At 71.2% G+C, this 57,253-nt stretch carries 49 protein-coding genes (2 of these 49 running past the window's edge); 27 read left to right on the plus strand and 22 right to left on the minus strand.

All coding sequences use genetic code 11. The features are described 5' to 3' along the window. The 4 genes in view from AQJ27_RS23020 to AQJ27_RS23035 are tightly spaced (at most 59 nt apart) and all read right to left on the minus strand, a layout consistent with a single transcriptional unit that may run on beyond the window. On the minus strand, positions 1-485 hold the 5' portion of the coding sequence (locus tag AQJ27_RS23020) for a 1,4-dihydroxy-6-naphtoate synthase (RefSeq protein ID WP_067371850.1). The gene continues 379 nt to the left of window position 1, outside the view; only the first 485 of its 864 coding nucleotides appear in the window; its start codon is at positions 483-485; its stop codon lies beyond the left edge, outside the window. Continuing rightward, positions 463-1,200 (minus strand): futalosine hydrolase, encoded by a 738-nt coding sequence (locus AQJ27_RS23025; RefSeq protein ID WP_235613643.1) that lies wholly within the window; start codon positions 1,198-1,200, stop codon positions 463-465. Before AQJ27_RS23025 ends, AQJ27_RS23020 begins: the two co-directional genes overlap by 23 nt. A gap of 26 nt (positions 1,201-1,226) precedes the next feature. Beyond that, entirely contained in the window at positions 1,227-1,712 is a 486-nt protein-coding gene (locus tag AQJ27_RS23030; RefSeq protein WP_067371854.1) for a DUF2771 domain-containing protein, read from the minus strand. Positions 1,713-1,771: 59 nt separating this feature from the next. Then, positions 1,772-3,202, minus strand: coding sequence for an MFS transporter (locus AQJ27_RS23035; protein WP_201264360.1), 1,431 nt, complete (start codon positions 3,200-3,202; stop codon positions 1,772-1,774). A 476-nt stretch (positions 3,203-3,678) separates the two neighbouring features. Between AQJ27_RS23035 and AQJ27_RS23040 the strand changes: the two genes are divergently transcribed. The 4 genes from AQJ27_RS23040 (at position 3,679) to AQJ27_RS23055 (ending at position 10,334) form a co-directional block, all read left to right on the plus strand. Next, positions 3,679-4,605 carry a DUF3027 domain-containing protein gene (locus AQJ27_RS23040; RefSeq protein ID WP_067371860.1) on the plus strand — a complete coding sequence of 309 codons (927 nt, stop codon included), beginning with the start codon at positions 3,679-3,681 and terminating at the stop codon, positions 4,603-4,605. A 569-nt stretch (positions 4,606-5,174) separates the two neighbouring features. Then, positions 5,175-8,372, plus strand: coding sequence for a sacsin N-terminal ATP-binding-like domain-containing protein (locus AQJ27_RS23045; RefSeq protein ID WP_067371863.1), 3,198 nt, complete (start codon positions 5,175-5,177; stop codon positions 8,370-8,372). Positions 8,373-8,610: 238 nt separating this feature from the next. Beyond that, on the plus strand, positions 8,611-9,459 hold the full coding sequence (locus AQJ27_RS23050; RefSeq protein ID WP_067371866.1) for a DUF5707 domain-containing protein: 849 nt from the start codon (positions 8,611-8,613) through the stop codon (positions 9,457-9,459). A 110-nt stretch (positions 9,460-9,569) separates the two neighbouring features. Continuing rightward, a complete protein-coding gene (locus tag AQJ27_RS23055) occupies positions 9,570-10,334 on the plus strand; it encodes a calcium-binding protein (RefSeq protein ID WP_067371869.1) in 765 nt (254 codons plus the stop codon). A gap of 86 nt (positions 10,335-10,420) precedes the next feature. Here AQJ27_RS23055 and AQJ27_RS23060 read toward each other — a convergent pair whose 3' ends face one another. The 3 genes from AQJ27_RS23060 to AQJ27_RS23070 all read right to left on the minus strand — a co-directional run bounded on the left by AQJ27_RS23060 (position 10,421) and on the right by AQJ27_RS23070 (position 13,494). After that, on the minus strand, positions 10,421-10,651 hold the full coding sequence (locus AQJ27_RS23060; protein ID WP_067371872.1) for a DUF7683 domain-containing protein: 231 nt from the start codon (positions 10,649-10,651) through the stop codon (positions 10,421-10,423). Positions 10,652-10,682: 31 nt separating this feature from the next. Continuing rightward, positions 10,683-13,082: a cation-translocating P-type ATPase gene (locus tag AQJ27_RS23065; RefSeq protein WP_067371874.1), complete on the minus strand. Its 2,400-nt coding sequence runs from the start codon at positions 13,080-13,082 to the stop codon at positions 10,683-10,685. Between the two features lie 133 nt (positions 13,083-13,215). Further along, complete coding sequence (locus AQJ27_RS23070) at positions 13,216-13,494, minus strand: DUF2530 domain-containing protein (protein ID WP_067371877.1); 279 nt, start codon at positions 13,492-13,494, stop codon at positions 13,216-13,218. A 283-nt stretch (positions 13,495-13,777) separates the two neighbouring features. Between AQJ27_RS23070 and AQJ27_RS23075 the strand changes: the two genes are divergently transcribed. Then, positions 13,778-15,229, plus strand: coding sequence for an NCS2 family permease (locus tag AQJ27_RS23075; protein ID WP_067371880.1), 1,452 nt, complete (start codon positions 13,778-13,780; stop codon positions 15,227-15,229). 39 nt (positions 15,230-15,268) lie between these two features. On the opposite strand, the gene AQJ27_RS23080 is transcribed toward AQJ27_RS23075, so the two are convergent. Next, on the minus strand, positions 15,269-15,451 hold the full coding sequence (locus tag AQJ27_RS23080; protein WP_054235178.1) for a hypothetical protein: 183 nt from the start codon (positions 15,449-15,451) through the stop codon (positions 15,269-15,271). A 143-nt stretch (positions 15,452-15,594) separates the two neighbouring features. On the opposite strand from AQJ27_RS23080, the gene AQJ27_RS23085 reads away from it, so the two are divergent. From AQJ27_RS23085 to thpR, 3 genes are all read left to right on the plus strand, one after another. Beyond that, positions 15,595-16,032 (plus strand): MarR family winged helix-turn-helix transcriptional regulator, encoded by a 438-nt coding sequence (locus tag AQJ27_RS23085; RefSeq protein WP_054235179.1) that lies wholly within the window; start codon positions 15,595-15,597, stop codon positions 16,030-16,032. A gap of 344 nt (positions 16,033-16,376) precedes the next feature. Then, positions 16,377-17,660 (plus strand): MFS transporter, encoded by a 1,284-nt coding sequence (locus AQJ27_RS23090; RefSeq protein WP_067371889.1) that lies wholly within the window; start codon positions 16,377-16,379, stop codon positions 17,658-17,660. 61 nt (positions 17,661-17,721) lie between these two features. Continuing rightward, complete coding sequence (gene thpR / locus AQJ27_RS23095) at positions 17,722-18,294, plus strand: RNA 2',3'-cyclic phosphodiesterase (protein ID WP_067372449.1); 573 nt, start codon at positions 17,722-17,724, stop codon at positions 18,292-18,294. Between the two features lie 252 nt (positions 18,295-18,546). Here the strand turns inward: thpR and AQJ27_RS23100 are convergent, their stop codons facing one another. Continuing rightward, positions 18,547-19,539: an aldo/keto reductase gene (locus tag AQJ27_RS23100; protein ID WP_067371893.1), complete on the minus strand. Its 993-nt coding sequence runs from the start codon at positions 19,537-19,539 to the stop codon at positions 18,547-18,549. Between the two features lie 59 nt (positions 19,540-19,598). After that, positions 19,599-20,186: a Uma2 family endonuclease gene (locus tag AQJ27_RS23105; RefSeq protein ID WP_067371896.1), complete on the minus strand. Its 588-nt coding sequence runs from the start codon at positions 20,184-20,186 to the stop codon at positions 19,599-19,601. Positions 20,187-20,324: 138 nt separating this feature from the next. Here AQJ27_RS23105 and AQJ27_RS23110 point away from each other — a divergent pair, with 138 nt between their 5' ends. Beyond that, on the plus strand, positions 20,325-21,236 hold the full coding sequence (locus tag AQJ27_RS23110) for a MerR family transcriptional regulator (protein ID WP_067371899.1): 912 nt from the start codon (positions 20,325-20,327) through the stop codon (positions 21,234-21,236). A gap of 53 nt (positions 21,237-21,289) precedes the next feature. On the opposite strand, the gene AQJ27_RS23115 is transcribed toward AQJ27_RS23110, so the two are convergent. Beyond that, positions 21,290-21,964 carry an SGNH/GDSL hydrolase family protein gene (locus AQJ27_RS23115; protein WP_067371902.1) on the minus strand — a complete coding sequence of 225 codons (675 nt, stop codon included), beginning with the start codon at positions 21,962-21,964 and terminating at the stop codon, positions 21,290-21,292. Positions 21,965-22,101: 137 nt separating this feature from the next. Between AQJ27_RS23115 and AQJ27_RS23120 the strand changes: the two genes are divergently transcribed. Beyond that, positions 22,102-23,088: a hypothetical protein gene (locus AQJ27_RS23120; protein ID WP_067371906.1), complete on the plus strand. Its 987-nt coding sequence runs from the start codon at positions 22,102-22,104 to the stop codon at positions 23,086-23,088. 108 nt (positions 23,089-23,196) lie between these two features. Here AQJ27_RS23120 and serC read toward each other — a convergent pair whose 3' ends face one another. From serC to AQJ27_RS23155, 7 genes are all read right to left on the minus strand, one after another. Further along, positions 23,197-24,315, minus strand: coding sequence for a phosphoserine transaminase (gene serC, locus AQJ27_RS23125; RefSeq protein WP_067371909.1), 1,119 nt, complete (start codon positions 24,313-24,315; stop codon positions 23,197-23,199). A gap of 214 nt (positions 24,316-24,529) precedes the next feature. Next, entirely contained in the window at positions 24,530-25,747 is a 1,218-nt protein-coding gene (locus AQJ27_RS23130; RefSeq protein WP_067371911.1) for a cytochrome P450 family protein, read from the minus strand. Beyond that, positions 25,744-26,967: a cytochrome P450 gene (locus tag AQJ27_RS23135; protein WP_067371914.1), complete on the minus strand. Its 1,224-nt coding sequence runs from the start codon at positions 26,965-26,967 to the stop codon at positions 25,744-25,746. Before AQJ27_RS23135 ends, AQJ27_RS23130 begins: the two co-directional genes overlap by 4 nt. After that, the gene (locus AQJ27_RS23140; RefSeq protein ID WP_067371918.1) at positions 26,964-27,608 is read right to left on the minus strand and encodes a GTP-binding protein; all 645 of its coding nucleotides are present in this window, start codon (positions 27,606-27,608) and stop codon (positions 26,964-26,966) included. Before AQJ27_RS23140 ends, AQJ27_RS23135 begins: the two co-directional genes overlap by 4 nt. Continuing rightward, a complete protein-coding gene (locus tag AQJ27_RS23145; RefSeq protein ID WP_067371922.1) occupies positions 27,589-27,936 on the minus strand; it encodes a DUF742 domain-containing protein in 348 nt (115 codons plus the stop codon). The genes AQJ27_RS23140 and AQJ27_RS23145 overlap by 20 nt, the downstream gene beginning before the upstream one ends. After that, positions 27,933-28,340, minus strand: a complete 408-nt coding sequence (locus tag AQJ27_RS23150) for a roadblock/LC7 domain-containing protein (RefSeq protein ID WP_067371926.1) — start codon at positions 28,338-28,340, stop codon at positions 27,933-27,935. The genes AQJ27_RS23145 and AQJ27_RS23150 overlap by 4 nt, the downstream gene beginning before the upstream one ends. Then, on the minus strand, positions 28,337-30,202 hold the full coding sequence (locus tag AQJ27_RS23155; RefSeq protein ID WP_067371929.1) for a sensor histidine kinase: 1,866 nt from the start codon (positions 30,200-30,202) through the stop codon (positions 28,337-28,339). Before AQJ27_RS23155 ends, AQJ27_RS23150 begins: the two co-directional genes overlap by 4 nt. Positions 30,203-30,520: 318 nt before the next feature. On the opposite strand from AQJ27_RS23155, the gene AQJ27_RS23160 reads away from it, so the two are divergent. The 4 genes from AQJ27_RS23160 (at position 30,521) to AQJ27_RS23170 (ending at position 37,486) form a co-directional block, all read left to right on the plus strand. Beyond that, a complete protein-coding gene (locus tag AQJ27_RS23160) occupies positions 30,521-33,571 on the plus strand; it encodes an FAD-binding and (Fe-S)-binding domain-containing protein (RefSeq protein ID WP_079065172.1) in 3,051 nt (1,016 codons plus the stop codon). Positions 33,572-33,813: 242 nt separating this feature from the next. Beyond that, entirely contained in the window at positions 33,814-33,945 is a 132-nt protein-coding gene (locus AQJ27_RS60185; protein WP_256258009.1) for a hypothetical protein, read from the plus strand. A 101-nt stretch (positions 33,946-34,046) separates the two neighbouring features. Further along, positions 34,047-36,353 (plus strand): ABC transporter ATP-binding protein, encoded by a 2,307-nt coding sequence (locus AQJ27_RS23165; protein ID WP_079065173.1) that lies wholly within the window; start codon positions 34,047-34,049, stop codon positions 36,351-36,353. Positions 36,354-36,442: 89 nt separating this feature from the next. After that, on the plus strand, positions 36,443-37,486 hold the full coding sequence (locus AQJ27_RS23170; protein ID WP_425275222.1) for an EamA family transporter: 1,044 nt from the start codon (positions 36,443-36,445) through the stop codon (positions 37,484-37,486). Here the strand turns inward: AQJ27_RS23170 and AQJ27_RS23175 are convergent. After that, positions 37,472-38,053, minus strand: a complete 582-nt coding sequence (locus tag AQJ27_RS23175) for a TetR/AcrR family transcriptional regulator (RefSeq protein ID WP_067372464.1) — start codon at positions 38,051-38,053, stop codon at positions 37,472-37,474. The genes AQJ27_RS23170 and AQJ27_RS23175 overlap by 15 nt on opposite strands. Before the next feature lie 143 nt (positions 38,054-38,196). Here AQJ27_RS23175 and AQJ27_RS23180 point away from each other — a divergent pair, with 143 nt between their 5' ends. From AQJ27_RS23180 to AQJ27_RS23230, 11 genes are all read left to right on the plus strand, one after another. Then, positions 38,197-38,778 (plus strand): nuclear transport factor 2 family protein, encoded by a 582-nt coding sequence (locus AQJ27_RS23180; RefSeq protein WP_079065174.1) that lies wholly within the window; start codon positions 38,197-38,199, stop codon positions 38,776-38,778. A gap of 36 nt (positions 38,779-38,814) precedes the next feature. Then, the gene (locus tag AQJ27_RS23185) at positions 38,815-39,618 is read left to right on the plus strand and encodes an SDR family NAD(P)-dependent oxidoreductase (RefSeq protein ID WP_079065175.1); all 804 of its coding nucleotides are present in this window, start codon (positions 38,815-38,817) and stop codon (positions 39,616-39,618) included. Positions 39,619-39,728: 110 nt separating this feature from the next. Then, positions 39,729-40,202 (plus strand): DUF6924 domain-containing protein, encoded by a 474-nt coding sequence (locus tag AQJ27_RS23190; protein WP_067371932.1) that lies wholly within the window; start codon positions 39,729-39,731, stop codon positions 40,200-40,202. A gap of 264 nt (positions 40,203-40,466) precedes the next feature. Further along, complete coding sequence (locus AQJ27_RS23195) at positions 40,467-41,261, plus strand: TIGR03084 family metal-binding protein (protein ID WP_067371936.1); 795 nt, start codon at positions 40,467-40,469, stop codon at positions 41,259-41,261. Further along, a complete protein-coding gene (locus tag AQJ27_RS23200; RefSeq protein WP_067371939.1) occupies positions 41,258-42,955 on the plus strand; it encodes an acyclic terpene utilization AtuA family protein in 1,698 nt (565 codons plus the stop codon). The genes AQJ27_RS23195 and AQJ27_RS23200 overlap by 4 nt, the downstream gene beginning before the upstream one ends. Next, a complete protein-coding gene (locus AQJ27_RS23205) occupies positions 42,952-44,550 on the plus strand; it encodes an acyl-CoA carboxylase subunit beta (protein ID WP_067371942.1) in 1,599 nt (532 codons plus the stop codon). The genes AQJ27_RS23200 and AQJ27_RS23205 overlap by 4 nt, the downstream gene beginning before the upstream one ends. Before the next feature lie 7 nt (positions 44,551-44,557). Beyond that, positions 44,558-46,423, plus strand: coding sequence for an acetyl/propionyl/methylcrotonyl-CoA carboxylase subunit alpha (locus tag AQJ27_RS23210; RefSeq protein ID WP_067371945.1), 1,866 nt, complete (start codon positions 44,558-44,560; stop codon positions 46,421-46,423). Between the two features lie 65 nt (positions 46,424-46,488). Continuing rightward, the gene (locus AQJ27_RS23215; protein WP_067371948.1) at positions 46,489-47,622 is read left to right on the plus strand and encodes an acyl-CoA dehydrogenase family protein; all 1,134 of its coding nucleotides are present in this window, start codon (positions 46,489-46,491) and stop codon (positions 47,620-47,622) included. A gap of 33 nt (positions 47,623-47,655) precedes the next feature. Then, positions 47,656-49,287, plus strand: a complete 1,632-nt coding sequence (locus tag AQJ27_RS23220; RefSeq protein ID WP_067371951.1) for a 4-coumarate--CoA ligase family protein — start codon at positions 47,656-47,658, stop codon at positions 49,285-49,287. Continuing rightward, positions 49,284-50,027 carry an enoyl-CoA hydratase family protein gene (locus AQJ27_RS23225; protein ID WP_067371954.1) on the plus strand — a complete coding sequence of 248 codons (744 nt, stop codon included), beginning with the start codon at positions 49,284-49,286 and terminating at the stop codon, positions 50,025-50,027. The genes AQJ27_RS23220 and AQJ27_RS23225 overlap by 4 nt, the downstream gene beginning before the upstream one ends. A 128-nt stretch (positions 50,028-50,155) precedes the next feature. Continuing rightward, positions 50,156-50,758 carry a TetR/AcrR family transcriptional regulator gene (locus AQJ27_RS23230; protein ID WP_067372471.1) on the plus strand — a complete coding sequence of 201 codons (603 nt, stop codon included), beginning with the start codon at positions 50,156-50,158 and terminating at the stop codon, positions 50,756-50,758. Between the two features lie 35 nt (positions 50,759-50,793). On the opposite strand, the gene pdxH is transcribed toward AQJ27_RS23230, so the two are convergent. Beyond that, positions 50,794-51,432 (minus strand): pyridoxamine 5'-phosphate oxidase, encoded by a 639-nt coding sequence (gene pdxH, locus AQJ27_RS23235; protein ID WP_067372474.1) that lies wholly within the window; start codon positions 51,430-51,432, stop codon positions 50,794-50,796. 435 nt (positions 51,433-51,867) lie between these two features. Between pdxH and AQJ27_RS23240 the strand changes: the two genes are divergently transcribed. Continuing rightward, complete coding sequence (locus tag AQJ27_RS23240; RefSeq protein WP_067371957.1) at positions 51,868-52,968, plus strand: citrate synthase 2; 1,101 nt, start codon at positions 51,868-51,870, stop codon at positions 52,966-52,968. A 30-nt stretch (positions 52,969-52,998) separates the two neighbouring features. Here the strand turns inward: AQJ27_RS23240 and AQJ27_RS23245 are convergent, their stop codons facing one another. Both AQJ27_RS23245 and iscB read right to left on the minus strand, forming a co-directional pair. Beyond that, positions 52,999-54,054, minus strand: coding sequence for an isopenicillin N synthase family dioxygenase (locus AQJ27_RS23245; protein ID WP_067371961.1), 1,056 nt, complete (start codon positions 54,052-54,054; stop codon positions 52,999-53,001). Positions 54,055-54,520: 466 nt separating this feature from the next. After that, the gene (gene iscB / locus AQJ27_RS23250; protein WP_067371964.1) at positions 54,521-55,885 is read right to left on the minus strand and encodes an RNA-guided endonuclease IscB; all 1,365 of its coding nucleotides are present in this window, start codon (positions 55,883-55,885) and stop codon (positions 54,521-54,523) included. 647 nt (positions 55,886-56,532) lie between these two features. On the opposite strand from iscB, the gene AQJ27_RS23255 reads away from it, so the two are divergent. Then, a protein-coding gene (locus AQJ27_RS23255) for a PAS domain-containing protein (RefSeq protein WP_067372478.1) crosses the window boundary here: on the plus strand, positions 56,533-57,253 show its 5' portion. The gene runs 665 nt beyond the window's last position; the window shows 721 of its 1,386 coding nt (coding positions 1-721); the start codon lies at positions 56,533-56,535; the stop codon falls past the right edge of the window.

Consider the following 57,253-nt stretch of genomic DNA (forward strand, 5'->3'; position numbering starts at 1 on the left):
AAACGGGCCTCGTGGATGACGAGTCCGGCGTCGACCTTCCCGTCCCGTACCGCCGGCATGATCTCGTGGAAGGGCATGACGACGATCTCGCCGACCCCGCCGGGAACGGTGTCCGCGGCCCAGAGACGGAAGAGCAGGTAGGCGGTCGACCGCTCGCTCGGCACGGCGACCGTGCGCCCGGTCAGGTCCGCGTCCGGCTCACGGGTGAGGACCAGGGGCCCGCAGCCCCGGCCCAGCGCACCCCCGCACGGCAGCAGCGCGTACTCGTCGAGGACGTACGGCAGGACGGCGTACGACACCTTCAGCACGTCGAACTCGCCGCGCTCGGCCATGCCGTTGGTGATGTCGATGTCCGCGAAAGTCACGTCGAGCGCGGGCGCGCCCGGGACGCGGCCGTGGGCCCAGGCGTCGAAGACGAAGGTGTCGTTCGGGCAGGGCGAGTACGCGATCTGCAGCGTCTTCTCAGGGCTGGTGGTCTGGGTCATGTGGGTTCCAACTCTCCAGGACGGGCGCGAGCTTCCCGAACGCCTCGGTGAGGGCCGCGAGAGCCTCTCCGATGCGCCAGGCGGCGCGGTCGCGCGGGCCGACGGGGTTGGAGACCGCGCGCATCTCCAGCACGGGCACACCGTGCGCGGCGGCCGCCTCGGCCACCCCGAAGCCCTCCATGGCCTCGGCGAGGGCGCGCGGGTGGCGGGCCCGCAGCTCGGCGGCGCGCTCGGCGCTGCCGGTCACGGTGGACACGGTCAGTACGGTTCCGGCGCGTCCACCGGTGGCCGACACGACTTCTCGTACGAGTGATTGTGGTGGACGGTGGCTGACGGTCCCGAACCCGAGCTCGGTGACCGGCAGGAACCCGTCCGCGGTCTCGGCGCCCAGGTCCGCCACGGTGATCTCGTCGGCGACGACGAGGGATCCCACCGGGGCCTGAGGCTGAAAACCGCCCCCGATGCCGGTGGAGACGACGAGGTCGTAGGGGGCGCCGTCCAGGGCGGCCGCGGTGAGCGCGCCCGCGGTGGACGCGGCGGCCGGAGCGGGTCCCACCCCGGCGGCCAGCAGATCGAGGGTCACGCGGGCGGCCGTGCTGTCACGGGAGGCCGGGGACAGCCGCTCCAGGGTCGTCCCTGGCAGCCGCAGCGAACGGCCGGCGGCAGGGAACGCCCCGGCCACCGCGTCCCTCTCCACGGGAACGGCGGTGGCCACCAGCACCTTCAGCCCAGCGGCAGCGATCAGGCGTCCTTCTTGAGCTTGAAGGACCACAGTCCGGTCACCGTCTTGTCGCCCTCCTTGATGGAGACCAGCGTGGAGTTGCCGCTCGCGCCGTACTGCGCGTTGAAGAACACGCTGCCCGGGATCGTGCGGTACGTCTTCTTGCTGGAGTCGGTCAGCGGCTGACCGTTCATCAGGATCGTCCAGCCGTTGTCGGCGATCTTCGGGTCCACACCGAACCGGACGGTCTCGTCGGGGTCGACCTTGATGGACTTGATGTCCGTGCCCTTGAGGCACTTGGCCAGGTCCGCGGTCTTCACCTCCTTGCCGTCGTTGTAGCAGTCGGTCTCGGAGCTCACGGAGTTCTTGCCGACCGTGATGGTGGCCAGCGGCGTCGGCTTGTCACAGGCGGACAGGACGAGAAGTCCGGCGGAAACGGCGCCGAGAGCGGCAACGGCGCGACGGCGATGTCCATTGGCGGCTCTGCCGCGGGGCAGGGAGGTCATGGCCGAAGGCTATCGGGCACGTCCACCGCTCTCCCCACGTGGGGTACGGCGTGCCGCCGTCAGGCCACGCGTGAGCGCACCGGACCCCCGCGTCGCGCCGCGCCGAGCAGCCCCCGCGTGGTGGTCAGCCATCCGACGGCGACGATCGCGGCGGCCACGGACAGGCCCAGCGTGCCGTTGAGGGGCAGCACGATGCCGATCGCGCCGCCGAACACCCAGGCCACCTGCAACAGCGTCTCCGAGCGCGCGAACGCCGACGTACGGACGAGTTCCGGCACGTCCCGCTGGATCAGCGCGTCCAGGGAGAGCTTGGCGAGCGCCTGCGAGAACCCAGCGACCGCCGTCAGACAGGCCACCAGGAAGGCCCCGAAGAATATGGCGGCGGTGATCGCGGCCCCCAGCACACACGCGACGACCGTCACGATGATGATCTCCGGGGCGCGCGATTTCAGCCAGGCCCCGACCGCCGTGCCGAGCGCGTTGCCCGCGCCCGCCGAGACGCCCACTATCCCGAGCGAGACGGCCGCGCTCTCGCCGGTGAGCGGGTGCTCGCGGAGCAGGAAGGCGAGGAAGAAGATCAGGAAGCCGGAGAGACAGCGCAGGGCGGCGTTGGCGCCGAGGGCGTGGGTGACGGCCGTACCGACGGTGCGCAGTCCCGGCCGCCGCAGCTTGTCCTTGATGAGCTGCGGTCCGTGCAGATGCTCCTCGTCCGCGACCAGCAGCGCCCGGTCCTCGCCCTTGGCCGAGTCGACCTTGGGCGGCAGCGTGAACGACAGGAACGTACCCGCGATGAAGATGACGAAGGCGCCGTAGAGCGGATAGCGCGGACCGAGGGCCTGCAACCCCGCCCCGATCGGCGCGGCGACGCCGGTGGCAAGGAGTCCGCCCAGGGTGACCCGGGAGTTCGCCTTCACCAGGGAGAACCGGGGCGGCAACAGCCGCGGCACCACGGCGCTTCGTACGACCCCGTACGACCTGGACGCGACCAGCACGCCCAGCGCGGCGGGATACAGCTCCAGGCTGCCGGTCACGACCGCGCCCGACAGCAGCAGCGCGAGCAGGGCCCGGGCGAACATCGCGCCCGCCATCGCGGCCCGGCGGCCGTGCGGCAGACGGTCCAGGAGCGGACCGATCACCGGGGCGAGGACGGTGAAGGGCGCCATGGTGATGGCGAGGTAGAGAGCGACGCGCCCGCGTGCCTCGTCGGTGGGCACCGAGAAGAAGACGGTGGAGGCGAGCGCGACGGTGATCATGACGTCGCCCGCGCCGTTCACCGCGTGCAGCTCGATCAGCTTCCCGAGCCCGGATTCGCCCGCCCCGTGCGCGTGCGTCGCCTTGCGGATCCCGCGCGCCGTTCCGGTCACCGGGAAGTGCAGGGCACGGCCCACCGCGCGGACGGAACCGGTCATCCGGCCCGATCCGCCATTTCTGGTGCCGCCCTTGGCAGCGCCGACACCGGCGGCTCCTTGGGGCGACCTCGCGGCTGCCACTCCGCAATAGTGCCCCGAGAAGTGCGTACGTAGTGCGGTTACCGCGCGTATGGCGGCCGAGTGGGCTGGTGACGGGCCGTATGCGGGGCGCGTGTCGGGGTGCCGAACCGGACCGGGGCGGGGGCGAGGAGCGTTTTCCGGCCGACCGCGACGGTTGTGCGAGGTTCTTTTCGATCCGTACGACAGGGGGTGTGGGGTGGGAAAACACGGCCTCGGAGCGGTCCGGAAACCTGGCGCGGAGTGCGGAAGCGCCCCGCCGGTGTGGGCCCAGGGCTCAGGAGAAGGTAGCGTGCGTAGCGCGCCTGCGGCGGTTGTTCTCGGCCGCGCGCCTCTCGGTCATCCCGCAGAATGGATGACGTAGGTGCGCCCGAGTGCGATCGGGCGTGGACGTCGACGCGGCCCACCGGTCCGCTCCGTCCGCACTCCCGCCGAGGAATGGCGCACCCGTGAGACGGCGTAGGAGAGAAGCGATACCTGTGAGCGCAGCGACAACGCGAAGCCGCACCCCCGACCGCCTGTGCGCCGAGGCCGTCGACCTCGCGCGCACCGCCGCCGAGGAGGCCGCCGCCCCCGGCGTCGTCGGCGAGCACGTGGGACTGGTCTCCGAAGGGGACCGCGTTGTCACGCACTACTTCGAGTGCAAGGAGTTCGGGTACCGCGGCTGGCGCTGGGCCGTCACCGTCGCCCGTGCCTCCCGCGCGAAGGTCGTCACCCTCGACGAGACGGTGCTGCTGCCCGGCCCCGACTCCCTGCTCGCCCCCGAGTGGGTGCCGTGGAGCGAGCGGCTGCGCCCCGGGGACATGGGCCCGGGCGACCTGCTGCCCACGGACGCCGAGGATCTGCGCCTGGAGCCCGGTTACTCCGGGGAGGACGAGCCCGCGCCGAACTCCGCGGTCTCCCAGGACATGGCGGAACTGGTCGAGGCGGAGGACGCCGAGGTCACCGCCGGCACCCCCGCGCACCTGCCGTTCGCCCCGCGCCGCGGCTCGATCGCGGCCGTCGCGGAGGAACTCGGCCTGCGCCGGGCGCGCGTCCTGTCCCGCTACGGCCTGCACATCGCGGCCGACCGCTGGGAGGAGTCGTACGGCCCCAAGACGGCGATGGCCCAGGCTGCCCCCGCGTCCTGTGTCAGCTGTGGCTTCCTGAACCCCATCGGGGGCTCGCTCGGGCAGGCGTTCGGTGTCTGCGCGAACGAGTTCTCTCCGGCGGACGGGCGTGTCGTCTCGCTCTCCTACGGCTGTGGCGGCCACTCCGAGGCCGCGGTCATGCCCAAACCTCTCCGCCCGGCCCCTCCGGTCATCGACGAGACCCAGGTCGACCCCTTCCCGCTGCGCCCGTCCCCGGACTCCGGTTCGGTCTCCCTCGCCCCCGACGAAACCGCAGCGGAACTGGGCCACTCGTAGCTTCCCTCGCCCCCGCCGCCCCTACCCGTCCCATCCCAGGGGCTCCGCCCCTTCGACCCCGCCGGGGGCTGCCGCCCCCTGGACCCCCGCATCGCCTGAAGGGCTCGTCCTCAAACGCCGGACGGGCTGCAGATGCGCGCAGCGCCCCTTCAGGGGCGCGGGGAACTGCGCGCCCAGCCCCCACCGGGCCTGCAGCAAGACGAATCGGGCGGGCGGAGGCACGGGCCCTGGAACGCTGGGTGCCCCGGGGTTTTCAGGGGCGCGGGGAACTGCGCGCCCAGCCCCCACCGGGCCTGCAGCAAGACGAATCGGGCGGGCGGAGGCACGGGCTCTGGAACGCTGGGTGCCCCGGGGTTTTCAGGGGCGCGGGGAACTGCGCGCCCAGCCCCCACCGGGCCCGCGGACAGGAGATCTGCGGGCGGGGATCCGGGGCGTAGCCCCGGTTCAGGGGCCCGCGGTGGCTCGCACGCACCGTGGCCCGGGCCAGAACCCCTCCCGCCGCGCGGTACCTTCGTGCCGCGGCCGAGCCCAGCGCTCGCGATCGCGCGAAGCGAGAGGGAGAGTGAACCGTGAGCAAGTTCGTGCGGCCGGCAGCCGAGGGCGCGGACCCGTTCGGTACGGCCCGCCTGCGCCGCGGCGTGCAGGACGCCTGGGCCACCAGCCCGGCCCGGTTCCGCGAGGACGCCAACGCCGAGGAGGACCTCGTCCTCGGCGGCTACCGGGACCGGCTCGTCGTCGAGCTCGCCCAGAACGCCGCCGACGCGGCAGCCCGCGCCGGCGTCCCCGGCCGTCTCCGCCTCACCCTCCGCGACGGAGTACTCCTCGCGGCCAACACCGGCGCCCCCCTCGACGCGGCCGGCGTCGAATCCCTCGCCACCCTCCGCGCCTCCGCGAAGCGGGACGCGCACGACACCGCCGTCGGCCGCTTCGGCGTCGGCTTCGCGGCCGTCCTCGCGGTGACCGACGAGCCCGCCGTGGTCGGCCGGCACGGCGGCGTGCGCTGGTCCCTCGCCGAGGCCCGCGAACTGGCGGCGGACACCGCCCGCCACAGCCCGGGCCTCGGCGACGAGATCCGTCGGCGCGACGGTCATGTGCCGCTGCTCAGGCTGCCGTTCGCGGCCGAGGGCACCGCCCCGGACCCGTACGACACCGTCGTGATCCTCCCGCTGCGCGACCCCGCCGCCGAGGGCCTCGCCGAGCGCCTCCTGCAGAACATCGACGACGCCCTCCTGCTCGCCCTCCCGGGCCTGGAGGAAGTGATCGTCGAGGTCGGGGAGGGCGGCGAGGACGTACGCACGCTGCGGCGCCGCGGCGACGAGCACGGCGTCACCATCGAGGACTCCCGCCACGGCACCACGCCCTACCGCACCGTCTCCCACCACGGCCCCCTCGACCCCGCCCTCCTCGCCGACCGCCCGGTCGAGGAGCGCCTGCGCCCGCACTGGTCGGTGACCTGGGCCGTCCCGGTGGACGAGGACGGCACGCCCGCCCGGCCCCGTACCAGCCCCGTCGTCCACGCGCCCACGCCCAGCGACGAACCCCTCGGCGTGCCGGCTCTCCTCATCGCCTCCCTCCCGCTCGACACCACCCGGCGCCACGCCGCGCCCGGCCCGCTCACCGCGTTCCTGGTGGAGCGCGCCGCGGACGCCTACGCCGAACTCCTCGCCGCCTGGCGCCCGGTGGACACCGGGATCATCGACCTCGTGCCCGGCCCGCTCGGCAAGGGCGAGCTGGACGGCACCCTGCGCCAGGCGATCCTGGACCGGCTGCCGCGTACCGCCTTCCTGCCGCCCGCCGTCCCGCAGGCCAAGGACCAGGACGCTCCGGCGGACTGGCCCGAGGGCGAGCGCGACGGCGCAACCGGGATCGGCCTCGCGGAGATCGCGGAGAACCCGGACGCCCTCCGGCCGCGCGACGCCGAGGTCGTCGAGGGTGCCGGTGCCGAGACCGTCCGCGTCCTCGCCGAGGTGATCCCCAGCCTGCTGCCCGCGGGGCTGGAACGCCGGGTGGAGCTGCGGACGCTGGGTGTCGCCCGTGTCCCGCTCACCGAGGCCGTGGACCGGCTGGCCGGCCTCGAGAAGGACCCGGGCTGGTGGTGGCGGCTGTACGACAGCCTCGCCGGCGTCGACCCGGACCGGCTCTCCGGCCTGCCCGTACCGCTCGCCGACGGCCGTACGACCATCGGCCCCCGCCAGATCCTGCTGCCCGACCCCGACGGCGCCCAGCACGCCGCCCCCGACACGCTGGCCCGGCTCGGCCTCAAGGTCGCCCACCCGGACGCCGCCCACCCCCTCCTGGAGAAGCTGGGCGCCCTCCCGGCCACCCCCCGCGCCGTCCTCACCACCCCGCAGGTGCGTGCCGCCGTCGCCGCCTCCCTCGACGACGAGGGGGCGGCCTGGGACCAGGAGACCCCGGACACCGAGGAGTTGGCGGACCTCGTCCTCGCCCTGGTCCGCGACGCCGCCCTCGAACCCGGCGACGAACCCTGGCTCGGCGCCCTCGCCCTGCCCGACGAGGAGGGCGAACTCCTCCCCGCGGGCGAACTCGTACTGCCCGGCAGCCCCTTCGCGCAGGTCATGCGCGAGGACGAACTCGCCTTCGTCGACGGCGAGCTGGCCGACCGCTGGGGCGAACAGCCGCTCGCGGCCTGTGGTGTGCTCGCCAACTTCACCCTCGTCCGTGCCACCGACGTCGTCCTCGACCCGGACGAACTGGAGCCCCGCGACGCGGACTTCGCCGAACCCGACGACGCGGGTCTGCTGGACGCCGTCGACGTGTGGTGCGAGGACGTCCTCGACCGGCTGCCCGACACACCGGTGCCGCCGGTCGCGACGGAGATCGTCGCCGTACGGGACCTGGACCTGGTCGACGACGACCGCTGGCCGCAGGCACTCGCCCTGCTCTCCCGGCCGCCGCTGCGGGACGCGCTCACCCAGCCGGTGCGGATCCTCCTCCCGGACGGAACGCACGAGATCGTCCGGCCGTACACGGCCTGGTGGCTGCGCGACCACCCGGTCCTCGACGGCCGCCGCCCGGCCGGTCTGCGGGCGGAGGGCGGCGACCCCCTCCTGCACGGCCTGTACGACGCCGCCGACGCCACCGGTTTCGACGACGAGCAGGTCCTGCGGGCGCTGGGCGTACGCACGTCCGTGGCCGCCCTCCTGGGCGAGCCCGGCGGCGCCGCCGAACTCCTCGACCGGCTCGCCGACCCCGACCGCGAGGTCTCCGGAGCGCAACTCCACGCCCTCTACGGGGCCTTGGCCGACCTCGAACCCGAACAGGTGACCCTGCCGGACGAGCTGCGGGCCGTGGTGGACGGCGAGGTGGTCGTCGTGGACGCCGCTGACGCCGTGGTCGTCGACTCGCCCGACCTGCTGCCCTTCACCGGCGGTATGCCGCTGCTCCCCGTACGGCCCGCGCGCGCGGCCGATCTCGCCGAGCTGTTCCAGGTGCGGCGGCTCAGCGAGTCGGTGACCGGCGAGGTGACCTCGCAGGGCACCGAGCACGACGTACCGCAGTCCGTGCGGGTCCTGCTGGGCCCCTCGACCCCCGCCTCGTACGTCGAACACGAGGAACTCGTCGTCGACGGCACGGAATTGGACTGGCGCCGCACGCGGGACGGGGTGCTGCACGCCGCCACCCTGGAGGGCGTGGCGGCCGGCCTCGCCTGGGCGGCCGGACAGTGGCCGCGCCGCTTCGAGGTCGCGGCCCTGCTGGAGGACCCGTCCCGCACGGAGGAGTTGGCCCGGGACCGCTGGTTCGACTGAGCTCGGGTCCGGGCCCGTCGGAGGGGGTGCGCGGTCGTTCGCGCCTCCTCCGGTGGGCCCATGCTGTGACCTTCGTCATACCCGCACAAAGGTTCCATCAGCCGTACAACCATTCGCTCCCCTCGCGAATCTGATCACCCGAGTCAACAGACTCCACGATCACTTGGGCCCCAAGGGAAGACGAGCCGTGAGGAACGACCACTCACCACCGGGGCCCCTTTCTCCAGTTGGGGATCGCATGCGCATTCGCGCCACTGTGGCAGCCGTATCCGGCGCCCTGGCCCTCTCCGCCTTCGTCGTACCGGCCGCTCAGGCCGCCGACGCCCCGAGCGCCGCCGCGCTCGCCGGCAGCGTTCAGCCGAACACGGCGAAGTCGCCCACCGACGTCACCCAGGGTGACACCAAGATCTCCAACGTCGTCGTCAACGGCGGCAAGGGGGTCGTCTTCGGCACGACCACGAAGAAGACCTTCACGGTCACCTTCACGGCCACCGACAACTCCGGCATCAACATGGCGCTCGCGATCCTGTACCACGGCGCGAACATCGAGGACTCCGACAACGGAGCCGTGCCGAACGAGAACGGGGGCGAGAAGGCCTCCTGCACCGCGGTCAGCAGCACGACCTCGAACTGCAAGGAGACCTTCACGATCCAGGCCAACGAGCAGCTGCTCAACGCGCACGCGGGCACCTGGAAGGTCTGGGCGATCGCGCAGGGCAAGGACGCCAACTACGTCCAGAAGGACAACGCCAAGAGCTTCTACGTCCAGCGCGCCTCCAAGCTGACGGTCAACGCCGCCCCGGAGCCGGTCAAGAAGGGCAAGACCATCACGGTCACCGGTGCCCTGACCCGCGCCGACTGGCAGACCGGCAAGTACACGGGTTACGTGGGCCAGCCGGTGAAGCTGCAGTTCAAGAAGAAGGGCGCCAGCGCCTACACCACGGTCAAGACGATCAAGACGACCACGGGTGGCGCGCTGAAGACGACGGTCACGGCGTCCGTCGACGGCACCTTCCGCTACTCCTTCGCGGGCACCACGACCACCCCGGCCGTCAGCGCCACGGGTGACTACGTCGACGTGCAGTAGTCACCACCAGCTGTTTCGTGCTTTTCCCCGCGTCCCATCCAGGGGCGCGGGTTCGTCGTTTGGCACCTCGCTCGGTCGTCAGCCGACACATCAACCCATGGGGGGAATCCATGCGCAAGCGCACCAGCACCGTCGCCCTGCTCGCGTCCTTCGCCGCCGCCGGAGCCGCTCTGGCGCCCGCGGCCTTCGCGGACGGCAGCCAGGGGGACACGAAGATCACCAAGGTCGTCGTGAACGGCGGCAAGGACGTCGTCATCGGCGCGGCGACCGTCAAGAAGTTCACGGTCTCCGTCACCGCCACCGACAACCAGGGCATCAAGAGCGCCGACATCACCCTCAACGGCCCCGGTTACGGCATCCTCACCACGTCCTCGGTGAAGTGCGTCGCCGCGAGCGCCACGACGTCGACCTGCTCCACCAGCTTCACCGTCGACCCGCGGGTGTACGACGTCACGAGCGACCAGGCGGGCACCTGGTACGTGGACGCCTGGGTCGACGCCAACGGCGACGACTCCAACTTCATCTGGAAGGAGAAGGCGGGCAGCTTCAAGCTCCAGCGCCTCTCCAAGCTGACGGTCAACGCGGCCCCGGAGCCGGTGAAGAAGGGCAAGACCATCACGGTCACCGGCGCCCTGACGCGCGCGAGCTGGGAGTACGGGAAGTACGTGGGCTACACGGGTCAGCCGGTGAAGCTGCAGTTCAAGAAGAAGGGCGCCAGCGCCTACACCACGGTCAAGACGATCAAGACGACCAGTGGTGGCGCGCTGAAGACGACGGTCAAGGCGTCCGTCGACGGCACCTACCGTTACGCCTTCGCCGGCACCACGAGCACCCCGGCGGTCAACGCCACCGGTGACTACATCGACGTGCGCTGATCCTCGCGGGTCACCACACGAAGGCCGGGTGCCGCCCTGTTGACGGGCGGCGCCCGGCCTTTGCTCTTCCCGGTGCCCGTCGACCCTCAGTCGGCCAGGACCTCAAGAAAGTACTCGTAGTGGTCGAGGTCGAGGCCGACTCCCGTAAGGCGCTGCAATTCACTCCTGTGGGGCTTCTCCAAGGGATAAACGTCGGTGAGTTCGGCGGCCGGAACTCCCAGCATCGCCGATACGGCGTTCACGTCGACGGTGGACAGATCCGTGACCGAATCCGGAGAGTCCGCGTCTTTCTCGTAGCGGGCGACAACAATCCGCATGGCATCACTTTCGCGTGGTGGGACGGAGAGGTTACGCCGGGAACCGGTGGTCCACCCATCTCCACAGGAACTCCAGGGTGGCCGCCGCCACCACCGAGATGCCCACCGCGATCCACGGCATCTGCACGCCCACCAGTTTCAGGGCGAAGAAGTGCTGGAGCCACGGCACGATCAGTACGACGAGGAACGCCAGGCCCATCGAGGCCACCAGGGCGACGCGCCACCAGGTGTAGGGGCGCGCGATGATCGCCAGCACCCACATCGAGATCAGGAACAGTGTCAGCGTGGCGGCGCTGGTCTCCGCGTCCAACTCGCCCGGCCCGGTGTAGTGGTGACGGGCCACCATGTATGTGATGAAGGTGGCGACGGCCGCGACGACGCCCCCGGGGATCGAGTACCGCATGACCCGCTGGACGAAGTGCGGTCTCGCCCGCTCCGTGTTGGGGGCGAGCGCGAGGAAGAACGCCGGGATGCCGATGGTCAGCGTGGACAGCAGGGTCAGGTGCCGGGGCAGGAAGGGGTACTCGACCCGCCAGCACACCACCAGGATGGCCAGCAGCACCGAGTAGACCGTCTTCACCAGGAAGAGGGTCGCGACGCGGGTGATGTTGCCGATGACCCGGCGGCCCTCCGCGACCACCGAGGGCAGCGTCGAGAAGCTGTTGTTGAGCAGCACGATCTGGGCCACCGCCCGGGTCGCCTCCGAGCCCGAGCCCATGGACACGCCGATGTCGGCGTCCTTCAGGGCGAGCACGTCGTTCACGCCGTCGCCCGTCATCGCCACCGTGTGGCCGCGTGACTGGAGCGCGCCCACCATGTCCCGCTTCTGCTGCGGGGTGACCCGTCCGAACACCGTGCCCTTGTCCAGCGACTTCGCCATCTCCTCCTGTTCGTCGGGAAGGTGGCGCGCGTCCACGACAGTGCCGCTCAGGCCGAGCTTCCCGGCCACCGCGCCCACCGAGACCGCGTTGTCGCCGGAGATGACCTTCGCCTTGACGTCCTGCTCGGCGAAGTAGCGCAGGGTGTCCGCCGCGTCCGGGCGCAGCCGCTGCTCCAGGACCACCAGGGCGGTGGGGCGGGCGCCCTCCGTCACCTTGGGGTCGTCGAGGTCCTTCGAGGCCTTGGCGAGCAGCAGCACCCGCAGCCCGTCCTCGTTCAGCCGCGTGGTCTCGGCGAGCGCCGGGTCCCCGTCGGGCAGCAGGACGTCGGGGGCGCCCAGCAGCCACGTACTCGACTCTCCGTTGCCCTCGCTGAAGGACGCCCCGCTGTACTTGCGGGCCGAGGAGAACGGCAGCGACTCGGTGCAGCGCCAGTCCTCGCTGTCCGGGTAGGAGTTGATGATCGCCTGGAGGGAGGCGTTCGGGCGCGGGTCGGACTCGCCGAGCGCCCCGAGGGCCTTGCGTATGTACGTCTCGTCGGCGCCCTGGATCGGCCGCAGCTCGGTGACGTCCATGCCGCCCTCGGTGAGGGTGCCGGTCTTGTCGAGGCAGACGGTGTCGATGCGGGCGAGGCCCTCGATGGCGGGAAGTTCCTGCACGAGGCACTGTTTCCGGCCAAGCCGGATGACGCCGATCGCGAAGGCCACGGAGGTGAGCAGGACCAGGCCCTCGGGGACCATCGGGACGATCCCGCCGACCGTACGGGCGATGGAGTCCTTGAAGCCGTGCTGCTTGACCACGAGCTGGCTGATGACCAGACCGATCGCGGTCGGGATCATCATCCACGTCACGTACTTGAGGATCGTGGAGATACCGCTGCGCAGTTCGGAGTGGACGAGCGTGAACCGGGACGCCTCCTCGGCGAGCTGGGCCGCGTACGCCTCCCGGCCCACCTTCGTCGCGGTGAACGCGCCGCCGCCCGCGACCACGAAGCTGCCCGACATCACCTCGTCGCCGGCGTGCTTGACCACCGGGTCCGCCTCACCGGTGAGCAGTGACTCGTCGATCTCCAGACCGTCGGCCTCGACGCACGAGCCGTCCACGACGATCTTGTCTCCGGGCCCGATCTCGATCACGTCGTCCAGCACGATCTCCGACGTACTGACCTCGCCCGCGACCCCGTCCCTGCGGACCGTCGGCTTCGCCTCGCCGATCACCGCGAGCGAGTCCAGGGTCTTCTTGGCCCGCCACTCCTGGATGATGCCGATCCCGGTGTTGGCGATGATCACGTACCCGAACAGGCTGTCCTGGAACGGCGCCACGGACAGCATGATCAGCCAGAGCACACCGATGATCGCGTTGAACCGGGTGAAGACGTTGGCGCGGACGATCTCGCCCATGGAGCGGCTGCTGCGCACGGGGACGTCGTTCACCTCGCCGCGGGCGACCCGTTCGGCCACTTCGGCGGCGGACAGCCCCGGGGCCCGCTTGGGGGCGGGCAGGGGCACGGGGTGAACAGGGTCGAGTTCGGCGCCCGCGTCGATGTGCGTCATGCATCCGACGGTACGTGCGGAAATACGGCTTCACCCGCCGAGTGCCCCAAAGATCCGACCAGCGGAGGACCGGAGCGGCGGCCAGTGATGCCGTGGTTGTAGGGGGAACCGGTTACTCCGCAGCAGCGGACGGTTACTCCGTAGTGGCGGAGGGCTGCTGCTCCGCTTCGGCGGCGGCCTTCTTGAGGGCGGCGTCGCGCCCACGGACGTACCAGATGCCGATCAGGCCGAGGCCCGCGCCGGCCAGGCAGGTCCACAGCCACCACAGGTGCCCGTGGTCGTCGAACCAGCCGTAGAACGGCACCTGCACCAGGAAGAGGACGAACCAGAGGATCGTGCCGCCCGTGATGGTGGCGACGACGGGGCCCTCCAGGGGCTCCGGCGCCTCGTGCTTGGGGGTCCACTTCGCCATGGACACAGCTTACGAGGCCGTCCGCCCCGGCTCCGCCGGACCCGTGCGGGCCCTTGTATACCAACGGTCTACGCGCGGAGATAGCGATTTCGAACTCATATGTTCATACTGAAACAGTCCGAGTCTGGCTCTTTCTGTTCGTACGAAACTCCAACAGAAACATCTGAGAAACCTGTTGGTGATCGCGCAGCGGCCAGACTCGATCATGTTTCCCCCAGCCCGGCGCCTGTCCCCGCCCGGCGCCAGTCCTGGCCCGCAAGGCCCCGCACGTATGAGGTCACCCATGTCCACCTCGGCCACCACCAAGGCCCCCGCCCCGGACCAGCCGGGGCCCGGCCCCGCGCAGGGCGCGCTGGACCGCTACTTCAAGATCTCCGAGCGCGGCAGCTCCCTGCCCCGCGAGATCCGCGGCGGCCTCGCCACCTTCTTCGCGATGGCCTACATCATCGTGCTGAACCCGATCATCCTGGGCAGCGCGAAGGACATGTACGGGCACCACCTGGACAACGGGCAGCTGGTCACCGCGACCGCCCTGACCGCGGCCTTCACCACGCTGCTCATGGGCGTCATCGGCAACGTGCCGATCGCGCTGGCGGCGGGCCTCGGCGTGAACACGGTCGTCGCCCTCCAGCTCGCCCCGCGGATGTCCTGGCCGGACGCCATGGGCATGGTCGTCCTCGCGGGCTTCATCGTGATGCTGCTTGTCGCCACCGGTCTGCGCGAGCGCGTCATGAGCGCCGTGCCGCTGGGCCTGCGCAAGGGCATCGCGATCGGTATCGGCCTGTTCATCATGCTGATCGGCCTGGTCGACTCCGGCTTCGTCACGCGCATCCCGGACATCGCGCAGACGACCGTGCCGCTCCAGCTCGGCGCCGACGGCCACCTCAACGGCTGGCCCGTCCTGGTCTTCATCCTCGGCACGCTGTTCACCCTCGCGCTGATGGTGCGCAAGGTGCCCGGCGCGATCCTGATCTCGATCGTCACGATGACGGTCGTCGCGGTGATCATCAACGCCGTCGCCAAGATCCCGTCCTGGGGTCTGACCACCCCGAAGTGGCCGGGCAACCCGGTCGCCACCCCGGACTTCGGGCTGGTCGGCAAGGTCAGTCTCTTCGGTGGCTTCGACAAGGTCGGCGTGCTGACCGGCATCCTCTTCGTGTTCACCGTGCTGCTGTCGACCTTCTTCGACGCGATGGGCACGATCATGGGCATCAGCGACGAGGCCAAGCTGACCGACGCGCAGGGCAACATGCCCGGCATCAACAAGGTCCTCTTCGTCGACGGCATCGCGGTCGCCGCGGGCGGCGCAACCTCCTCCTCGGCCACCACCTGCTTCGTGGAGTCCACGGCGGGCGTCGGCGAGGGCGCCCGCACCGGCTTCGCGAACGTCGTCACCGGCGCGCTCTTCGCTGTGGCCCTGTTCCTCACCCCGGTCGCCACGATGGTCCCGTCCCAGGCCGCCACGCCCGCACTCATCGCGGTCGGCTTCCTGATCATGTCCCACTCGGTCAAGGAGATCGACTGGGCGGACTACACGATCGCCATCCCGGCCTTCGTGACGATGATGATGATGCCGTTCACCTACTCGATCACGAACGGCATCGGCATGGGCTTCATCACCTTCGTGGTACTGCGCCTGGCCGCCGGCCGCGGCCGGGAGATCCCGGTCGCGATGTACGTCGTCTCGGCGGTGTTCGCCTTCTACTACCTGATGCCGGCCCTGGGCCTGACGTAAGCGGCCCCATGGGGGTCACGCGAGCGGCCCCACGGGGTCTCACGTGACCCCGTAGAACTTCTCCGTCTCCTCGACCGCGGTCTGGAACCGCTCGTCGAAGTCATCGCGAATGAGCGTCCGGACGACATAGTCCTGGACGCTCATTCCGCGTTTGGCGGCATGGTGTCGGAGCCGGTCGAGCAGCTCCCCGTCTATCCGCAGGCTGAGCACGCTGGTCCCCATGCGGTCGAGGGTCGCGGGAGCAGGAGGGACGAGGGGTCACTTTCTGGATGCGACTCACTCATATGGGTGACGTGACGGTTCAGTCGCCCGTGTCGCGGGCATCCTGTGGCTCTTTAGAGAGAGTAATGAGTTATTCTAAGGACATGGCTGACCTCACCCATGGCGACGACGCTGCCGCCGTGAACGCCCTGCGCTCCGCAGTAATGCGGCTGTCGCGTCGACTCAAGCACCAGCGGGTCGACGAGTCGCTGAGCCCGACAGAGATGTCGGTGCTCGGCACCCTCGCCCGCTGTGGCACCGCCACGCCCGGCGAGCTCGCCCGTAAGGAGCATGTGCAGCCACCGTCGATGACCCGCATCGTCGCGTTGCTGGAAGCCAAGGGCCTGGTCAGGCTGGAGCCGCACCCCGAGGACCGGCGCCAGAAGGTCGTCACCCAGACCGACAAGGCCGAGGCGATGCTCGAGGAGAGCCGCCGCAAGCGCAACGCGTTCCTGGCCGGACTGGTCGAGGCCCTCGACGAGGACGAGTGGGCGAAGGTCCGCGAGGCCGCGCCCGTCCTCGAGAAGCTCGCGCAACTGTGACAGGGGCGCACACCCTGCCCGGGCCCGCCCGCGACAGGCGCGGGTTCGGCGCGGGCGCCGCGCGGCGGTCGCAGCCGCGCACGGCGGACCGCCGGATGTGCGCCGGCCACGGTGCCCCGTGCACCGCCAGGGGCACGCCGTGACGGCCGTGCGCACTGCCCCGCACGCTCCGCCGTGCCCGAACCTCACCGTGACAGACGCGGCCGCGCCCGCGTGCAACGACGTCCCACGCTAGGAGGCGAATCCCTTTGAGTACGGGATCCGGAATACCTTCCGCCCCCGGACCAGCCACCCCCGACTCCCCGCCCGCCCCCAAGAGTTCCTCCCGTTCCCCCCGCTCCTCGATGTTCAGCTCGCTGAGGATCAGGAACTACCGGCTGTTCTTCCTCGGCCAGGTCGTCTCCAACACCGGCACCTGGATGCAGCGCATCGCGCAGGACTGGCTGGTCCTTAGCCTCACCGGCTCCTCCGCCGCGGTCGGCATCACCACCGCACTGCAGTTCCTGCCGATGCTGCTCTTCGGGCTGTACGGCGGCGTCCTCGTCGACCGCCTCCCCAAACGCCCCACCCTGCTGGCCACCCAGACCGCCATGGGCGTCACCGGCCTCGCGCTCGCCTTCCTGACCCTCTCCGGCCATGTCCAGGTCTGGCACGTCTACCTGGCGGCCTTCGCCGTCGGCCTCGCCACGGTCATCGACAACCCGGCCCGCCAGTCCTTCGTCTCCGAGATGGTCGGCCCGGGCCAGCTGCAGAACGCGGTCAGTCTCAACTCCGCCAACTTCCAGTCCGCCCGCCTGGTCGGCCCCGCCGTCGCGGGCGTCCTGATCACCGGCGTGGGCACGGGCTGGGCGTTCCTCTTCAACGGCCTGTCCTTCGTGGCCCCCGTCGTCGGTCTGCTCCTGATGCGCGCCCGCGAGCTGCACCCCGTCGAGCGGGCGCCGCGCGGCAAGGGCCAGCTCCGCGAGGGCCTGCGCTATGTCGCCGGCCACCCCGAGCTGATCTGGCCGATCGTCCTCGTCGGCTTCATCGGCACGTTCGGCTTCAACTTCCCGGTCTGGCTCTCGGCGTACGCGGACGACATCTTCCACGCGGGCGCCGGCGGGTACAGCCTCTTCAACACACTGATGGCGGTCGGCTCGGTGGCCGGCGCGCTGCTCGCCGCCCGCCGCGGCACGGCGAGACTGCGCATCCTGATCGCGGCGGCCATGGCCTTCGGCATCCTGGAAGTGATGGCGGCCCTGGCCCCGTCCTTCTGGCTCTTCGCGCTCCTCATGGTCCCCATCGGGATCTTCGGTCTCACCGTCAACGTCACGGCGAACACCGCGGTCCAGATGGGCACCGACCCGGCCATGCGCGGCCGGGTGATGGCGCTGTTCATGATGGTCTTCATGGGCGGTACGCCGCTGGGGGCGCCCCTGGTCGGCTGGGTCACCGACGCCTACGGCGCCCGGGTCGGCTTCGCCCTCGGCGGCCTGGTCTCGGCCGTCGCCGCGACCACCGTCGGCCTGGTCCTGGCCCGCGTCGGCGGCCTGCGCCTGTCGGTGGGCTGGCACCGCGGCCACCCGCAGGTCAGCTTCGTACCGAGGGAGGCGGGGGAGCAGAAGGAGCGGATGGCCACGGCGGTGTGACGACGGCAACCGCACGGCGCGAAGGTGGTCAGGTGATCCATTCCCTGGAAGGGTGATGCGCATGAGACTCTTTGCGGCCGTGCTGCCACCCCAGGCCGCGGTGCGTGAACTCGGCACGGTGGTGGACGAGTTGCACCGCCTGCCGGGCGCGGACGGACTGCGCTGGACGGGCCGTCCCGGCTGGCACTTCACCCTCGCCTTCTACGGCGAGGTGGCCGAAGAGCTGGTCCAGCCCCTGTCGGACCGCCTGGCCCGCGCGGCCCACCGCACCCCCTCCTTCCCCCTCGCCCTCCGCGGCGGCGGCCACTTCGGGGGCCGGGCGCTGTGGACCGGGGTGTCGGGGGACGTCCCTGCGATGCGGCTGCTGGCCGACCGGGCGGAGGCGGCGGCGCGGAAGGCGGGCGTCGGGACGGGCGAGCACCGTCGCTACCGCCCGCACCTCACGCTGGCCCGCAGCCGCGACACCGCCGACTTCGCCCCGTACGTCGCCGCCATGGACGCCTTCGCCGGGCGGGACTGGACGGTCCGGGAGCTGTGTCTCGTACGCAGCAATCTGCCGAGGTCAGGAGTGTCGGGGGAGCAGCCGCGCTACGAGACGGTGGCGTCCTGGCCGCTGGACGGGGCGGGCGGCTGAAGGTCCTCGGGGGCGGCCGGTTAACCTCGATGGCGTGAACCCGAAGACCCGAAACCAAATCATGGCCGGTGTACTCGTGCTGATGTTCGTCGTGGTGGCGCTGGCGGCAGCGGTCAAGTAGGGCCGGCCGGGCCGCTCCGCCGGGTCGGCCGCAACACCGCGCCGCCTGTCCGCCCGCGGGCAGGTCGTGGCCGGTCGCGCGGTTCCTCATGCCCCTTGAGGGGCGCCCGGGCGGGCGCCCCCTGGGGAGCGTTACCAGGCGAAGGCCTCCGGGGACGGGCCCGGACCCGGGAAGATCTCGTCCAGGCCGGTCAGCAACTCGTCCGACAGCTCCAGCTCGACCGCGCGCAGGGCCGAGTCGAGCTGTGCGGCGGTACGGGGGCCGACGATGGGGCCGGTGACGCCGGGGCGGGTCAGCAGCCAGGCCAGGGCGGCCTCGCCGGGCTCGATCCCGTGCTTGTCGAGCAGATCCTCGTACGACTGGACCTGCGCGCGGATGGTGGTGTTCGCGAGGGAGTCGGCGGCCCGGCCGCTCGCCCTGCGCCCGCCACCGACCTCCTTCTTGATGACACCGCCGAGCAGTCCGCCCTGCAGCGGCGACCAGGGGATGACCCCGAGGCCGTACTCCTGCGCGGCCGGGATGACCTCCATCTCGGCGTGCCGCTCGGCGAGGTTGTAGAGGCACTGCTCGCTGACGAGACCGATGGTGCCGTGGCGCCGGGCGGCGATCTCGTTGGCCTGGGCGATCTTGTACCCGGGGAAGTTGCTGGACCCCACGTAGAGGATCTTGCCCTGCTGCACCAGTACGTCGACCGCCTGCCAGATCTCCTCGAAGGGAGTGCGGCGGTCGATGTGGTGGAACTGGTAGACGTCGATGTAGTCGGTCCGGAGCCGCTTGAGGGAGGCGTCCACGGCCCGTCGGATGTTGAGGGCCGACAGCTTGTCGTGGTTGGGCCAGGCGTCGCCGTCGGCGGCCATGTTCCCGTACACCTTGGTGGCGAGCACGACCTTGTCGCGCCGCTCACCACCCTTCGCGAACCAGTTCCCGATGATCTCTTCCGTACGGCCCTTGTTCTCGCCCCAGCCGTACACGTTCGCGGTGTCGAAGTAGTTGATTCCTGCGTCCAGCGCCGCGTCCATGATGGCGTGGCTGTCGGCTTCGTCGGTCTGCGGACCGAAGTTCATGGTGCCGAGGACGAGTCGGCTGACCTTGAGTCCCGTGCGTCCGAGCTGCGTGTACTTCATGACTCCCTAGCCAACGGGGTGGAGTGCGCTCTAGGCAAGGGAGGTGTCCGCGTGGCGGGTCAGTCGCGGGGGAACTCGTCCGTTTTGAGGGTGAGGCCGACGGGAGTGGTGGTGAGGTCGATGTCCACCCCGAAGGCGACGGACAACTCACTGACGTACTCGCCGTCTTTGGGCTGGGTGAAGAGGTGGCACCTGCCCTGGTAGGGGTCGGCGATGAGGTAGACGGGGACCTCCGCGAGCGCGTACGCGGTCTTTTTGGGGCCGTAGTCGTTGGAGCCCGTACTCTGCGAGATGACCTCGGCGATGAACTCGACGTTCTTGTAATGCCAGCGGCCCTCGTCGTCCTTCTCTGCGGAGTCGCTGAGTTTGGCCACATCAGGGCAGAAGCCGTTCTCGCGGCCCGGGAAGTCGATGCGGACGTCCGAGAAGACTTTGACGTCCATCCCGAACCTGTCTTCGACGGACCGCACGATCCTGCGGATGATCTCCCAGTGGGTGTCACGCTGCGGCGTCATATGAACGGTGCCCCCGACGATCTCGACCCTGAATCCTTCGGGGACGGGCATACGCTCAAGCCGCTGGAACCATTCGTCCAAGCGCTTGGTGTTGGCGTCGGCCATCTCGATCCTGTCTTCAAGGACGGTCATCGTGGCGCTCCTCCCCGGCCGCAACCCGGTCGAGTGCAGCCGCGCGGTACAACGATACGCACGGTGACGTGGTCACGTGGGGATCAGTTCCCGGCGGTCACTTGAGTCTCCCCCAGGGGGAGGCGGCAGGGTGGGGGCATGGACGGCGGCATGAACGACCCCCTCGGTCCGCTCTGCTCGATCGGTGAGCTGGCGCGGCGGACCGGGCTGACGGTCAAGGCGATTCGGTTCTACTCCGATCGGGGCATCGTGCCGCCGACCGGTCGCAGCCCGGCAGGCTACCGCCTCTACGGCGCCGACGCCCTCGCGCGTCTGGATCTCGTGCGGACCCTGCGTGACCTGGGAGTAGGACTTGCGGACATCCGGAAGGTCGTGGCACGCGAACTCTCGCTCTCCGAGGTCGCGGCGGCGCACGCGGACGCGCTCGCCGTGCAGATCCGCACCCTGCGGCTGCGGCACGCGGTGCTGACGGCGGTGGCCCGGCGCGACTCCAGCCCCGAGGAGATGGATCTCATGCACCGGTTGGCAAGGCTCTCCGAGGACGAACGCCGACGTCTGATCGACGACTTCCTCGACTCCGTCTTCACTGGGTCGGCCGGTTCCGGCGCGTTCGTCGGGATCCGGCGCTCGTTCACCCCCGAACTGCCCGACAACCCCGAACCCGAACAGATCGCGGCCTGGGTGGAGTTGGCCGAGCTGTCCCAGGACGGGGAGTTCCGGGCCGTCGTGAGGCGGTTGGTCGCGCATCTGGAGGCGGAGCAGGAGGGTGCCCGGGGCGGCGGGCCCCGCCCCGGACTGGTCCCGGCCGTTCGTGAGCTGGTCGGCCCGGTCCTCGCGGCGGGGATCGAGCCGGGAGACAGCGCCGCCGCGCCGGTCGTCGAGGCGCTCCTCGCTCACGACGTACACGTTCTGACCCGGCTCGAAGCCGTCAACGACCCGCGCAGGGAGCGGTACACGGAGCTGCTCGCCGTCATCAACGGCTGGCCGGCACCGGAGAGTGCGGCGCCCGTGCTGGACTGGGCCGTCGAGGCGCTGCGCGTCCGGGGTTGATGACTCACGTACGCCACGACGACACCGCCAAAGCCGCCGGCCGGCGTCGGCGGTCAGGCCGAGTAGGGCTCGCCCAGGTCCCAGGCCTGGTACATCGCCTCCGCGAAGGCCTCCGCGATCTTGTGCTCGCCGGACGCGTTGGGATGCGTGCCGTCGTACGTGTCGTGGTGGACGTCGTAGCCGGGGGGCGGGGAGGCGAGGAGGACGGGGGAGCGGGGTTCGTCCAGGTCGGCCACCGCCTTCGCCAGGAGTTCGTTGAAGGCGGCGACCTGGGCGGCGAAGGGCGCGTCGGACTCCGCACGGACGTTCGGTATCACCGGGAGGAGGACCAGGTGGATGCGCGGGTTCGCCGCACGGGCCTCGGCGACGAAGGCGCGGGCGTTCGCCGCCGTCTGCACGGCGTTCGTGTAGAAGCCCAGGTCGATCAGGCCGAGGGAGACCAGGAGCACGTCCGCGCGCTGGGTGCGGACCGCCTCACCGATCAGGGGCACCATGTGCTGCCAGCCCTCGCCCCAGCCCGCGAGGTGGGCGCGCGGGAAGTCCGGGTCCGCGTACTCGTGCGAGTCGGGAGACTCCGTCGCCTTGTCGTACAGCGTCTCGCGCGGGCCGACGATCCGGAACGGGCCCCCGTACGTCGCGCGCAGGTGCTGCCACATTCGGTAACGCCATGTGTGTTCGCCCGCGCTTCCGATCGTCATGGAGTCGCCGACGGGCATGAACCTGAGCATCCGCTCATCATGGTTGATCGGGCGGGCGATGAGTAAGGGCCGTGTGGGGTGTGGGGTGTGAGGATGGACACGCCGGGGGTGGCGGCTCCCCGGGGGCTCACCGGGTCCCGGCGGCGCCGGGATGGCAGGCTTGGGCCATGCGCCGATCGCCCTCGTTCCTCGCCGGAGCCGCCTCCGCCGCTGCCGTTCTCGCCCTCGCGCTGCCGGCACCGGCCCTCGCCGCCGACGGGGACGGGGGGTTCACGATCAAGGATCCCCGGATCACCGAGTCGAGCGGGCTCGCCGCCTCGCATCTTCACCCCGGCATCTACTGGACCCACAACGACAGCGACGACGGTCCCTACCTCTACGCCGTCGACAGCAGGACCGGCGAGACCGTCGCCACCATCACCATGAAGGGGGTGGGCGCGCCGCGTGACGTCGAGGCCATCTCCCTCGGGCCGGACGGCGACCTCTACGTCGGCGACATCGGCGACAACCTCGGCGGCAAGTGGTCCTACGTGTGGATCTACAAGCTGCCCGAGCCGAAGGTGCTCAAGGACCAGACGATCCGGGCCACGCAGTACGTCGTGAAGTACGCGGACGGGCCCCGCAACGCCGAGGCGCTGATGGTCCACCCGAAGACCGGACGGGTCTACATCGCCGACAAGAACGAGGACGGCGGCCACCTGTACGAGGGTCCGGCCCGGCTCTCCGCATCGGGCACCAACATCTTCCGGTCCGTCGCCACCATCGACCTCTGGGTCACCGACGGCGCCTTCTCGCCGAACGGCGAACAGCTCGTCGTGCGCGGGTACTTCGGCGGGATCGCGTACACCTGGAACGACGGGAAGCTCAAGCGCCAGGGGCGGTTGGACGTACCGCTCCAGCGGCAGGGGGAGTCGGTCACGTACACCCCCGACGGGTCCAAGCTCATGTACGGCAGCGAGGGCAAGGACAGTCCGGTCCAGCCCGGCTCGGTTCCCGGGGGCGGGTCCGACTCCAAGTCGCCTTCGCAGGGCGGGGGTTCGGCGTCGGGCGGCGGGAGTGGCGGCGGCATGAGCTCCGGTGCCAAGGGGGCGCTCGCCCTCGCGGCGGTTCTGGTGGCCGGGTTCGGGCTGAAGAGGTTGTTGCGCAAGTCGTAGTCGCCCCATGGTGACGTGCACGGCGACGTGAGGATGCGTACGGCATGAGAGAGGGGCGCCCGGCGCGATTGCCCGCGCCGGGCGCCCCTCTCTGCGTACGACTGAGGACTACAGCTTCTCGATCACGTAGTCGATGCACTTCGTCAGCGCCTCGACGTCCGCCGGGGTGATCGCCGGGAACATCGCGACGCGGAGCTGGTTGCGGCCGAGCTTGCGGTAGGGCTCGGTGTCGACGATGCCGTTGGCACGCAGGACCTTGGCGACGGCGGCGGCGTCGATCTCGTCGGCGAAGTCGATCGTGCCGATGACCTGCGAGCGCTTGGTGGGGTCGGCGACGAACGGGGTCGCGTACTTGCTCTCCTCGGCCCAGGTGTAGAGGCGGGTCGAGGAGTCCTTCGTACGGCCCGTGGACCACTCCAGACCGCCCTGGCCGTTGATCCACTCCAGCTGCTCGTTGAGCAGGAACAGGGTGGCGAGGGCCGGGGTGTTGTACGTCTGGTTCTTGCGGGAGTTGTCGATCGCCGTGGGAAGCGAGAAGAACTCCGGCACGTGACGCCCGCTCGCGTGGATGCGTTCGGCGCGCTCGATGGCGGCGGGGGAGAAGACGGCGATCCACAGGCCGCCGTCGGAGGCGAAGGACTTCTGCGGGGCGAAGTAGTAGACGTCCGTCTCGGTGATGTCGACCGGGAGGCCGCCGGCGCCGGAGGTGGCGTCCACCAGAACGAGGGAACCCTCGTCGGCGCCGTTGACGCGCTTGAGGGGGGCGGCGACGCCGGTGGAGGTCTCGTTGTGGGTGTAGGCGTAGACGTCCACGCCCGCCTCGGCCGCCGGCTCGGGGTGCGTGCCCGGGTCGGAGGAGATGACGGTGGGCTCGGCGAGCCAGGGGGCGAGCTTGGCGGCCTTCGCGAACTTGGAGCTGAACTCGCCGAAGGTGAGGTGCTGGGACTTGTTGTCGATCAGGCCGTGGGTCGCGACGTCCCAGAAGGCGGTGGAGCCGCCGTTGCCGAGGACGACCTCGTAGCCGTCGGGGAGCGAGAACAGGTCGCGCACGCCCTCGCGGACCTTGCCGACCAGGTTCTTGACCGGGGCCTGGCGGTGGGAGGTGCCGAGCAGGGAGGTACCGGTCGCGGCCAGCGCGTCAAGCGCCTCCGTGCGCACCTTGGAGGGGCCCGCGCCGAAACGTCCGTCGGCGGGCTTGATGTCAGCGGGGATCTGGATATCAGCCACGGTGCGAGCGTATCCGTTATGCGAAACGCGGTGGAAACTTCGTCCGGCGGGTGAGACGGGGCGGGGGCCACTTCCTCGCCCCCGCCGCCCCTACCCGTCCCGTCCCCGTGGGCTCCGCCCCCGGACCCCCGTAGGCCGTCATTTCGGCTGCGGGTGGGTGGGGGCTGGTCGCGCAGTTCCCCGCGCCCCTAAGGGCCTTCAGCCCCCGGCTTGGTCAGTCGGAGGTCAGGCGTACGGGGAGTTCGTGGAGGTCGTTCTGGGTCACCACCGGCTTGTTGCGGAGTTCTGAGGAGGGGATCGCCAGGTCCAGGGACGGGAAGCGGGCGTACAGGGCCGGGAGGGCGACGGCCGCCTCCAGGCGGGAGAGGGCGGCGCCGGGGCAGACGTGGGGGCCGTGGCCGAAGGAGATGTGACGGTTCTTGGTGGTGCGGGTGATGTCGAAGTCGCCCGCGCTCGGACCGTGGGCGTTCTCGTCGCGGCCGATCGCGCCGTACGAGACGATCAGGGCGTCGCCCGCGGGGATCACCTTGTCCCCGACGGGTACGTCCTCCGTCGCGAAACGGATCAGGACGTGCGAGGTCGGGGTGGAGTAGCGGAGGGTTTCCTCCACGACCGCCGACCAGTCCGCCTCGCCGGAGAGGACGAGGGCGCGCTGCTCGGGGTGGGCCGAGAGGTTGACCACCGCGTTGACGATCAGGGAGATCGTCGTCTCGTGGCCCGCCGCGACCATCAGCTGGAGGGTGGAGACGATCTCCTCGTCGGTGAGGTGGTCGCCGTCCTCGGAGGCCAGGATCAGGGCGGAGGTCAGGTCGTCGCCCGGCTCCGCACGCTTCGCGGCGACCGTCGCCGCCATGATGGCGGCCAACTCCGTCAGCGTGGCGATCACTTCCGCGGGCGGGGTCTGTGTCGAGAAGAACTTCTCGAAGAGTTCCTGGAGGCGGGGGAGCCGGGACTCCTCGATGCCCATGAGGTCGGCGATGACGTACATGGGCAGGGGGTAGGCGAAGTCGGCCTTCAGGTCGACGACGCCGCCCGGGCCCGACGTCAGGCCGTCGAGCAGACCCTCCGTCAGTTTGGTGATGCGCTCGCGCATCTGCTCGACCCGGCGCGGGGTGAGCGCCTGCGCGACCAGCGTGCGCATCCGGCGGTGGTCCGCGCCGTCCACCGTGAGCATGGAGCGGCCGGGGTTGGCGAGACCGATCAGCGGCCAGTCGGGCGCTATCTCGCCGCGCTGCCAGGCACCCCAGACGTTGATGTCCTTGACCAGCCGGGGGTCGGTGAGCAGGGCGCGGGCCTCGGCGTGGTGGGTGACGGCCCACACCGGGACGCCGCCGGGCAGTTCGACGGCGGCGAGCGGGCCCGCCTCCCTGAGCCGGGCGCTCTCGCCGTCCAGGTCGGACACGAACGGGTCCAGGGCGATACGACTGGTCATGCGGGGGTGCCTCCGAGGGCCGGGGTCGGGGTGAAGCGCACAGGCAGTTCGGTCAGGCCCCGCAGCCACGGTGAGGGGCGCCGGGTCAGGGCGTCGGCCGGGACGGCCAGGTCGATGTCCGGCAGGCGGTCCAGTACGACCTCGATCCCCGTCCGCGCGATGACCTCCGCCACCTCCTGCGCCGGGAACGGGCAGCGGTGCTCCCCGTGGCCGAAGGAGAAGTGGGCGTTGTTGCCGCCGGTGAGGGCGGAGCCGTCGGTGCGGACCTGCGGGTCGGAGTTGGCGCCCTGGAGGCCGAGGAGGAGGAGATCGCCCGCGCGGACGCGGTGACCGCCGAGCTGGGCGTCGCGGGAGGCCCAGCGGCCGGCCACGTTCTGGGTGGGGGTGTCCTCCCAGAGGACCTCGTTCATGGCCTCGGCGACGCTGTTGCGGCCGCCGAAGAGCGAGGCGGCGAAGCGTTCGTCGGTCAGCATCAGGCGCAGCGAGTTGCCGATCCAGTCCGCGGTCGGCTGGTGGCCGGCGGCCATCATGACCATCAGGTCCTGGATGATCTCCTCGTCCGTGAAGCCTGCCGTGTTCGCGAGCATGCGGGACACGACGTCGCTTGCGGGCGCGGCCTTCCGGTCGGCGATCAACCGGGCCATGGAGCCGGCCAGGTGCTGCTGTCCGGCCAGCGCGTTCTCGCGGCCGTTGACCATGTCGTTGAGGGCGGTGACGAGGCCGGGACCCTGTTCCTCGGCGAAGCCGTAGAGCATGGCGAGGACACGGACGGGCAGCAGAGCGGCGTAGTCCCCGATGAGGTCGATCTCGCCCTTGGCGCACGCCGCGTCGATGAGTTCGTCGGCGAACCTCTCGGCCTGGGCACGCAGTTCGAAGGGGTCCACGGCTTCGAGGGCGTCGCTGATCATCGCGGCGCGCTCGCGGTGCCGTTCGCCGACGGTGTAGAGGATCGAGGGCTGTTTGCGGCCGATCATCGGCAGCAGTGGCCAGTCGTCGGGGATGCGGTCCCACTGGTTCCACAGCTCGGAGTCGCGGCTGAACAGCACGGGGTCGCCGGTGACCTGGTGCAGTTCGCGGTAGCCGAGCACCAGCCACGCCGGGATGTCGCCGTCCAGGACGACGGGCGTCACGGCACCGTGGTCGCGCCGCATCTCCCGGTACAGCTCGGCGGGTTCGGTCTGGAACCGGGGCCCGCTGAGGGGCACAGGGGCGGGGGTCACAGGGCCAACTCCGGTGTTGTGAGGGCGCTTTCGGCGGCGTACAAGGTCTTGAGGTGCTCCACCAGCGTGATCAGCACCCGTTTGCTGGACTCCCGCGAACGCGCGTCGCAGTCGAGCAGCGGGACCTTCGGATCGAGGTCGAGGGCCTCGCGGATCTGGGCGGGGGTGTGCGCGGAGCCGCCGAAGTCGTTGCAGGCCACGATGAACGGCGTCCCGTGGTGCTCCAGCCGGTCGATCGCGTACCAGGAGTCGTCGATACGGCGGGTGTCGACGAGGACGACGGCCCCGAGCGTGCCGGAGAACAACCGGTCCCACAGGAACCAGAAACGCTCCTGGCCCGGCGCGCCGAACAGGTACAGCACATTGCGGGCGTCCAGCGTGATGCGCCCGAAGTCGAAGGCGACCGTGGTCGCGGACTTGCCGCGCACCTCGCTGATGTCGTCGACCGCCGCGCCGGCCTGCGTCATCGTCTCCTCGGTGTTGAGGGGACGTATCTCGCTCACCGAGCGGACCAGGGTGGTCTTGCCGACGCCGAAGCCGCCCACGACGACGATCTTCAGACCGTTGTCGGCCTGTGCCCCCAGGGGCGTACGGGCGTCGGCCCCCTGGGACGTACGGGCATCAGAGGTTACGGAGTCCAACGAGCACCTGCTCCAGGATGTCGGGATCGGGAAGAGCGGCTTTTTGGGGGTGGCGGGCGCTGACGCGGCCCGCGGCGAGCAGGTCGGAGAGCAGGATGCGGGTGATGGACACCGGCAGCTTCAGCACGGCGGCGATCTCCACGACCGCCGTCGGCCGCTCGCACAGCCGCAGGATCGCCGCGTGCTCCGACTGCATGCCCACCGCCGGATCGCACTCGGCGACCACGAGTGTCACCAGGTCGAACGGGGTGTCGGGCGCGGACCGGCTGCGCCCTCCGGTGAGGGTGTAGAGCCGGTCGGGCGCGTCGTCCCTGCCCGGACGGCTCATGACGTCCGGGGCTGCGCGCTCAGGTATTCGCCGAGTTGTTCCACGAGCTCGCTCATGTTGTGCCCGACCAGACCGGCGTCCGCGTCCTCGGCGGTGACCACGGCGAGGTGGGCGCCGTCACCCGCCTCCACGATGAACAGGACCCCGCCGTAGAACTCGGTCATCGCCGAGCGCACGCCCCCGGTGCCGTCGCCGAACTCCACGGACGCCCCGTGGGACAGCGACTGGATGCCGGCGGCGATCGCGGCGAGCTGGTCGGCGCGGTCGACGGTGAGCTCCGGCGTGCGGCACAGCTTCAGCCCGTCCCGGGAGAGCACGAGCGCGTGCCGGGCGCCCGGGGTGCGCTCGAGGAGGCCCTCGATGAGCCAGGAGAGCTTCTCGTCGGCGGTGGTGGTGCCGGTCATGAAGTGGTGTCGCCTTCCGGATGCGAGGAGGTGTGCGAGGTGGCGTGCGAGGGATGCGCGGGGGCGGGCTCCCGTACGGCTTCTTCGCCGCGTACGGCGTTCCCGGATTCGCCCTGAACGGATTCGACCCGTACGGATTCGTCCTGCGTGAATGCGACCCGTACTGATTCTTCTTGCGTGAACGCGTCCCGTACGGCGTCTTCGGCGGTGTACGCGGTGGCGCGTACGGCGTCGTCGTCGGGCACCGTTCCCTGGACCGCCGCCTGGTCCGGCGCGGTGCCCCGGACGGCCTGGCGGAAGCTGTTGAAGCGGGCGGCGGTGGCCTTGGAGTCGGTCGTACGGGGCTCGGGGTCGGCCTGGCTCGTGAGGTGGGCGCGGCTGCGCTCGGCGTGCGCGAGGGTCCGGCCGCGGCGGCGCTTGGGGAGGCCGCCGGTCGCGGGAGTGCCGGTCGAGGGAGCGTCGGTCGTGGGGGTGCCGTTCGGCGGGGTGTCGGTGGCGTGCCGGGGCGACTCGTGGGTGGGGACCGGGTCCGGGTCGAGGTCCTCGGGGGCGCGGGCGGCGGCGTACGACGCCCGGGGACGCGGCTCGGCGAGCGAGCGGTCCTCGGCGGGCGGGGTCGCCGCGGCGGGCTCGACCTGGGGTTCCGGCGCCGCCGGGGCGGCCGGGGCCGGTACGGAGGGCAGGCTCAGGATCTCCTGGGGGATGAGCACCAGGACGCCCGTGCCGCCGCGCGCGGAGGGCCGGAAGGACACCTTCAGGCCGTGCTTGCGCGCGAGTCGGCCGACCACCGCGAGGCCGAGCCGGGTGCCGGTGAGGCCGCCTAGGTCGGCGGAGTTCCCGGCGTCCGCGGAGACGGCGCGTTCGGCGCGGCGCAGCTGGACGTCGCCCATGACGAGGCCGCTGTCCTCGACGGAGACGATGACACCGGCCGGGACCTCCTCGACGTAGACGTGGACCTCGGCGGTCGGCGGCGAGAAGTTCGCGGCGTTGTCGAGGAGTTCGGCGAGCGCGTGCATCACGCCCTCGGCGGCGTGCCCGGCGACGGCGGCGTCGCTCGCGGAGTGGACGCGCACCCGCTGGTAGCCGCCGATGCGGCCCATGGCGCCGCGCAGGATCGACTCCATGACGATGGGGCGCGCCCAGCGGCGGCCGGAGCGGGCGCCCGCGAGGACGGCGACGGAGTCGGCGAGGCGGCCCGCCTGCGCGGTGCGGTGGTCGAGGTGGAGGAGGTCGGCGAGGACCTCCTCGTCGGAGTGCCGCTCCTCCATGGCGCGCAGGTCGGCGAGCATGCCGGTGGACAGTGCCTGCATCCGCCCGGCCGCGTTGGCGGTGGCCGAGATCGCGGCGGCCCGGTCGCTGGCCGCCCGCCGCGTGCGCTCGGTCAGCCGGGTGTTCTCCTCGGAGAGTTCGGCGAACCGCCGCCGCTCCTCGGCGATCTCGGCGGTGAGGCGCTGCCGCTCCTCCTCGAACCCCTGTGTGAGCAGGGCGCGTTCGCGGGCGTCGGCGTCGGCCAGACGTGCGCGTTCGCGGGCGGACTCCTCCGCGAGCCGGGACCGCTCCTGGTTGAACTCCTCCGCCATGCGGGCCCGTTCCTGCAGGAGCCGTCCGGCGTCCTGGGCCACGGCGTCGAGTCGGCGGCGCGCGAGCTTCGTGGTCTGCAGGGCGCGCGCGGCGACCGCGACGGCGACGCACAGCAGCACGGCGGCGGCGCCCGTGCCCCAGGCGAGGGGGACGCGTGCCGAGTCGGGTGCCAGGGAGACGGCGACGACGACCGCGACCGCTGCCGCGACGGCGGTGAGCAGGGGCGCGGGGGCGCTCGCGCGGAGGGTGGGTCGTTCGCCGGAGGGGATGGGCGCGGTCATGAATCGTGTCCTCGGTCGTGTCCTGGACGAATTTCCTGGGGCGAGGTTCCTGGGAGGAGGTTCCTGGGCGAGAGCCGACACCGGTTGCTCAATTTGCCGTCACTATATGAGAGTTCGTGATCGGATTGGGAAGGTTCCGGATCCGAGCCCGTAATCCGCTGGTGATCGGTGTGTGATCGCGATGACAATCGGTCGGTGATCGGCCAGGCATCGGTCGGTGATCGGCCAGGCATCGGCCAGTGATCGGTCGGTGATCGGCCGGTGATCGATGTGTCACGGTTACGGACCGTTGTCGGTGCGTGGGGTCATCCTGGAGACATGACGGATCTTGGCGCGAAGGACGGCACGAGCGGCGCGGCGGACCCGCCCGACGTGGACGGGCTGCGGGCCGCCCTCGTGGCGGAGATGCGCGGCGAGGTCGCCTTCGACGTGACAGCGCGGGCGCTGACCACCATGGACGCGTCCAACTACCGCCGGGTCCCGCTCGGAGTGGTCCGCCCGCGCGACGCCGCCGACGTGGCGGCCGCCCTGTCCGTGTGCCGGGCCCACGGGGTGCCGGTCGTGCCGCGCGGCGGCGGCACCTCGATCGCGGGCCAGGCCACCGGCACCGGAGTCGTCCTCGACCTCACCCGCCACATGAACCGGATCGTCGCGCTCGACCCCGAGGCGCGCACGGCCGTCGTCCAGCCCGGTGTCGTCCTCGACCGCCTCCAGGAGGCCGCGGCCCCGCACGGCCTGCGCTTCGGACCCGACCCCTCCACCCACAGCCGCTGCACCCTCGGCGGCATGATCGGGAACAACTCGTGCGGCTCGCACTCGGTGGCCTGGGGCACGACGGCGGACAGCGTGCGCGAACTGTCGGTGGTCAAGGGGAACGGCTCCGTCGTACGACTGGGACAGAGCTGGCAGGGTGCCCCGGACGGCCTGCGGACGCTGGTCGAGGGCGAGCTGGCCCGCCTGCGCACGGGCTTCCCGCAGCTGCCCCGCCGGATCTCCGGCTACGCGCTCGACGCGCTGCTCCCCGAGAAGGGCGCCGACGTCGCCCGCTCCTTCTGCGGCTCCGAGGGCACGCTCGGGGTGCTCACGGAGGCGGTCGTGCGACTGGTCGAGGCACCGCGCGCGCGGGCGCTGGCCGTGCTGGCGTACGCGGACGAGAGCGCGGCGGCCGAGGCGGCGGCCGGGCTGCTGCCGCTGGGGCCGCTCACCGTGGAGGGGATGGCCGCGGACCTCGTACCGCCGGACGCGGGGCTGCCGCGCGGCGGCGCATGGCTGTTCGTGGAGACAGGGGGCGTGGACCCGGCGGAAGCACGCGCGCGTGCCGACGCGATCGTCCGGGCCGCCGACGTCCTCGACGCCCTCGTGGTCACCGACCCGGCCGGACAGCGCGCCCTGTGGCGGCTGCGCGAGGACGCGAGCGGCACGGCGACCCGGATGCCGGACGGCAGCGAGGCATGGCCGGGCTGGGAGGACTGCGCGGTGCCGCCGGCCCGGCTCGGCGCCTATCTGCGCGACTTCCGGCACCTGCTGAGCGCCCACGACCTGCGCGGCACCCCGTACGGGCACTTCGGCGACGGCTGCATCCACGTCCGCATCGACTTCGACCTGCTGACCGGTGCGGGCATCCGCCGCTTCCGCCGCTTCTCCGAGGAACTGGCCGAACTGGTGGTCTCCCACGGAGGCTCCCTCTCGGGCGAGCACGGGGACGGGCAGGCACGGGCCGAACTGCTGCCCAGGATGTACGGCACGGAGCTGGTCGGTCTCTTCGAGCGGGCCAAGGACCTCTGGGACCCCGACGACCTGCTCAACCCCGGGATGCTGGTGCGCCCGCACCGGCTGGACGAGAACCTGCGGTTCGCGGTGCTGCCGCGCGAGCCGGTGGACGTGGCGTTCGGATATCCGAGCGACGGCGGGGACTTCTCGGCGGCGGTGCGCAGATGCGTGGGGGTCGCCAAGTGCCGTACGACGGCCGCCGACGCGGGCGTCATGTGCCCGTCGTTCCGGGCGACGGGCGAGGAGGAGCACTCCACGCGGGGGCGGGCCCGGCTGCTGCACGAGATGCTCGCGGGCGAGGTGGTCACCGACGGCTGGCGCTCGACCGAGGTCCGGGACGCGCTCGACCTGTGCCTGTCCTGCAAGGGCTGCCGGTCCGACTGCCCGGTGGGCGTCGACATGGCCACGTACAAGGCGGAGTTCCTGCACCACCACTACGAAGGCAGGAGGCGCCCCGCCGCGCACTGCACGATGGGCCGGCTGCCGGCGTGGCTGCGCCTGGTCGACCGCACGGGAACGGCGCCGCTGCTCAACTCCCTCGCCTCCGTAGGGCCGTTCGCGGCGCTCGGCAAACGGCTCGGCGGGATCGCGCCCGAGCGGGAGATCCCGCGCCTGGCGCAGGAGACGTTCAGCCGGTGGTGGGGGCGGCGGTTCAAGGAGCGGGTGCGGCGGATGATGCGGGAGGGGGCGTACGGCCCCGAGGTGGAGCTCGACGCGTCCCCGAGGGAGGTGGCGATCCTGTGGCCGGACACCTTCACCGAGTACCTGTCGCCCTCCGTCGGGCAGGCGGCCGTACGGGTGTTGGAGGCGGCCGGGGTGGACGTGATGCTCCCGCCGACGGTGGTGATGCGCAAGCGGACGCCGCGGGCCGGGGAGAGCGTGTCCCTCTCGCACCATCCCTGGTCGGTGGGCGCGCGGGGCCACGTCTGCTGCGGGCTGACGTACGTCTCCACGGGCCAACTCGACCGCGCCCGCGCGGTGATGCGCCGCACGCTCGACCTGATGGGCGTGTTCCTGGACCCGGACGTCCACCCGCGGCCACCCGCCGTCGTCGTCCTGGAACCGAGCTGCGCCGCCGCCCTGCGCACGGACCTCCCTGAGCTCCTGCACGACGACCCGCGCGCGGCGCGCCTCGCCTCGGCGGTGCTGACGTTCGCCGAGGCCCTGGAGCGCCTCGCCCCGGGCTGGTCGCCCCCGCCCCTCGACCGTCCGGTGACCGGCCAGACCCACTGTCACCAGCACGCCGTCCTCGGCGACGGCCCGGACCGCCGACTGCGCGCGGCGGCGGGCCTCACCGGCTCCCTCGCGGGCGGCTGCTGCGGACTCGCGGGCAACTTCGGCTTCGAGAAGGGCCATTACGAGGTGTCGAAGACCTGCGCGGAGGAACAACTGCTCCCGGCCGTGCGGGCCGCCACCCCCGACACCCTGCTTCTCGCGGACGGTTTCTCGTGCCGCACCCAGCTGGAACAGCTGGCGGGGCGCAAGGGGCGGCATCTGGCGGAGGTGCTGGCCGAGGCGCTGGACCAAGGCGTGGACCAAGGCGTGGAGCAAGGCGTGGAGCAAGGGGTGGACCCGGAGGTCGACCGAGGGTCGGACTGACGACGCGGATATCCAATACCCAGGGTTTTTAGGCAACTCTCAGGTTTCATAAGGGGATTCACAGTCGTCATGTGCTGCATTTTGCTGTGCCTTGGGACGCGGGGCGTGTAGGTTCCTTGATGTCGGGCGGCAGGGAAAACCGAGGTGACGACCAGGAATTCCCGCCCCTGTCCGTAGAGAATTCTCGCACCATCGCACTAATGCGCTCGCTATTGCGTAGCCAGAAACCTCAAGGAGTTGGCATGAGCTTCAAGAAGCTTGCCCCCCTGCCCCCCAAGCCCAAGTCGAAGCAGCTCCCGCCCCCGCCGGCGCCGAAGCCGCGCAAGAAGGCGCACAAGCCGCTCCCCAAGCCGTTCCCCAACGACGAACGCTGATCGAGCGGCTGATCGAGCGGTAGTGGAGAGGCCGACGGTGCGCCGTCGGCCTCTCTCTTTTGAATTCCTCGGCACGGCCTGCAATTCAAATGAGGAGGGCCATGACCCGGCAAAGGCAGAATCAGGGGTACGAGAAACACAAGGAATACGCGGAAAGCGGCGTCGGCGCGGTCGCGGACGATCGGTACGAGGATCACGAGTACGAGGACGACGCGTACGAGGACGACGATGAACTCGACCACGACACGCCGACCATCCCCGCCCGTACCGCCTTCCGGCGCTTCTGGCCGCTGACCAAGGGGCTGCGGAGCTGGCTGCTGGCCATCTGGCTGTGCACGGTCCTGGCCGCTCTCGCCGAGACCGCCGCCATCCTCCTCTTCAGCGATCTGACCGACCACGCCCTGCAACAGGGCTCACTGGCCGCGTTCTGGGCCCCGGCCGCCGAATGGCTGGCCGTCGCCGTGCTCGGCGCCGCCGTCGCCTACGCGGGCAACTCCCTCGCCACCTGGGTCACCGAGCGCTTCGTGATGCGGCTGCGCGAGCACGTCTTCGACCACGTACAGCAGTTGCCGCCGCACTTCTTCCAACGCCACCGCCAGGGCGACCTGTTGTCCCGGCTGACCAGCGACGTCGAGTCGATCGAGACGATGGTCGTGTCCGGGCTCGTGGGCGCGGCGTCGGCGGCGTTCAGCGCGCTGTTCTACGCGGCCGCCGCCTTCTGGCTGCGCTGGGACCTGGCCGCGGCGACCTTCGTGCTCGCACCCCTGTTCTGGCTGGCCGCCCGCCGCTTCTCCGGCTCCATCAAGTCCGTCTCGCGCGACGGCCGGGTCGCCGACGGCGCGATCACCTCCGTCGTCGAGGAGTCCCTCGGCAACATCGTCCTCACCCAGGCGTACGACCGCCGCGACGCCGAGCGGCGGCGGCTGAACCAGGAGGCGACCGCCTGGTTCAGGGCCTCCGTACGCTCCGGGCGCCTCAACGAGCTGTACGAGCAGCTCGTCCAGGTCATCGAGACGATCTGTGTGCTCGCGGTCATCGGCCTCGGCGTGTGGGAGATCTCCGGCGGCCGGATGACCCTCGGCCAGCTGCTCGCCTTCGCCGCGTTCCTCGGCTATCTCTACCCGCCCGTGCGCGGCCTGGCCCAGCTCGGTCTGACCATCGCCGCCGCCACGGCCGGCGCCGAACGGCTGATCGAGATTCTCGATGTGCGGCCCGCGGTCGCCGATCCGACGCGCTCGGCGGAGAGCCGGCTCGGCCGCCCCGACGGCGCCGTGGAGGTCCGCGAGGCCACCTTCCGCTACCCCGGTGCGGAGACCGACGCCCTGCGTGGCCTGTCCTTCACGGTCAACCCCGGCGAGCTCGTGATCGTCACCGGTCCGAGCGGCGCGGGCAAGTCCACCGTGTCCAAGCTCCTCCTGCGCTTCTACGACCCGGACGCCGGCTCCGTGCTCCTCGACGGCGTCCCGGTGGGCGACTTCCCGCTGGCCCGGCTGCGCGAGTACGTCACGCTGCTGCCGCAGGAGACCCTCGTCCTGCACGACACCGTCCGCGCCAACATCGGCTGCGGGCGCCCCGGCGCGAGCGACGAGGCGCTGGTGGAGGCCGCGCGCGCCGCCGACGCGCACGACTTCATCATGAAGCTGCCGGACGGATACGACACCAAGATCGACCCCAACTCGGCCCGACTCTCCGGCGGCCAGCTCCAGCGGCTCGCCATCGCCCGCGCCATCCTGCGCGACGCCCCCGTCCTCGTCCTCGACGAGCCGACCACCGGCCTGGACGCGATGGCCGCGCGCCGCGTGATCAAGCCGCTGCGGCGTCTGATGCAGGGCCGTACGACGATCATGATCACCCACGACCTCAACCTCGCGCCCGACGCCGACCGCATCCTCGTCGTCGACCGCGGCCGCGTGGTCGAAACCGGCCGCCACGACGAACTCCTGGCCCGCGGCGGCGCGTACGCCCGTCTGCACGGATCGCAGAACAACGCGCTGATGGACACCGGAGAGCTGCGGCTGCCGCTGTTCACGGAGGCGGAGGTTCCGGTGGACGGCGCGGTGCCGGTGGACGGTGCGGTGCCGGTGGGGATGTCGACCGGGGTGCCGACGGGAGTGCCGGTGGGGGTGTCCGTGGGGATGCCGACCGGGGTGCCTGTGGGGGTGCCGGCCGGGGTGCCGATGGATTACGCGGGGGGCTTCGTGGCGGAAGCGGCTCCGCAGTACGCGTACTACGGGGCCGCCGGGCAGTGGTCCGGGGCCGAGGGAGCCTGGTACCCGGGTGCGTTTCCCGACCCCCTCCCCGAGCCCGACCCCCTCCCCGATCCCGATCCTCTGCGGGACCCCCTTGACGGCTATCTGCCCGACGGTCGGCCCCTCTTCCGCGACGAGACACCCTGGACAGGCGCATAAGGGGTTCACGTGCCTGACTTGGTCCATTACTGTGGACTGAGAAGTGCACCTTGATGCACGACTCCTGAGTCGAGCCCCTGGAAGGCCCCGTGAACACCCCCAGCGCCGCCCCGTCCCCCTCGGCGTCTCCGCCCTCCCCGGCCTCGGTCGCCCCGGCGATGGCGCCCGCGCCCACCCCGGGCGAGGGCGCCCCGAACCGGTGGGGTGCCCTCGGCCCCGTGGGACTGGTCCTGGCCGGAGGCGTCTCGGTGCAGTTCGGCGGCGCGCTGGCGGTCACCCTCATCCCGCGCGCGGGCGCGCTCGGGGTCGTCACCCTGCGCCTCCTGGTGGCCGCGATCGTGCTGATGGCCGTCTGCCGGCCCAAGGTGCGCGGACACTCGCGGGCGGACTGGCGCACGGTCGTGATCTTCGGTCTCACCATGGCCGCGATGAACGGCCTCTTCTACCAGTCGGTCGCCCGTATCCCACTCGGCCCCGCCGTCACCCTCGAGGTCCTCGGCCCGCTCGTCCTCTCCGTCCTCACCTCCCGCCGCGTCCTGAACCTCCTCTGGGCGGGCCTCGCCCTCGGCGGCGTCTTCCTGCTCGGCGGCGGAGGCTTCAGCTCCCTCGACCCGGTCGGCGTCGCCTTCGCCCTGTCCGCGGGCGCGATGTGGGCGGCGTACATCGTCTTCAGCGCGCGTACGGGCCGACGCTTCCCCCAGGCGGACGGGCTCGCGCTCGCCATGGTGGTCGCGGCGGTGGCGTTCCTGCCGCTGGGGATCGCCGAGTCCGGGACCCGGCTGATCAACCCGACGACCGTGGCCCTGGGCGGCGCGGTCGCCGTGATGTCCTCCGTGCTGCCCTACACCCTCGAACTGCTCGCGCTGCGCCGCTTGCCCGCCGCCACCTTCGCCATCCTGATGAGCCTGGAGCCCGCCGTCGCCGCGACGGCCGGCTTCCTCGTCCTGGACCAGGCACTCTCCGCCACCGAGGCCCTCGCGATCGCCCTGGTCATCGCCGCGAGCATGGGGGCGGTACGGACACAGGTGGGGCGGGGCAGGGCGAAGAACGTCGGCTCGGGCGGGTCGGCCGCTTCGGCTACGTCGGCTGGTTCGGCCGCTTCGGCTGGTTCGGCTGGTTCAGAGAGGTCGTAGCAGCCGGAGGATCATCTCCACCGTCCGCTCGACGGGGCGGGCGCGTGCCGTGGCGCTGAACAGCAGGGTGCGGGTCAGGACGGCGCCCAGCAGCATGTCGAACACGTCGTCCGGGTCCACGGTGGGGTCGACGGTCCCGGGTGGCGCGGCGCGCAGGATGTCCTGGAAGAGCGGTCGCGCCGACATACGGACGTACACCTCCGGCGGGCCGGTCCGGTCCGACGTCTGGTGGTGCGCGAGCAGGCCCGCGGCGGCCGCGCGGGCCGCGGGAGTGCTGAAGGCCGCCAGGTAGGCGCGGACGAACCGGCCCAGATCGCGGCCGAGATCCCCGGTCGGCCGCACGCTCAGCGGACTGAGTCCCGGAAACGTGGCCTCTTCGATCAGCTCGATCCGGGACGGCCAGCGCCGGTAGATCGCGGAGGCGTGCACGCCGGAGTGTTCGGCGACCGCCTGGATCGTCGTCGCGTCGAAGCCGCGCCGGACGAGCAGTTCGCGCGCTGCCGCGAGGGCCCGTTCGTCGATGCTCGTGTCCCGGGGACGACCGGGGCGACGGCGCGGCTCTGTCATGGCGGACATCGTAATGACCGGCTGTTCACGGCAGGCCATTTATAGGAGGGCCTCTTCTATAAATGGCATGGCGTCGCTACAGTCCGAGCGGGGATCCGAGCGGGGATCCGTGCGGGGATCCGTGCGGGGAAGGGCTGTGACGGATGACCGAGACCGAAGAGCTGCGCGCCGCCGTCGAGTTGCTGGCGGCCAAGGTCCACGCCCTGGAGGACCAGGTCGAGATCATGCAGCTCGTCGCCCAGTACGGGCCCGCCGTCGACAGCGGCTCCGGCGAGGCCGCGGCCGACCTCTGGACCGAGGACGGCGTCTTCGACGCGGTCCCGCACCTGCGGATGGAGGGCAGGGAGGGCGTCCTCGGGATGGTTCACGGCGCCGGTCACCAGAGCGTGATCCACAACGGCTGCGGCCATGTCCTGACCGTGCCGCACATCGTCGTCGACGGCGACCGGGCCACCGGCCGCAGCCACGCGCTGCACCTGCGCTGGGACGCCGACGCCGGCCGGTTCTGGGTGTTCCAGGTCTCCGCGAACACCTGGCGCTGGGCGCGCACCCCGCAGGGCTGGCGCATCGCCGAGCGGATCAACGCCAACCTGGACGGCACCGAGGGCCCCCGCGCGATGCTCGCGCCGCCCGCGGACCGCGCCCAACAGGACGCGGCGACCAGCGCCGATGACCCTCCGGCGCCCTCAGATGCTCCTCCGGCGCCACCCCCGATGACCCTTTGACGACCCTTCGGCGATCGAGCAGATGAGGTGTGGAGAGTGGCTGAAGCCCTGACCGGCAAGTACGGCCCCTGGGGCGTCGTCGCCGGTGGATCCGACGGTGTCGGCGCCGCGTTCGCCCACGCGATGGCCGCCCGCGGCATGAACGTGGTCCTGGTGGCGAGGCGCGTACCCGTACTGGAGGCGTCCGCCGCCGAGATCCGGGCGAAGTACGACGTCGAGACCCGCACGGTAGCGCTCGACCTCGGCGCCCCTGACGCGTTGTCGGAACTGACGCGCGCCACCTCCGACCTGGAAGTCGGCCTGTTCGTCTACAACGCGGGCGGCGACGACCGCAGCGTCGCCTTCCTCGACAAGGACCTCGGCACCCACCTCGGACTGGTTCACCGCAACTGCGTCGGCCCGCTCGAAGCGGCGTACCGCTTCGGCGGTCCGATGGTGGCGCGCGGGCGGGGGGCCGTGGTGCTGGTGACGTCGGGCGCGGCCTGGGCGGGCGGTGCGACGCTCGCCGCCTACGGCGCCACGAAGGCGTTCGACCTCATCCTCGCGGAGAGCCTGTGGGCGGAGTGGCGCACCCGTGGGGTCGACGTACTGGGGCTCGTCCTCGGCAAGACCGACACCCCGTCCATGCGCCGGGCGTTCGACGCCGAGGGCAAGCCGTACGGAGAGCTCGCCGACCCCGACGACGTCGCGGCCGAGGCCCTCGACCACCTCGCCGACGGCCCCACCTGGATCCACGGCAGCGACACCCCGACCGGCGGTTCCCCGTTCGGCGCGCTCAGCCGGCGCGACGCGGTCCTCGCGATGAGCCGGGGCGCGTCCGCGCACGGCGACGACACCTGACTCCTGCCCCTGCCCCACTCCGCCGCATCGACGCGGCTTGTCGGTGCCCTCGCCTAGTGTGCGTGCCGTACACGCGGGCAGTGATCCGAGCGGGGGAGTGGGGCTGCGTCATGAGTGATCGAACCGGACAAGGGGTGGCGGACCGCGATGAGTTCGCGGCGCTGGTCATCAGGACCGACTTCGGCGACGAAGAGGCGTGGACGGCGTTGAAAGGCGCGCTGTCCCTGCCCTGGGGCCCCGAAGACTTCGAGCCACGCGTCCAGGTCGTCGACGACCCCTCCTGGGCGGGGCTCACGACAGCCGACGTACTCGCCGCGGTCTCCGCCGACGACGAACTCGCCGTCGTCTTCCTCGCGGACGCCGTCGCCCTGCGCACCGGCCAGGGAGCTCTGCTGGCGGTGTCCACGCTGACCAGGGAAGAGTGCGAGAGCGACGAGGAGTTCGAGGCCGAAGGCGGCGAGTTCCGCACGACCCCGGCCGGGATCCACGAGATTCACGCCAACCTGATGATCGCCAACCTCGACTTCGCCGATTTCGCCGAAGCGGCCGAGGCAGCGCCCGACGGCGTCTTCCGCTCCCTGTAGTCCGCGCGGGACGCCTTCCTGCAGCCCGCGCGGGACCTCTTCCTGCGGTCCGTTCCGGACCTCTTCCTGCGGCCCGCTCGGAGCGTCTCCCTCCAGCCCACGCGGCACATCAATTAATGCAAGCATGCTTGCTTGTTTCTGTGCCCGCTGCCATGCTCCAGAGCGCACCGCGAAAGACTCCGCACGCCCGCCGCACATCGCCGCACTGCGCGGCGCATCGCCGCGCGCCGCCGCACACCGTCGTGCCCCGAGGGGAGCTCCATCGTGTCCGACCCGTCGTCAGTGATCGACGATCTGCACCAGGAGAGCGAAGAACTCGACCTGTTGGTAAGTGACTTGGCAGAGAGTCGCTGGGCACTCGCCACCCCCGCCGCCGGCTGGACCGTCGCTCACCAGATCGCCCACCTGGCCTGGACGGACCGTTCCGCCCTGCTCGCCGTGACGGACGCCGAGGCCTTCGCCAAGGAGGTCGAGAAGGCGATGGCCTCGCCCGGCGGATTCGTGGACGAGGGCGCGGAGGAGGGGGCCGGGCTGCCGCCCGCCACGCTGCTCGCCGACTGGCGGGCGGGGCGAACGGCGCTGGAGGAGGCCCTTCGCGCGGCCCCCACAGGCACCCGTTTCCCCTGGTACGGCCCGCCCATGTCGGTAGCCTCCATGGCCACCGGCCGCCTGATGGAGACCTGGGCCCACGGCCAGGACGTGGCGGACGCGCTGGGCGTGGCGCGCACCCCCACCGACCGCCTCCGGCACGTGGCCCGCATCGGCGTACGGGCGCGGGACTTCGCCTTCCACGTACGGGGGCTCACTCCGCCCGCCACCGAGTTCCGCGTCGAACTGGTCGGCCCCAAGGGCGAGTTGTGGACGTACGGGCCCGAAGAGGCGCCCCAGCGTGTCACCGGCCCGGCCCTCGACTTCTGTCTCCTGGTCACCCAACGGGCCCACCGCGGCGACCTCGCCGTACGGGCGGACGGCCCCGACGCGGACCGCTGGCTGGACATCGCGCAGGCCTTCGCGGGTCCGCCCGGACAGGGGCGCGCGTCCAAGGGAGACGCCAGGTGACCGTCGCGCCCCTCCGGATAGGCAACGCCTCCGGCTTCTACGGCGACCGCTTCGACGCGATGCGCGAGATGCTCACCGGTGGCCCCCTGGACGTTCTGACCGGCGACTACCTCGCCGAACTCACCATGCTCATCCTCGGCCGCGACCGCCTCAAGAACCCCTCCGGCGGCTACGCCCGCACCTTCCTGGGCCAGTTGGAGGAGTGCCTCGGCCTCGCGCACGAGCGGGGCGTGCGGATCGTGGCGAACGCGGGCGGCCTCAACCCCGCCGGACTCGCCGACGCCGTACGGCAGTTGGCCGACCGCCTCGGCATACCGGTGCGTGTCGCCCACGTCGAGGGCGACGACCTGACCGCCGGCCATCCCAGGAGCCTCGCCGCGCACGCCTACCTCGGCGGTGCCGGGATCGCCGCCTGTCTGCGCGAGGGCGCGGACATCGTGGTGACCGGGCGGGTCACGGACGCGGCGCTGGTCACCGGGCCCGCCGTCGCCCACTTCGGCTGGGCGCCGGACGCGTACGACCGCCTCGCCGGCGCCGTCGTCGCCGGTCACGTCCTGGAATGCGGCACGCAGGCCACCGGCGGCAACTACGCGTTCTTCACCGACCACGACCCGGCGCGCCTTCGCCACCCGGGATTCCCGCTCGCCGAACTCCACGAGGACGGCACCAGCGTCATCACCAAACACGACGGCACCGGCGGCCTCGTGGACATCGGCACCGTCACCGCGCAACTCCTCTACGAGACCTCCGGCGCCCGGTACGCGGGCCCCGACGTCACCGCCCGACTCGACTCGGTCCGCCTCACCCACGAGGCCCCCGACCGCGTCCGCATCTCCGGTGTACGCGGCGAGGCCCCGCCCCCCACCCTCAAGGTCGGCCTCAACCGCCTCGGCGGCTACCGCAACGAAGTCGTCTTCGTCCTCACCGGCCTCGACATCGAGGCGAAGGCCGCCCTCGTCCGGGACCAGATGGAGGCGGCCCTCGACGCGGCCAAGTCGCGGCCCGCGGAGGTCCGCTGGGACCTCGCCCGCACCGACCACCCCGACGCCTCCACGGAGGAGACCGCGAGCGCCCTCCTGCGCCTCGTCGTACGCGATCCCGGCCAGGACGCGGTGGGCCGCACCCTCAGCGGCGCCGCCATCGAACTGGCCCTGGCCAGCTACCCCGGCTTCCACTTGATCGCGCCCCCGGGAAAGGGCTCCCCGTACGGGGTCTTCGAAGACGTGTACGTCCCCCAGGGCGCCGTGGAGCACGTGGCGGTCCTCCATGACGGGCGACGTGTGCCGGTCGCTCCGGCCACCGACACCCTCGTACTGGAACCCGCGCCCGAACCCGCCCTGCCCGAACCGCTCCCTCCGGGGCCGACGCGACGCGCTCCTCTGGGTGCGGTCGCGGGTGCGCGCAGTGGGGACAAGGGGGGGAACGCGAATGTCGGGGTGTGGGTGCGATCGGATGACGCGTGGCGCTGGTTGGTTCATCAACTGACAGCTGACAGATTTCAGAATCTGATAACTGAAAGCTGTCATCTGAAAGTTGTCCGTCACACTCTGCCGAACCTCCGCGCCCTCAACTTCGTCGTCGAAGGGATCCTCGGCGAAGGCGTCGCCTCCCAGCACCGCTTCGACCCCCAGGCCAAGGCCCTGGGCGAATGGCTCCGCTCCCGCCACCTCGACATCCCGGAGGCCCTGCTGTGACGGTCCTGGCGTCCGCCCTGGACACCGCCGCCCCCGACTACACCGCCCACCGCGAGGCCATGCTCGCCAAGCTCGCCGAGCTGGACGCCGAGCACGCCAAGGCGCTCGCGGGCGGCGGCGAGAAGTACGTGGCCCGGCACCAAAAGCGCGGCAAGCTGCTCGCCCGTGAACGCATCGAGCTGCTGCTCGACCCCGACACACCGTTCCTGGAGCTGTCGCCGCTCGCGGCCTGGGGGAGCGAGTACGCGGTCGGTGCGTCGCTGGTGACCGGGATCGGGGTCGTCGAGGGCGTGGAGTGCCTGATCACCGCGAACGACCCGACCGTACGGGGCGGCGCCAGTAATCCCTGGAGCCTGAAGAAGGCCCTGCGGGCCAACGACATCGCCCTCGCCAACCGGCTGCCCTGCATCAGCCTGGTGGAGTCGGGCGGCGCCGATCTGCCGTCGCAGAAGGAGATCTTCATCCCCGGGGGAGCGATTTTCCGCGACCTCACCAGGTTGTCGGCGGCGGGGATCCCGACCGTCGCCGTCGTCTTCGGGAACTCCACCGCCGGAGGCGCGTACATCCCCGGCATGTCCGACCACGTGATCATGGTCAAGGAGCGGGCGAAGGTCTTCCTGGGCGGGCCGCCGCTGGTGAAGATGGCGACCGGCGAGGAGAGCGACGACGAGTCCCTGGGCGGCGCCGAGATGCACGCGCGCGTGTCGGGTCTCGCGGACTACTTCGCCGTCGACGAGCAGGACGCCCTCCGCCAGGCCAGGCGCGTCGTCGCCCGGCTCAACCACCGCAAGGCGTCCGGCGATCCCGGTCCGGCCGAGCCCCCCAAGTACGACGAGGACGAGCTCCTGGGGATCGTCCCCGGCGACCTCCGACACCCCTTCGACCCGCGCGAGGTCATCGCCCGCGTGGTCGACGGCTCCGACTTCGACGAGTTCAAGCCCCTCTACGGGACGAGCCTCACGACCGGCTGGGCAACCCTCCACGGCTATCCCGTCGGCATCCTGGCCAACGCCCAGGGAGTGCTGTTCAGCGCCGAGTCCCAGAAGGCCGCCCAGTTCATCCAGCTCGCCAACCAGCGCGACATCCCCCTCCTCTTCCTGCACAACACCACCGGCTACATGGTCGGCAAGGAGTACGAGCAGGGCGGGATCATCAAGCACGGCGCGATGATGATCAACGCCGTCTCCAATTCGAAGGTCCCCCACCTGTCCGTCCTCATGGGGGCCTCCTACGGAGCCGGTCACTACGGAATGTGCGGGCGCGCCTACGACCCGCGCTTCCTGTTCGCCTGGCCCAGCGCCAAGTCCGCCGTCATGGGCCCCCAGCAGCTCGCCGGCGTCCTCTCGATCGTCGCCCGGCAGTCGGCCGCGGCCAAGGGCCAGCCCTACGACGAGGACGCCGACGCGGCCCTGCGCGCCATGGTGGAGCAGCAGATCGAGTCGGAGTCCCTGCCGATGTTCCTGTCCGGGCGGCTGTACGACGACGGGGTCATCGACCCCCGCGACACCCGAACCGTCCTCGGCCTGTGCCTGTCCGCGATCCACACGGCCCCCTATGAGGGGGCGCGCGGTGGCTTCGGCGTCTTCCGGATGTGAGGTCCCAGTGATTACTTCTGTCCTCGTGGCCAATCGGGGCGAGATCGCCTGCCGGGTCTTCCGCACCTGCGGTGAGTTGGGGATCCGGACCGTCGCCGTGTACTCGGACGCCGACGAGAACGCCCTCCACACGCGTGTGGCCGACGAGGCGGTACGGCTGCCGGGGGCGGCGCCCTCGGACACGTATCTGCGCGGCGACCTGATCGTGAAGGCCGCCCTGAGCGCCGGCGCGGACGCCGTGCACCCCGGGTACGGCTTCCTCTCCGAGAACGCCGGCTTCGCGCGGGCCGTCCTCGACGCGGGCCTCGTCTGGATCGGGCCGCCGCCCGAGGCCATCGAGGCGATGGCCTCCAAGACGCGCGCCAAGAAACTGATGGGGCTCGAACCGCTGGAGACGGTCACCGCCGCCGATCTCCCGGTGCTCGTCAAGGCGGCCGCGGGCGGCGGCGGACGCGGTATGCGCGTCGTACGCGAACTCGACGCCATCGACGCCGAGCTGACCGCCGCCCGCGCCGAGGCCCTCAGCGCCTTCGGCGACGGCGAGGTCTTCGTCGAGCCCTACGTAGAGGGCGGTCGGCATGTGGAAGTGCAGATCCTCGCCGACGCGCACGGCACGGTCTGGGCGCTCGGCACCCGCGACTGCTCCCTCCAGCGCCGCCATCAAAAGGTCATCGAGGAGGCCCCGGCCCCCGGTCTCGGAGACCTGACGGAAACCCTCTACGACCTGTCCGTGCGGGCCGCCCGAGCCGTCGACTACGTGGGCGCGGGAACGGTCGAGTTCCTGGTCGCCGACGGCAAGGCCCACTTCCTGGAGATGAACACCCGCCTCCAGGTCGAACACCCGGTGACGGAGGCGGTCTTCGGCATCGATCTCGTCGCGCTCCAGATCCAGGTCGCGGAGGGCGCGGCGCTCGCGAACGACCCGCCACGCGCGCGGGGGCACGCGATCGAGGCACGCCTGTACGCCGAGGACCCGGCGCGGTCCTGGGCCCCGCAGACCGGCACCCTGCACCGCCTCGCCGTCACGGAGGGCGTCCGCCTGGACACCGGATACACCGACGGGGACCCGATCGGCGTCCACTACGACCCGATGCTGGCGAAGGCGATCGCGTACGCGCCCTCGCGTGCGGAGGCCCTGCGCAAGCTGTCCGGTGCCCTGGAACGCGCCGACATCCACGGCCCGGCGACCAACAGGGATCTGCTCGTACGCTCCCTGCGGCACCCGGAGTTCGCCGAGGCCCGCATGGACACCGGCTTCTACGAGCGCCACCTCGCCGCCCTCACGACGCCGGCCCCGGACCCGTACGCGCCCCTGGCGGCGGCCCTGGCGGACGCGCGGGGCCACGCCCGCTCCCGGTTCGGCGGCTGGCGCAACCTCCCCTCGCAGCCGCAGATCAAGCGTTACGACCTGGCCGGCACCGAGCACGAGGTGCGCTACCAGCACACCCGTGCGGGCCTCACGGCCGACGGGGTGCGCGTGGTGCACGCCGACGCCCGTCTCGTCGTACTCGAAGTGGACGGCGTACAAAGGAAGTTCGAGGTGACGCGGTACGGCGAGCAGGTGTTCGTGAACGCCACCGCCCTCACCGCCCTGCCCCGCTTCCCCGACCCCACCGCCCAGCAGGCCCCCGGCTCCCTCCTGGCTCCCATGCCGGGAACCGTCGTCCGCGTCGCCGAGGGACTGACCACGGGAGCCGCCGTACGGGCCGGAGAGCCCCTCCTGTGGCTGGAGGCGATGAAGATGGAACACAAGATCTCCGCGCCGACGGCAGGCACGCTCACGGCCCTCCACGCCACCCCCGGACAACAGGTGGAGGTCGGGACCCTGCTGGCAGTGGTGGAGACGACACCGGTGAGTACAGCGCCCCGATAGGGGCGCGGGGAACTGCGCGACCAGCCACATACGACCCGCAGTGTTGAGACGACCTCAGGAGCCCCATGAGCCCCGTCATCGAATCCCAAGAGCACAAAGCCCTGCGTTCCGCCGTGGCCGCCCTAGGCAAACGCCACGGCCGCGACTACGACATCAACACCCTCTGGTCCGAAGCCGCCAAGCTCGGCTACCTCGGCGTCAACCTGCCGGAGGCATACGGTGGCGGGGGCGGCGGCATAGCCGAACTCTCCATAGTCCTGGAAGAACTCGGCGCCGCGGGCTGCCCCCTCCTCATGATGGTCGTGTCGCCGGCGATCTGCGGCACGGTGATCGCCCGCTTCGGCACGGAGGCCCAGAAACAGGAGTGGCTCCCGGGCCTGGCCGACGGCACCCGCACCATGGCCTTCGGCATCACCGAACCCGACGCGGGTTCCAACTCGCACCGCATCACCACCACCGCGCGCCGGGACGGTGCCGACTGGCTCCTGAGCGGCCGCAAGGTGTTCATCTCCGGCGTCGACATCGCGGACGCCACCCTCATCGTGGGACGCACGGAGGACGCGCGGACGGGCAGCCTCAAGCCCTGCCTGTTCATCGTCCCGCGCGACGCCGAAGGCTTCGGGCGGCGGCGCATCGACATGGAACTCCACAGCGCGGAGAAGCAGTTCGAGCTGACCCTCGACGACGTGCGGCTGCCCGCCGACGCGCTCGTCGGCGACGAGGACGCGGGCCTGCTCCAGCTCTTCGCCGGGCTCAACCCCGAGCGGGTGATGACGGCCGCGTTCGCGATCGGCATGGGCCGCTACGCGCTCTCCAGGGCCGTCGAGTACGCCCGCGAGCGCACCGTCTGGAAGCAGCCCATCGGCGCCCACCAGGCCGTCGCCCACCCCCTCGCACAGGCCCACATCGACCTCGAACTCGCCCGCCTGATGATGCAGAAGGCGGCGTACCTGTACGACTCCGGGGACGACGTCGCCGCGGGTGAGGCCGCCAACATGGCCAAATACGCGGCGGGCGAGGCCTGTGTGAGGGCGGTCGACCAGTCCGTGCACACCCTCGGCGGCAACGGCCTCACCCGCGAATTCGGCCTCGCCTCATTGATAACGGCCTCGCGCGTGGCTCGTATTGCTCCGGTGAGCCGGGAGATGATTCTCAACTACGTCTCCCACCAGACCCTGGGCCTGCCCAAGTCGTACTAGCCCGCCGCTCCACGAGCCGCTCCAGGAGGAACCGTGTTCCGCAGCGAGTACGCCGAAGTCCCGGCCGTAGAGGAACCCATTTACGAGGCGGTCCTCGGCCGCGCCGCCGAGCGAGGCGACACGCCCGCGCTGATCGACGGAGTCGACGGCACCACGCTCACCTACGGGCAACTGGACCGGTTCCACCGCCGGCTGGCCGCCGCGTTCGCCGACGCGGGCGTCCGCAAGGGCGACGTCCTCGCCCTGCACAGCCCGAACACCATCGCCTTCCCGACGGTGTTCTACGCCGCCACGCGCGCGGGGGCGTCGGTCACGACCGTGCACCCGCTCGCCACGCCCGAGGAGTTCGCCAAGCAGCTGCGGGACAGCGCCGCGAACTGGATCGTGACCGTGTCGCCCCTCCTGGAGGCGGCGCGGCAGGCCGCCGAGCTCGCCGGCGGAGTGCGGGAGATCTTCGTCTGCGACAGCGCTCCGGGGCATCGCTCGCTGATCGACCTGCTCGGTTCGACCGCGCCCGAACCGGAGATCGACATCGACCCGGTGACGGACGTCGCGGCCCTGCCGTACTCCTCCGGGACGACCGGCATACCCAAGGGGGTGATGCTCACCCACCGGTCCATCGCCACCAACCTGGCGCAACTGGTGCCCTTCTTGCCGATGGGCGAGGGCGAGCGCATCCTCGCGGTGCTGCCCTTCTTCCACATCTACGGGCTGACGGCCCTCATGAACGCGCCCCTGAGGCAGGGCGCCACCGTCGTCGTACTGCCCCGCTTCGACCTCGACACCTTCCTCGCGGCCATCGAGAAGCACCGCATCAGCGGCCTCTTCGTGGCGCCGCCGATCGTGCTGGCCCTGGCCAAGCACCCGGCCGTCGCGCGGTACGACCTGTCGTCCCTGAAGTACATCGTCTCCTCCGCCGCGCCCCTGGACGCCAAGCTCGCGCTGGCCTGCGCCGAGCGGCTCGGGCTGCCGCCCATCGGCCAGGGCTACGGGATGACGGAACTGTCTCCCTGCACGCACCTGGTCCCCCTGGACGCCGCCCAGGACGCGCCCCCGGGAACGGTCGGCAGGCTCGTCCCGGGCACCGAGATGCGCATCGTCTCCCTCGACGACCCCGACAAGGACCTCGGCGTCGGGGAGGCGGGCGAGATCGTCATCCGCGGTCCCCAGGTCATGAAGGGCTATCTGGGGCAGCCCGACGCCACCGCCGCGATGATCGACCCGGACGGCTGGCTGCACACCGGAGACGTCGGCCACGTGGACACCGAGGGCTGGCTCTTCGTCGTCGACCGCGTCAAGGAGCTCATCAAGTACAAGGGCTTCCAGGTCGCGCCCGCCGAACTGGAGGCACTGCTCCTCACCCACCCCGGTATCGCGGACGCCGCGGTCATCGGGGTCTACAACGAGGACAACAACGAAGTCCCGCACGCCTTCGTGGTGCGCCAGCCGTCCGCGGCCGGTCCGGCAGGTCCGGGCGGTCCGGCAGGTCCGGGCGGTCCGGCGGAGGTCTCCGACGTCCCCGGCCTCTCCGAAGGAGAGGTGATGATGTACGTCGCCGAGCGCGTCGCCCCGTACAAGAGGGTCCGCGGCGTCACCTTCATCGACGCCGTCCCACGGGCGGCCTCCGGAAAGATCCTGCGCCGGGAACTGCGGGGCCTGTCATGACCGTTGAACCGGTTGTCCGCGTGGCGCACGACCGCGCCATCACCACCCTCACCCTCGACTCGCCCGTCAACCGCAACGCCCTCTCCGCCGCCCTCGTGGGCGAGCTCGCGGACGGGCTCACCCGGTGCGGCAAGGACCGTGACGTCCGCGCGGTCGTCCTCGCCCACACGGGGAACACGTTCTGCGCGGGCGCCGACCTGCGCGATCCTCCGCACCCGGACGCGCTCGTCGCCCTGCTGCGGCAGATCGTCGAGCTGCACAAGCCCGTGGTGGCCCGGGTGACGGGCCATGTGCGGGCGGGCGGACTGGGGCTCCTCGGAGCCTGCGATCTGGCGATCGCCTCCAAGGAAGCCACGTTCGCCTTCACGGAGGTACGCATCGGCGTCGCGCCCGCCGTGATCTCCCTTCCCCTCCTGCCCCGTACGGACCCCCGCGCCCTCGCCCGCTACTACCTCACGGGCGAACGTTTCGACGCGGCGGAGGCGGTACGGACGGGACTCCTGACGGCGACCGGCGACGACGTCGACGTCACCCTGGACCCCGTCCTGGACGGCCTGCGCCGCGCCTCCCCCCAAGGCCTGGCCGAGACGAAACGGCTGCTCACGGCTAGGGTGCTGGAGGCCTTCGACCGGGACGCGGATGCCCTGACCGCGCTCTCGGCCGAACTGTTCTCCTCCGCGCAGGCCCGCGAGGGGATGACGGCCTTCCTCGAACGACGGGATCCCGCATGGGTGGTGTGAGCACGACGGAAACCGCGGAGCGCGCGGAGCCCACGGACGCGACAGACGCGACCACGGGCGCCACGGACGTCAAGGACGCGACCACGGATGCCGCGGACGCGACCACGGACGCGGCGGAGCCCGCCGAAATCGCCCCCCGCGGTCCCCGGCTTCCGCACGTTCCCAAGCAGGACCGCAGCCGCGCCACCCGGCAGCGGCTGCTCGCGGCCGCCGTGGCCTGTCTCGCCGAGCACGGCTGGGCGGGCTCCACGGTCTCCGTCGTCGCCGAGCGCGCGGGAGTGTCCCGGGGGGCCGCCCAGCACCACTTCCGCACCCGCGAGGACCTGTTCACCGCCGCGGTGGAGTACGTCGCCGAGGAGCGCTCCACCGCACTGCGCACCCTGTTCCCGGAGGGTGCCGCCGACCGCCGCGAGGTGGTCGTGGCCCTGGTCGACCTCTACACCGGCCCCCTCTTCCGCGCCGCCCTCCACCTCTGGGTCGCCGCCTCCAACGAGGAGCAGCTCCGCCCCAGGGTCACCGAGCTGGAGGCCCGCGTGGGCCGTGAGACCCACCGGATCGCCGTGGAACTCCTCGCCGCCGACGAATCCCGCCCGGGCGTTCGCGAAACGGTCCAGGGCCTGCTGGACATGTCCCGCGGGCTCGGCCTCGCCAACCTCCTCACGAACGACGGGGGGCGACGGGAACGGGTGGTGGCGCAGTGGGGCGTACTGCTGGACGAGGCGCTGGGCTGAGCCCCGCCGACATCACGGACCGAGCCCCGCCGGCATCACGGGCTGAGGCGTTCCGCCCGCCAGCTGCCGTCCGGCTCCGCCACGTACCGCAGCCGGTCGTGGAGGCGGTTCTCGCGGCCCTGCCAGAACTCGACCGTCCGGGGGGCGACGCGGAAGCCGCCCCAGTGCGGGGGCACGGGGACCTGCTCACCCTCCGGGTAGCGGGCGCTCAACTCCGCGTAGGAGGCGTCGAGCTCGTCCCGGGAGGGGATGACCGAGGACTGGGCGCTGGCCCAGGCGCCGAGCTGGGAGCCGTGCGGGCGGGTGCGGAAGTACGCGGCGGTCTCGTCTCGTCCGGTGCGTCGTGCCGTTCCGGTGACGATGACCTGGCGGGCCATCGGGTGCCAGGGGAAGAGCAGCGAGACGTAGGGGTTCTCGGACAGCTCGAGGGCCTTGCGGGAGTCGTAGTTGGTGTAGAAGACGAAGCCCTGCTCGTCGTACTGCTTGAGCAGCACCGTGCGTGAGCTGGGCCGGCCCTCGGCGTCCGCCGTGGAGACGACCATCGCGTTCGGCTCGTACACCATGCCCTGCACGGAGGCCTGCGCGGCCTGCTTGAACCAGCGGGCGAACTGGTCCATGGGATGCGCGGCGAGATCGGCCTCGACGAGCCCCTCGGCGCGGTAGTGGGCGCGCATCGCGGCGGGGTCGGCGGCGAGTTCTTCGGCGTCGCCCGTGGCTTCTGCGGCGGCGGCTTCCGCGGCGCGCAGGACGAGGGGCTCGGCGGCGGATTCATCCGGGAGGCGGTCGCGGTCGGTCACGCGGTCATCTTGCCGTATCCCGGTGCGGCATCGAGTGTCAGAGGGTGGCACTGAGTGCCGCAGGGCCTCCCCAAAGGTGGCACTCGGAGATATGGTGCTGCCACCGTTCCGGTGGGATGACCGCCGGTCGCACGGGGCATCACCGGGAAGACGTACCGGACCGCGAGTCCACGAGCCGACCGTGGAGCCGGACGTCGACCACCCATCACCGACGCACGGATTCCCCCTTCCAACCGCAAGACGCGCCCCCATCGTCACCCCCACCATCACCTCCATAAATCCCCCGTCGTACACATCACGAGGAGCCGCCTGATGTCCGACTTCGTACCCGGACTCGAAGGAGTCGTCGCGTTCGAGACGGAGATCGCCGAACCGGACAAGGAGGGCGGCGCACTCCGGTACCGGGGCGTCGACATCGAGGATCTGGTCGGCCACGTCTCCTTCGGAAACGTGTGGGGCCTCCTCGTGGACGGCGCCTTCAACCCCGGCCTGCCGCCCGCCGAGCCGTTCCCGATCCCCGTCCACTCCGGCGACATCCGCGTCGACGTCCAGTCCGCGCTCGCCATGCTCGCCCCCGTCTGGGGCCTCAAGCCCCTCCTCGACATCGACGAGGCCCAGGCCCGCGAGGACCTCGCCCGCGCCGCCGTCATGGCCCTCTCGTACGTTGCCCAGTCCGCCCGCGGCCAGGGCCGGCCCATGGTGCCGCAGAGCGAGATCGACAAGGCGCACTCCGTCGTCGAACGCTTCATGATCCGCTGGCGCGGCGAGCCCGACCCCAAGCACGTCGCGGCCGTGGACGCCTACTGGACGTCCGCCGCCGAGCATGGCATGAACGCGTCCACCTTCACCGCCCGCGTCATCGCGTCGACGGGCGCGGATGTCGCCGCCGCCCTCTCCGGCGCCGTCGGAGCCATGTCCGGGCCGCTGCACGGCGGCGCGCCCTCCCGCGTCCTCGGCATGATCGAGGAGATCGAGCGCACGGGCGACGCGGAGGCCTACGTCAAGAAGGCCCTCGACAAGGGCGAACGCCTGATGGGCTTCGGCCACCGCGTCTACCGTGCCGAGGACCCGCGCGCCCGTGTCCTTCGCCGCACCGCCCGCGAGCTCGGCGCCCCCCGCTTCGAGATCGCCGAGGCGTTGGAGAAGGCGGCCCTGGAGGAGCTCCACGCGCGCCGTCCGGACCGCGTCCTGGCGACGAACGTCGAGTTCTGGGCCGCGATCATGCTCGACTTCGCCGAGGTCCCGGCGCACATGTTCACGTCGATGTTCACCTGCGCTCGTACGGCGGGCTGGTCGGCGCACATCCTGGAGCAGAAGCGCACGGGACGGCTCGTCCGGCCGTCCGCGCACTACGTGGGCCCCGGTCCGCGCGGCCCCCAGGAGATCAAGGGCTACGAGGACATCGCGCACTGAGCCCGCGTCGGGCCCAGGAGTGGCCGGTCATCACGCGGGGGTGAGCAGCTCCGCGTGATGACGGGTGGCGACCAGCGGGTGGGCCCGCAGTTTGCCCTTCAGCTCGTTGAGGCCGTACTCCGCGAACAGCGGGTTCGCCGGGTCGTCGGTGACGCCGGGCGCGGCGGAGGCGTGCGGGAAGGGCAACGGCTCCACGCGCGCGTCCAGGCGCGGGTTATAGAAGAAGGGCACGGAGAACCGCTCGGTGGCCCCGGGCGGACTGACGACCCGGTGGTTGGTGGCGACGAGGTACCCGTTGGTGGCCACTTCCAGCAGCTCGCCCAGGTTGACCACGAACGCTCCCGGCAGCGGCGGCACCTCGTGGAAGAGGCCGTCCTCGCGCTGCACCTGAAGACCGCCGACCTGGTCCTGGAGCAGCAGTGTCAGGAATCCGTAGTCCTTGTGCGCGCCCACGCCCTGGTCGGCGCCGTCGCCCGCGCTGCCCGGGTAGCGTACGAGCTTCAGATGCGGATGGGCCCGCTCGCCGAAGATCGGCTCGTAGAAGTCGGCGGGCGCCCCGATCGCGGTGAGCAGCTCGCGCAGCAGGCGGGCCGCGACCGAGCTGAGCCGGTCGATCCAGGCCAGCGCGGCGGTCCGCAGCTCCGGCAGCGCGGCCGGCCACTGGTTGGGTCCTTCCAGCCACCAGTAGGCGGGCTCGCCGGGACCGGGCCTGCGCGCGGGCCGCTCGGCCCCTATGTCGAGCTGGTCCCGCCAGTCCCGGCTGCCGCCCGTGCGCTCGTCGCCGGTGCGCGTGTACCCGCGGAAGTGCGGCGAGTTGACGTTGTCGAGGGCGAGCCGCTCGGCCTCGGGCAGCGCGAAGAACCGGTGCATGGCGTCGAGCAGGGCGGTGGTCTCGCCCTCGGTCACCCCGTGCCCGACGAGCTGGAAGAAGCCCACGTCGTGGGCGGCGCTGTGCAACTGCGCGTGCAGCAGGGCGCGGGCCTGGGGGCCGCGGTCGGCCGCGGAGAGATCGATGATCGGAAGCTGCTGGTAAGGCCGGTGCTGCCGGCTCTGCAGGTTCTGAGCAGAAGACGTGTTCGTCGTCATGAGGTGCGTCCGCGGGGTGTACGGGTGCCCGGGCGGCCGCCGGGGATGGGGCGGGGGCCACGGGTGCCAAGGGGAAGAAAGGGGGGGCTGAGGTCAGGAAGAAGCCCGACAGCCCATGCTCGTGACGCGCACGAAGTCCACGTGTCGGCGTCGAACGAGCATCGGAAGCATGGTCCAAGAGTACTGCGGACCCCGCGAAACGCATGTGCCCTACCTCACATGCCCTGCGAAACGCAGACGACCCGCGAGCTCGGGTTCCTCCGCCTCACGGCGGAGGAGCCGGCCGGACGTACCGGCGAGCTCGCGGGTCGGGTGACTGCTTGGGATTGGGGCCGGCTGCGCGCTCATTTCACGCGCTGGTCCGGCACCGCACTACATGTGGTGACGGGCCGCTAGCCCGCAGCCACCTCGCTGGTCCGGGTTTCATACATGTACCCGATCACCTCCTTTCGGCGTGCAGCCCACATTAGGAACCGATCGAACCCGGCTCAACCGGTTTTTCGAACCTGGTGCCGTACGCGTATCCGTCAGCCCGCTGGAGCAGGCGCAGGTTCTTGTGGCTGGTGCCCGCGTGGCCGCCCGGGACGGGAATGCTGTGGCACCCGTTGGCGCGGACGGCGACGCGTCCGGTGTGGGTTCCCGCGTACTTTCCGCGTGGGATGACCGCACGTACGAGATCTCCGGTGGTGAAGCCGTAGTGCTTCTTGCGACGGGTGAGATGGAGCCTCGGGAAACCGTATGCGTCGGTACGTGTCCGAGCGTAGGAACCACGGCCCGTGGCCCGGGCAGTCAGAACCTGCGCGGGGTGCCGCACGATGCGCGTTCGATCGGGAAGCTCACCGACCGCGAGGGCGTCGAGCGTGTGCGACTTCGCCAGGCCATGGGCGCCGCGGTTGAACTTGGTAAGGCCTCCAGACCAGGCGTAAACGGACGGGCCAAGGCCCGCTGCACTCCGCCAGAGCTGCCAGCGGGTCGCATTCATGGCCGCCGCGTCTCGCAGTGGGTGTTTGGCCTCTGCCTTGATACGCGCGAGTCTTTCCGGCTGCTCTGCGAGGAAATCTTCCACAAGGCGCGCCGATTTGGCCTGGTTACAGGGGCCGCAGGCCGGTGTGAGATTCGAGATCCGGTCGGATCCGCCATGGGCCCTGGGCTGGATGTGGTCGATCTGCAGGGGTACGCCGGTGGCTCCGCAGTAGGAGCAGGTGCGGTGCCATTTCTCCAGCAGATACTCGCGTACCTCGTACCCGGCGAGGGTGCCCTCACGGTATTCGAGCGCGCTCAACGTCTCGCGGCCGAGGCTGAGGGCGTGGGTGTCGAACGAGTTCCGTTCGATGTGGATCTCGACGACGGGAAAGAGTTTCATCAGGCGGCCGACCTGGCCGATCGTGCCCTCGACCCGGTGCCGCAGAGACGGTGCGAGCCAGCCCGCCGGCCGCCTTCTGTTGTCGAAGCGGGGCGCGCGGTAACGGAGATTCCCGCTGCGCCGCCGACGCCGGTAGCCCGCCCGACGCTTCATGCCGTCACGGATCTGAGCACTGCGGTGGATCAGCTCGACTGCGAACAGGCCTCGGCGCGCTGCGTGCCCGCGCCCCGTGGCGTGGTCCAGTTGCTCCGTGTCCGTGGTCACGGCGATTCCCGTCCCACAGCTCCCCGGGTCGACGCGCACCGCGACTCCGGCAATGGTGGACTCCTCGATCAGGCGATCCTTCAAGCGGATCGCGAACGGCACGTACCGCACCACCACCGCTCTTCCCTTCGCGAGCAGCTCCCGTGCGCGGGCGGGGTGGCACGGCATCAAGGGGCGCCCCCGTTTGTCGAGCACCGGGACCATGTGCGCACCAGCCCCCGCCTTGCTTTCTCCCTTACGAGAGAGGTGTACTCCCTCCGCGGCAACTGAAGCAGCCGCGTCGGGGTGTCGCCGTACGTGTGCTGGTGACTTGCGTACGGTCTCCCCTCGCCCATGTCCCATACCGGCTGCGCCGTCCAGCGAAGTGGCGCCCCTGTGGCCCGTTTCGTCCCTGCTCCCGGGGTTGTCTGCTGCCGCAGGTTCCAGAGCCTGCCGCTGAGGAAGCACGGCAGGGTGGGTCTCCTCACCTGTATGGAACGTAGTCGTCGAACTCACCTCGATTCACGGTGACGACTGGGGCTGGTCAACCATGGGTGGGAGCGGTTGACCTGCCGAACCACCTGGAACGAGACGCTAGTGATCGTGGATCTGCCTGTGGCGCAGACCGCATGAAGGCATCCGTTTGTGTGAATTGAGGTGAATCGTCGAACGGACGGCCAGAGGGAGTCGGGCGCTGGGAGGGTGTGTCCAGTGGTGCGATTCCTGGGGCTGACGGGGCGGAATCCCTGCGTACAACGATTTCGTCCAATCTTTGGGGAACACGATGTGGGCTGGGTCACGTTCGAGTTGAATGAAGGCGAGTGAGCGAACTGTCTCGCCGTACGTGCGGACGCAGCCTGCAGGGGGTCCAGGTGAGTGCTTCCCGGCGTAGTGGGACCACCGACGAGCTGGGGCCGGACGAGCCCGAGCCGGCTGGTTCCGATCTGCTTGCCGCGCTGCTGGACGGGATGGACGCGGCGTTGTGCGCGTTCGACGCCGATGGGGTCGTCACCCATTGGAACCGTGAGGCCGAGCGGATTCTCGGCTGGAGCGCGGCCGAGGCCGTGGGGCGGCGCGGGTTCGCCGGATGGGCCGTGCGGACCGCGGACGCCGAGGAGGTCGAGGCGCGGCTGCTGTCCGTCATGGAGGCCCCGGGGCGGCAGGTGCACGAGTTCGCGCTGCTGACCAAGGACGGCGGGCGCGTGCTGGTGCGGACCCAGTCCGCCGCCGTGCGCGGAGCCGACGGGAAGCCCGCCGGGGTGTACTGCGCCTTCAGCGAGGTGCACGCGCAGATCGATCTCGAGCGGTCCATCGCTCTGAGCGAGGCGTTGTTCGAAGACGCCAGCTGGGGTGTGGTCCTGGTCGACGCGGACCTGCGGCCCGCCGTCGTCAACGCGCACGCGGCCCGGGCCCTGGGGATCGGGCGTACGGCGGTGCTCGGACGGCCGCTGGGAGAGTTGCTCTCCCAAGGGGTCGAGGAGCTGGAGAGCGCCCTCACGCACGTGCTCGCCGAGGGCGCGCCGCCCGCGCCCGCCGAGATGTGGGTGAGCGTGCGGTCGGCCGAGGGCGAGAAACGGCGGTGCTGGCGCAGCG

The organism is Streptomyces olivochromogenes, from assembly GCF_001514115.1.
GTDB lineage: Bacteria > Actinomycetota > Actinomycetes > Streptomycetales > Streptomycetaceae > Streptomyces > Streptomyces olivochromogenes.

Excerpts from the sequence above, each read along its gene's own strand:
- AQJ27_RS23165 (WP_079065173.1), top strand. The coding sequence starts at position 34,047 with ATGACCCGGCAAAGGCAGAATCAGGGGTACGAGAAACACAAGGAATAC.
- AQJ27_RS23115 (WP_067371902.1), bottom strand. The coding sequence starts at position 21,964 with ATGCTCAGGTTCATGCCCGTCGGCGACTCCATGACGATCGGAAGCGCG.
- AQJ27_RS23075 (WP_067371880.1), top strand. The coding sequence starts at position 13,778 with ATGTCCACCTCGGCCACCACCAAGGCCCCCGCCCCGGACCAGCCGGGG.
- AQJ27_RS23120 (WP_067371906.1), top strand. The coding sequence starts at position 22,102 with ATGCGCCGATCGCCCTCGTTCCTCGCCGGAGCCGCCTCCGCCGCTGCC.
- AQJ27_RS23150 (WP_067371926.1), bottom strand. The coding sequence starts at position 28,340 with ATGACCGGCACCACCACCGCCGACGAGAAGCTCTCCTGGCTCATCGAG.
- iscB (WP_067371964.1), bottom strand. The coding sequence starts at position 55,885 with ATGGTCCCGGTGCTCGACAAACGGGGGCGCCCCTTGATGCCGTGCCAC.
- AQJ27_RS23100 (WP_067371893.1), bottom strand. The coding sequence starts at position 19,539 with ATGAAGTACACGCAGCTCGGACGCACGGGACTCAAGGTCAGCCGACTC.
- AQJ27_RS23070 (WP_067371877.1), bottom strand. The coding sequence starts at position 13,494 with ATGGCGAAGTGGACCCCCAAGCACGAGGCGCCGGAGCCCCTGGAGGGC.
- AQJ27_RS23175 (WP_067372464.1), bottom strand. The coding sequence starts at position 38,053 with ATGACAGAGCCGCGCCGTCGCCCCGGTCGTCCCCGGGACACGAGCATC.
- AQJ27_RS23055 (WP_067371869.1), top strand. The coding sequence starts at position 9,570 with ATGCGCAAGCGCACCAGCACCGTCGCCCTGCTCGCGTCCTTCGCCGCC.
- AQJ27_RS23180 (WP_079065174.1), top strand. The coding sequence starts at position 38,197 with ATGACCGAGACCGAAGAGCTGCGCGCCGCCGTCGAGTTGCTGGCGGCC.
- AQJ27_RS23050 (WP_067371866.1), top strand. The coding sequence starts at position 8,611 with ATGCGCATTCGCGCCACTGTGGCAGCCGTATCCGGCGCCCTGGCCCTC.
- AQJ27_RS23085 (WP_054235179.1), top strand. The coding sequence starts at position 15,595 with ATGGCTGACCTCACCCATGGCGACGACGCTGCCGCCGTGAACGCCCTG.
- AQJ27_RS23090 (WP_067371889.1), top strand. The coding sequence starts at position 16,377 with ATGTTCAGCTCGCTGAGGATCAGGAACTACCGGCTGTTCTTCCTCGGC.
- AQJ27_RS23190 (WP_067371932.1), top strand. The coding sequence starts at position 39,729 with ATGAGTGATCGAACCGGACAAGGGGTGGCGGACCGCGATGAGTTCGCG.
- AQJ27_RS23155 (WP_067371929.1), bottom strand. The coding sequence starts at position 30,202 with ATGACCGCGCCCATCCCCTCCGGCGAACGACCCACCCTCCGCGCGAGC.
- pdxH (WP_067372474.1), bottom strand. The coding sequence starts at position 51,432 with ATGCGCGCCCACTACCGCGCCGAGGGGCTCGTCGAGGCCGATCTCGCC.
- AQJ27_RS23065 (WP_067371874.1), bottom strand. The coding sequence starts at position 13,082 with ATGACGCACATCGACGCGGGCGCCGAACTCGACCCTGTTCACCCCGTG.
- AQJ27_RS23130 (WP_067371911.1), bottom strand. The coding sequence starts at position 25,747 with ATGACCAGTCGTATCGCCCTGGACCCGTTCGTGTCCGACCTGGACGGC.
- AQJ27_RS23145 (WP_067371922.1), bottom strand. The coding sequence starts at position 27,936 with ATGAGCCGTCCGGGCAGGGACGACGCGCCCGACCGGCTCTACACCCTC.
- AQJ27_RS23245 (WP_067371961.1), bottom strand. The coding sequence starts at position 54,054 with ATGACGACGAACACGTCTTCTGCTCAGAACCTGCAGAGCCGGCAGCAC.
- AQJ27_RS23080 (WP_054235178.1), bottom strand. The coding sequence starts at position 15,451 with ATGGGGACCAGCGTGCTCAGCCTGCGGATAGACGGGGAGCTGCTCGAC.
- AQJ27_RS23160 (WP_079065172.1), top strand. The coding sequence starts at position 30,521 with ATGACGGATCTTGGCGCGAAGGACGGCACGAGCGGCGCGGCGGACCCG.
- AQJ27_RS23110 (WP_067371899.1), top strand. The coding sequence starts at position 20,325 with ATGGACGGCGGCATGAACGACCCCCTCGGTCCGCTCTGCTCGATCGGT.
- AQJ27_RS23030 (WP_067371854.1), bottom strand. The coding sequence starts at position 1,712 with ATGACCTCCCTGCCCCGCGGCAGAGCCGCCAATGGACATCGCCGTCGC.
- thpR (WP_067372449.1), top strand. The coding sequence starts at position 17,722 with ATGAGACTCTTTGCGGCCGTGCTGCCACCCCAGGCCGCGGTGCGTGAA.
- AQJ27_RS60185 (WP_256258009.1), top strand. The coding sequence starts at position 33,814 with ATGAGCTTCAAGAAGCTTGCCCCCCTGCCCCCCAAGCCCAAGTCGAAG.
- AQJ27_RS23105 (WP_067371896.1), bottom strand. The coding sequence starts at position 20,186 with ATGACCGTCCTTGAAGACAGGATCGAGATGGCCGACGCCAACACCAAG.
- AQJ27_RS23225 (WP_067371954.1), top strand. The coding sequence starts at position 49,284 with ATGACCGTTGAACCGGTTGTCCGCGTGGCGCACGACCGCGCCATCACC.
- AQJ27_RS23240 (WP_067371957.1), top strand. The coding sequence starts at position 51,868 with ATGTCCGACTTCGTACCCGGACTCGAAGGAGTCGTCGCGTTCGAGACG.
- AQJ27_RS23060 (WP_067371872.1), bottom strand. The coding sequence starts at position 10,651 with ATGCGGATTGTTGTCGCCCGCTACGAGAAAGACGCGGACTCTCCGGAT.
- AQJ27_RS23215 (WP_067371948.1), top strand. The coding sequence starts at position 46,489 with ATGAGCCCCGTCATCGAATCCCAAGAGCACAAAGCCCTGCGTTCCGCC.